Source organism: Pseudomonas urethralis (assembly GCF_021602465.1).
In the GTDB taxonomy this organism is placed as follows: Bacteria; Pseudomonadota; Gammaproteobacteria; order Pseudomonadales; family Pseudomonadaceae; genus Aquipseudomonas; species Aquipseudomonas vlassakiae.
This window is the reverse complement of the sequence record NZ_BQIJ01000001.1, coordinates 517767-572446: the sequence shown is the minus strand read 5'-3', so window position 1 is coordinate 572446 and position 54680 is coordinate 517767. Positions and strand designations below refer to the sequence as shown.

General features: G+C 63.4%; 55 protein-coding genes, 1 tRNA gene and 2 pseudogenes (2 of these 58 cut by a window edge). 28 read left to right on the top strand and 30 right to left on the bottom strand.

Going from position 1 to position 54680, the window contains the following annotated elements; translation table 11 throughout:
- From L6D64_RS02515 to L6D64_RS02505, 4 genes and pseudogenes are all read right to left on the bottom strand, one after another.
- Positions 1–313, bottom strand: partial view of a cation diffusion facilitator family transporter gene (locus L6D64_RS02515; RefSeq protein WP_176507813.1) — the start only. Its footprint begins 647 nt before the window's first position; only the first 313 of its 960 coding nucleotides appear in the window; its start codon is at positions 311–313; the stop codon falls past the left edge of the window.
- Between the two features lie 142 nt (positions 314–455).
- A pseudogene (locus L6D64_RS28395) lies at positions 456–992 on the bottom strand (methyl-accepting chemotaxis protein); the annotation flags it as partial.
- Between the two features lie 321 nt (positions 993–1313).
- A pseudogene (locus L6D64_RS28390) lies at positions 1314–2303 on the bottom strand (PDC sensor domain-containing protein); the annotation flags it as partial.
- 285 nt (positions 2304–2588) lie between these two features.
- Positions 2589–3941, bottom strand: a complete 1353-nt coding sequence (locus tag L6D64_RS02505; protein ID WP_176507815.1) for an APC family permease — start codon at positions 3939–3941, stop codon at positions 2589–2591.
- 466 nt (positions 3942–4407) lie between these two features.
- On the opposite strand from L6D64_RS02505, the gene L6D64_RS02500 reads away from it, so the two are divergent.
- The gene (locus L6D64_RS02500; RefSeq protein ID WP_176507816.1) at positions 4408–5916 is read left to right on the top strand and encodes a YdgA family protein; all 1509 of its coding nucleotides are present in this window, start codon (positions 4408–4410) and stop codon (positions 5914–5916) included.
- Positions 5917–6211: 295 nt separating this feature from the next.
- Complete coding sequence (nadA, locus tag L6D64_RS02495) at positions 6212–7270, top strand: quinolinate synthase NadA (RefSeq protein ID WP_054883380.1); 1059 nt, start codon at positions 6212–6214, stop codon at positions 7268–7270.
- A 90-nt stretch (positions 7271–7360) separates the two neighbouring features.
- Here nadA and L6D64_RS02490 read toward each other — a convergent pair whose 3' ends face one another.
- On the bottom strand, positions 7361–8797 hold the full coding sequence (locus tag L6D64_RS02490) for a M48 family metalloprotease (protein ID WP_176507817.1): 1437 nt from the start codon (positions 8795–8797) through the stop codon (positions 7361–7363).
- 117 nt (positions 8798–8914) lie between these two features.
- Between L6D64_RS02490 and L6D64_RS02485 the strand changes: the two genes are divergently transcribed.
- Together L6D64_RS02485 and L6D64_RS02480 are read left to right on the top strand one after the other, a co-directional pair.
- Positions 8915–9154: a sulfurtransferase TusA family protein gene (locus L6D64_RS02485; protein WP_176507818.1), complete on the top strand. Its 240-nt coding sequence runs from the start codon at positions 8915–8917 to the stop codon at positions 9152–9154.
- A gap of 19 nt (positions 9155–9173) precedes the next feature.
- On the top strand, positions 9174–10244 hold the full coding sequence (locus L6D64_RS02480) for an AI-2E family transporter (RefSeq protein WP_176507819.1): 1071 nt from the start codon (positions 9174–9176) through the stop codon (positions 10242–10244).
- A 31-nt stretch (positions 10245–10275) separates the two neighbouring features.
- Here the strand turns inward: L6D64_RS02480 and L6D64_RS02475 are convergent, their stop codons facing one another.
- Both L6D64_RS02475 and L6D64_RS02470 read right to left on the bottom strand, forming a co-directional pair.
- Positions 10276–10749 carry a peroxiredoxin gene (locus tag L6D64_RS02475; RefSeq protein WP_176507820.1) on the bottom strand — a complete coding sequence of 158 codons (474 nt, stop codon included), beginning with the start codon at positions 10747–10749 and terminating at the stop codon, positions 10276–10278.
- A gap of 11 nt (positions 10750–10760) precedes the next feature.
- Positions 10761–11321 (bottom strand): glycine cleavage system transcriptional repressor, encoded by a 561-nt coding sequence (locus L6D64_RS02470; protein ID WP_013973793.1) that lies wholly within the window; start codon positions 11319–11321, stop codon positions 10761–10763.
- 260 nt (positions 11322–11581) lie between these two features.
- Here L6D64_RS02470 and dapA point away from each other — a divergent pair, with 260 nt between their 5' ends.
- The 5 genes from dapA to L6D64_RS02445 all read left to right on the top strand — a co-directional run bounded on the left by dapA (position 11582) and on the right by L6D64_RS02445 (position 15283).
- Positions 11582–12469, top strand: coding sequence for a 4-hydroxy-tetrahydrodipicolinate synthase (gene dapA, locus L6D64_RS02465; protein WP_176507821.1), 888 nt, complete (start codon positions 11582–11584; stop codon positions 12467–12469).
- Between the two features lie 15 nt (positions 12470–12484).
- Positions 12485–13603, top strand: coding sequence for an outer membrane protein assembly factor BamC (gene bamC, locus L6D64_RS02460; protein ID WP_176507822.1), 1119 nt, complete (start codon positions 12485–12487; stop codon positions 13601–13603).
- Positions 13604–14362 (top strand): MBL fold metallo-hydrolase, encoded by a 759-nt coding sequence (locus tag L6D64_RS02455; RefSeq protein ID WP_176507823.1) that lies wholly within the window; start codon positions 13604–13606, stop codon positions 14360–14362.
- A 29-nt stretch (positions 14363–14391) separates the two neighbouring features.
- Positions 14392–15102, top strand: a complete 711-nt coding sequence (gene purC, locus L6D64_RS02450; RefSeq protein ID WP_011535129.1) for a phosphoribosylaminoimidazolesuccinocarboxamide synthase — start codon at positions 14392–14394, stop codon at positions 15100–15102.
- 91 nt (positions 15103–15193) lie between these two features.
- A tRNA-Ser gene (locus tag L6D64_RS02445) sits at positions 15194–15283 on the top strand.
- Positions 15284–15354: 71 nt separating this feature from the next.
- Here L6D64_RS02445 and L6D64_RS02440 read toward each other — a convergent pair.
- Complete coding sequence (locus L6D64_RS02440) at positions 15355–17106, bottom strand: hypothetical protein (RefSeq protein ID WP_176507824.1); 1752 nt, start codon at positions 17104–17106, stop codon at positions 15355–15357.
- Positions 17107–17627: 521 nt separating this feature from the next.
- Here L6D64_RS02440 and L6D64_RS02435 point away from each other — a divergent pair.
- Entirely contained in the window at positions 17628–17819 is a 192-nt protein-coding gene (locus tag L6D64_RS02435) for a DUF4223 family protein (protein ID WP_008097338.1), read from the top strand.
- Positions 17820–18157: 338 nt separating this feature from the next.
- Positions 18158–19795: a malate dehydrogenase (quinone) gene (gene mqo / locus L6D64_RS02430; RefSeq protein WP_176507825.1), complete on the top strand. Its 1638-nt coding sequence runs from the start codon at positions 18158–18160 to the stop codon at positions 19793–19795.
- A gap of 52 nt (positions 19796–19847) precedes the next feature.
- On the opposite strand, the gene L6D64_RS02425 is transcribed toward mqo, so the two are convergent.
- Genes L6D64_RS02425 through L6D64_RS02405 form a run of 5 tightly spaced genes read right to left on the bottom strand, consistent with a single transcriptional unit; the run spans position 19848 to position 22527 of the window.
- Positions 19848–20291, bottom strand: coding sequence for a hypothetical protein (locus L6D64_RS02425; protein WP_176507826.1), 444 nt, complete (start codon positions 20289–20291; stop codon positions 19848–19850).
- 26 nt (positions 20292–20317) lie between these two features.
- Positions 20318–20638, bottom strand: coding sequence for an AzlD domain-containing protein (locus L6D64_RS02420; protein ID WP_027918627.1), 321 nt, complete (start codon positions 20636–20638; stop codon positions 20318–20320).
- Positions 20617–21318: an AzlC family ABC transporter permease gene (locus L6D64_RS02415; protein ID WP_219824753.1), complete on the bottom strand. Its 702-nt coding sequence runs from the start codon at positions 21316–21318 to the stop codon at positions 20617–20619. The genes L6D64_RS02420 and L6D64_RS02415 overlap by 22 nt, the downstream gene beginning before the upstream one ends.
- Entirely contained in the window at positions 21315–21797 is a 483-nt protein-coding gene (locus L6D64_RS02410; RefSeq protein WP_176507827.1) for a GNAT family N-acetyltransferase, read from the bottom strand. The genes L6D64_RS02415 and L6D64_RS02410 overlap by 4 nt, the downstream gene beginning before the upstream one ends.
- Entirely contained in the window at positions 21781–22527 is a 747-nt protein-coding gene (locus tag L6D64_RS02405) for a 2OG-Fe dioxygenase family protein (protein WP_176507828.1), read from the bottom strand. Before L6D64_RS02405 ends, L6D64_RS02410 begins: the two co-directional genes overlap by 17 nt.
- A 203-nt stretch (positions 22528–22730) precedes the next feature.
- Here L6D64_RS02405 and L6D64_RS02400 point away from each other — a divergent pair, with 203 nt between their 5' ends.
- Positions 22731–23600 (top strand): LysR family transcriptional regulator, encoded by an 870-nt coding sequence (locus L6D64_RS02400; RefSeq protein WP_054883366.1) that lies wholly within the window; start codon positions 22731–22733, stop codon positions 23598–23600.
- 33 nt (positions 23601–23633) lie between these two features.
- Here the strand turns inward: L6D64_RS02400 and L6D64_RS02395 are convergent, their stop codons facing one another.
- Positions 23634–23969: an ArsR/SmtB family transcription factor gene (locus tag L6D64_RS02395; protein ID WP_176507829.1), complete on the bottom strand. Its 336-nt coding sequence runs from the start codon at positions 23967–23969 to the stop codon at positions 23634–23636.
- A 49-nt stretch (positions 23970–24018) separates the two neighbouring features.
- Between L6D64_RS02395 and xenA the strand changes: the two genes are divergently transcribed.
- Complete coding sequence (gene xenA / locus L6D64_RS02390; protein WP_176507830.1) at positions 24019–25110, top strand: xenobiotic reductase XenA; 1092 nt, start codon at positions 24019–24021, stop codon at positions 25108–25110.
- 92 nt (positions 25111–25202) lie between these two features.
- On the opposite strand, the gene L6D64_RS02385 is transcribed toward xenA, so the two are convergent.
- The 5 genes from L6D64_RS02385 to L6D64_RS02365 all read right to left on the bottom strand — a co-directional run bounded on the left by L6D64_RS02385 (position 25203) and on the right by L6D64_RS02365 (position 31730).
- Positions 25203–26450 carry an NAD(P)/FAD-dependent oxidoreductase gene (locus L6D64_RS02385; protein ID WP_176507831.1) on the bottom strand — a complete coding sequence of 416 codons (1248 nt, stop codon included), beginning with the start codon at positions 26448–26450 and terminating at the stop codon, positions 25203–25205.
- Positions 26451–26452: 2 nt separating this feature from the next.
- Positions 26453–28030 carry an aldehyde dehydrogenase (NADP(+)) gene (locus L6D64_RS02380; protein ID WP_176507832.1) on the bottom strand — a complete coding sequence of 526 codons (1578 nt, stop codon included), beginning with the start codon at positions 28028–28030 and terminating at the stop codon, positions 26453–26455.
- Between the two features lie 148 nt (positions 28031–28178).
- Positions 28179–29126: a dihydrodipicolinate synthase family protein gene (locus L6D64_RS02375; protein WP_176507833.1), complete on the bottom strand. Its 948-nt coding sequence runs from the start codon at positions 29124–29126 to the stop codon at positions 28179–28181.
- A gap of 43 nt (positions 29127–29169) precedes the next feature.
- Positions 29170–30096, bottom strand: a complete 927-nt coding sequence (locus L6D64_RS02370; protein WP_176507834.1) for a 4-hydroxyproline epimerase — start codon at positions 30094–30096, stop codon at positions 29170–29172.
- 23 nt (positions 30097–30119) lie between these two features.
- Complete coding sequence (locus L6D64_RS02365; RefSeq protein WP_176507835.1) at positions 30120–31730, bottom strand: APC family permease; 1611 nt, start codon at positions 31728–31730, stop codon at positions 30120–30122.
- 379 nt (positions 31731–32109) lie between these two features.
- Between L6D64_RS02365 and L6D64_RS02360 the strand changes: the two genes are divergently transcribed.
- A complete protein-coding gene (locus tag L6D64_RS02360) occupies positions 32110–32892 on the top strand; it encodes an AraC family transcriptional regulator (RefSeq protein WP_176507836.1) in 783 nt (260 codons plus the stop codon).
- On the opposite strand, the gene L6D64_RS02355 is transcribed toward L6D64_RS02360, so the two are convergent.
- Positions 32880–33767, bottom strand: a complete 888-nt coding sequence (locus L6D64_RS02355) for a LysR family transcriptional regulator (protein WP_176507837.1) — start codon at positions 33765–33767, stop codon at positions 32880–32882. The two genes, L6D64_RS02360 and L6D64_RS02355, sit on opposite strands and share 13 nt — an antisense overlap.
- A gap of 140 nt (positions 33768–33907) precedes the next feature.
- Between L6D64_RS02355 and moaB the strand changes: the two genes are divergently transcribed.
- Entirely contained in the window at positions 33908–34447 is a 540-nt protein-coding gene (gene moaB, locus L6D64_RS02350; protein ID WP_176507838.1) for a molybdenum cofactor biosynthesis protein B, read from the top strand.
- Between the two features lie 41 nt (positions 34448–34488).
- On the opposite strand, the gene L6D64_RS02345 is transcribed toward moaB, so the two are convergent.
- Positions 34489–35388, bottom strand: a complete 900-nt coding sequence (locus tag L6D64_RS02345) for a bestrophin family protein (protein WP_176507839.1) — start codon at positions 35386–35388, stop codon at positions 34489–34491.
- Between the two features lie 20 nt (positions 35389–35408).
- Positions 35409–36413 (bottom strand): GTP 3',8-cyclase MoaA, encoded by a 1005-nt coding sequence (gene moaA / locus L6D64_RS02340; RefSeq protein ID WP_176507840.1) that lies wholly within the window; start codon positions 36411–36413, stop codon positions 35409–35411.
- Between the two features lie 267 nt (positions 36414–36680).
- Here moaA and L6D64_RS02335 point away from each other — a divergent pair, with 267 nt between their 5' ends.
- A complete protein-coding gene (locus L6D64_RS02335; RefSeq protein ID WP_176507841.1) occupies positions 36681–39011 on the top strand; it encodes an FdhF/YdeP family oxidoreductase in 2331 nt (776 codons plus the stop codon).
- Positions 39012–39110: 99 nt separating this feature from the next.
- Here the strand turns inward: L6D64_RS02335 and L6D64_RS02330 are convergent, their stop codons facing one another.
- Positions 39111–39572 carry an Lrp/AsnC family transcriptional regulator gene (locus tag L6D64_RS02330; protein WP_176507842.1) on the bottom strand — a complete coding sequence of 154 codons (462 nt, stop codon included), beginning with the start codon at positions 39570–39572 and terminating at the stop codon, positions 39111–39113.
- 126 nt (positions 39573–39698) lie between these two features.
- Here L6D64_RS02330 and L6D64_RS02325 point away from each other — a divergent pair, with 126 nt between their 5' ends.
- Positions 39699–40883: a trans-sulfuration enzyme family protein gene (locus L6D64_RS02325; protein WP_176507843.1), complete on the top strand. Its 1185-nt coding sequence runs from the start codon at positions 39699–39701 to the stop codon at positions 40881–40883.
- Positions 40884–40987: 104 nt separating this feature from the next.
- Here L6D64_RS02325 and L6D64_RS02320 read toward each other — a convergent pair whose 3' ends face one another.
- Positions 40988–41224: an HP1242/YdcH family protein gene (locus tag L6D64_RS02320; protein ID WP_176507844.1), complete on the bottom strand. Its 237-nt coding sequence runs from the start codon at positions 41222–41224 to the stop codon at positions 40988–40990.
- Positions 41225–41341: 117 nt separating this feature from the next.
- Between L6D64_RS02320 and L6D64_RS02315 the strand changes: the two genes are divergently transcribed.
- The 5 genes from L6D64_RS02315 to L6D64_RS02295 all read left to right on the top strand — a co-directional run bounded on the left by L6D64_RS02315 (position 41342) and on the right by L6D64_RS02295 (position 45957).
- Positions 41342–41707, top strand: a complete 366-nt coding sequence (locus L6D64_RS02315) for a 5-carboxymethyl-2-hydroxymuconate Delta-isomerase (protein WP_176507845.1) — start codon at positions 41342–41344, stop codon at positions 41705–41707.
- 164 nt (positions 41708–41871) lie between these two features.
- Positions 41872–43509, top strand: coding sequence for a phosphoethanolamine transferase (locus L6D64_RS02310; RefSeq protein WP_176507846.1), 1638 nt, complete (start codon positions 41872–41874; stop codon positions 43507–43509).
- 89 nt (positions 43510–43598) lie between these two features.
- Positions 43599–44732: a ribonuclease D gene (gene rnd / locus L6D64_RS02305; RefSeq protein WP_176507847.1), complete on the top strand. Its 1134-nt coding sequence runs from the start codon at positions 43599–43601 to the stop codon at positions 44730–44732.
- Positions 44729–45022, top strand: a complete 294-nt coding sequence (locus L6D64_RS02300) for a YcgL domain-containing protein (protein ID WP_054887238.1) — start codon at positions 44729–44731, stop codon at positions 45020–45022. The genes rnd and L6D64_RS02300 overlap by 4 nt, the downstream gene beginning before the upstream one ends.
- A gap of 2 nt (positions 45023–45024) precedes the next feature.
- The gene (locus L6D64_RS02295; RefSeq protein ID WP_176507848.1) at positions 45025–45957 is read left to right on the top strand and encodes a D-2-hydroxyacid dehydrogenase; all 933 of its coding nucleotides are present in this window, start codon (positions 45025–45027) and stop codon (positions 45955–45957) included.
- A 153-nt stretch (positions 45958–46110) separates the two neighbouring features.
- Here L6D64_RS02295 and L6D64_RS02290 read toward each other — a convergent pair whose 3' ends face one another.
- A complete protein-coding gene (locus tag L6D64_RS02290) occupies positions 46111–46704 on the bottom strand; it encodes a nitroreductase family protein (RefSeq protein WP_176507849.1) in 594 nt (197 codons plus the stop codon).
- A 145-nt stretch (positions 46705–46849) separates the two neighbouring features.
- Between L6D64_RS02290 and L6D64_RS02285 the strand changes: the two genes are divergently transcribed.
- Together L6D64_RS02285 and L6D64_RS02280 are read left to right on the top strand one after the other, a co-directional pair.
- Positions 46850–47299, top strand: a complete 450-nt coding sequence (locus tag L6D64_RS02285; protein ID WP_060510309.1) for a YcgN family cysteine cluster protein — start codon at positions 46850–46852, stop codon at positions 47297–47299.
- 42 nt (positions 47300–47341) lie between these two features.
- Positions 47342–48550 carry a hypothetical protein gene (locus tag L6D64_RS02280; RefSeq protein WP_176507850.1) on the top strand — a complete coding sequence of 403 codons (1209 nt, stop codon included), beginning with the start codon at positions 47342–47344 and terminating at the stop codon, positions 48548–48550.
- Positions 48551–48683: 133 nt separating this feature from the next.
- On the opposite strand, the gene L6D64_RS02275 is transcribed toward L6D64_RS02280, so the two are convergent.
- The 3 genes from L6D64_RS02275 to L6D64_RS02265 all read right to left on the bottom strand — a co-directional run bounded on the left by L6D64_RS02275 (position 48684) and on the right by L6D64_RS02265 (position 50042).
- The gene (locus tag L6D64_RS02275) at positions 48684–49022 is read right to left on the bottom strand and encodes a DUF2892 domain-containing protein (RefSeq protein ID WP_176507851.1); all 339 of its coding nucleotides are present in this window, start codon (positions 49020–49022) and stop codon (positions 48684–48686) included.
- A 103-nt stretch (positions 49023–49125) separates the two neighbouring features.
- On the bottom strand, positions 49126–49596 hold the full coding sequence (locus L6D64_RS02270) for an RNA methyltransferase (RefSeq protein WP_176507852.1): 471 nt from the start codon (positions 49594–49596) through the stop codon (positions 49126–49128).
- Between the two features lie 74 nt (positions 49597–49670).
- Positions 49671–50042, bottom strand: a complete 372-nt coding sequence (locus tag L6D64_RS02265) for a YajD family HNH nuclease (protein ID WP_023381762.1) — start codon at positions 50040–50042, stop codon at positions 49671–49673.
- Positions 50043–50174: 132 nt separating this feature from the next.
- Here L6D64_RS02265 and L6D64_RS02260 point away from each other — a divergent pair, with 132 nt between their 5' ends.
- On the top strand, positions 50175–50453 hold the full coding sequence (locus L6D64_RS02260; protein WP_176507853.1) for a hypothetical protein: 279 nt from the start codon (positions 50175–50177) through the stop codon (positions 50451–50453).
- 158 nt (positions 50454–50611) lie between these two features.
- On the opposite strand, the gene L6D64_RS02255 is transcribed toward L6D64_RS02260, so the two are convergent.
- Positions 50612–52654 (bottom strand): S9 family peptidase, encoded by a 2043-nt coding sequence (locus L6D64_RS02255; protein ID WP_176507854.1) that lies wholly within the window; start codon positions 52652–52654, stop codon positions 50612–50614.
- Between the two features lie 91 nt (positions 52655–52745).
- Between L6D64_RS02255 and L6D64_RS02250 the strand changes: the two genes are divergently transcribed.
- From L6D64_RS02250 to L6D64_RS02240, 3 genes are read left to right on the top strand one after another with little or no spacing between them, the layout of a single operon-like run.
- On the top strand, positions 52746–53246 hold the full coding sequence (locus L6D64_RS02250; protein WP_176507855.1) for an MFS transporter: 501 nt from the start codon (positions 52746–52748) through the stop codon (positions 53244–53246).
- A gap of 14 nt (positions 53247–53260) precedes the next feature.
- Positions 53261–54034 carry a class II glutamine amidotransferase gene (locus L6D64_RS02245; protein ID WP_099815521.1) on the top strand — a complete coding sequence of 258 codons (774 nt, stop codon included), beginning with the start codon at positions 53261–53263 and terminating at the stop codon, positions 54032–54034.
- Between the two features lie 9 nt (positions 54035–54043).
- Complete coding sequence (locus tag L6D64_RS02240; protein ID WP_176507856.1) at positions 54044–54565, top strand: DUF2937 family protein; 522 nt, start codon at positions 54044–54046, stop codon at positions 54563–54565.
- 4 nt (positions 54566–54569) lie between these two features.
- Here the strand turns inward: L6D64_RS02240 and L6D64_RS02235 are convergent, their stop codons facing one another.
- Positions 54570–54680: the final stretch of a LysR family transcriptional regulator gene (locus tag L6D64_RS02235; RefSeq protein ID WP_176507857.1), read on the bottom strand. The gene runs 801 nt beyond the window's last position; the window shows 111 of its 912 coding nt (coding positions 802–912); its start codon lies beyond the right edge, outside the window; it ends in the stop codon at positions 54570–54572.

The window sequence follows — 54680 nt, the reverse complement described above, 5'->3', positions numbered from 1 at the left end:
GCAGGATGCCATTGAGTGCCAGGACCATCGGCTCCAGGTGCCAGAAGCCCATGGTGAAGCGCTCGCGCAGCTTGCGCGAGAGTTGCAGGCTGGTGGCGTGCGAGGTGATCAGTTTGACCACCACCAGCGACAGGCCGCTCATGCTGGCGTCGACCAGCGAATAGACGCCGTCGAAGACGATCGAGAAAGAGCCGGAGGCCAGGCCGAAGCCGATACCGATGGTGGCGATGAACAAGGTAACGGCGATCGAGGTGCGTAACAGGCCCTGTTCGCTGGTGATATCGAAGAAGGAAGAACGGGTTGCGGTTTGCATGGGGTGTGCTCGGTAGATAGCGATGTTTCTATGTTGGCTGTGCTGGCCTCTGCGCGGGTGAACCCGCTCCCACAGATACAGCGCAGCTCTCCTGGCGATATCACTGTGGGAGCGGGCGTGCCCGCGAAGAGGCCCTTACAGGCTAGACGCGAAACTGTTCCATCAATGCCTGCTGTTGATTCGCCAGTCGATTGAGCGCCTGGCTGATGCGTGCCGATTCATCCGCCTGGCCCGAGAGCGATTCGGTCACGTCACGAATCCCGGCCACATTGCGGTTCACTTCCTCGGCCACCGCGCTCTGCTCCTCGGCCGCCGAGGCAATCTGCAGGTTCATGTCGCTGATCACCGCCACGGCCTCGCCGATGCGCTCCAGTGCGGGCAGCGCCTGCTCCATGCGCGTGGCGCTGGCCTGAGCCTGGCGCTGGCCTTCATGCATGGCGCCCACCACGTCCTGGGTGCCTTGCTGTAGCCCTTCGATCACTTGGCGAATCTCTTCCACCGACACCTGGGTGCGCTGGGCCAGGCTGCGCACTTCATCGGCGACCACGGCAAAGCCACGCCCGGCCTCGCCTGCGCGAGCGGCTTCGATGGCGGCATTGAGGGCCAGCAGGTTGGTCTGCTCGGCAATGGCGCGGATCACCTCAAGCACCGAGCCGATCTGCTCGCTGCGCTGCTCCAGCGCTCGGGCCTCGCCCATGGCGGCGTCCATGCCGGTGGTCAGCTGGTCGATGGTCTGGCGGGTGCTGGCGATCAACTGCAAGCCTTCACGGCTGGCCTGATCGGCGCCGCGTGCAGCCTGGGCGGCCTGGGCCGCGTTGTGGGCGACATCCTGGGCGGTGGCGCTCATTTCGTTGGCGGCGGTGGCGACCTGTTCGATTTCCCGCTGCTGTTGCTGCATGCCATTGCTGGTCTGGCTGGCGATGGCGGCGGATTGGTCGGCGGTGCCGCGGGCTTCGAGCAGCGAGCCTTTGACCTGGGCGATCACCGGCTGCAGCTTGTCGAGGAAGCGGTTGAACCAGCCTGTCAGCTGGCCCAGTTCGTCCTGACGGCCGTAGTCCAGGCGACGGGTCAGGTCGCCTTCACCACTGGCGATGTCTTTCAGCCGGGCGGCCACGGCGAGGATCGGCCGGGTCACGCCCCGCGCCGTCAGCCAGACCAGCAGCAGGCCGAGGATGGCGGCGCCCAGGCCGATCAGCAGGCTGGTCAGGTTGGCGCTCTGGTTATGGGCGTCCAGGCGCTGGTTGAGGGCCAGGGCCGGCGCTTGCAGCACGGCTTCAGGCAGTTCCAGTTGCACCTGCCACGGGGTGGCGTCGGGGATCGGCGCGAATGGCCGGGTGACGCGCAGCAGGCCCTGGTCCACTTCTTTGTCCAGCGGCTGGCCCAGCTTGCTGGCGTCACGGCTATGCCCGGCGAGCAGGCCGGCAGCGCTGACGATGCTGACCTGGCCCTGGCCATCGAACAGCTCCTGGCGGCCATCCAGGCTCAGTTGCTGGAGCTTGTCCAGGCCGATGTCCAGGCCGACCACGCCCGCCACCTTGCCGTTTTCCAGCAGCGGCAGGGCGATGCTGGTCATCAGCACCTGGTGGCCGTTGACCTCGTCGAGGTAGGGTTCAAGCACGCAGGCCCGGGTGGTTTCCTGCGGGCAGGTCAGCCAGCGGTTCTTGGCCAGGCCATTGGTGCCGGGGCTGTTGTCGCCCAGCATGGACTCGGGCATCGCTTCCAGTTCCAGGGTGCCAGGGCGGGGTTGCGACCAGTACAGCGAGAAACGTCCGCTTTCGTTGCTGCCGCTGGCCTCCTGGCCGATGAACTGGTGATCCTGATGGTCCAGCGCGTTGGGCTGGAACACCAGGTACAGGCCGATCACGTCCGGGTTGCCGGCCAGGCTGGCGTGGGCCTGGCGGGTCAGCTCGGTGCGCAGGTCGCTGCCACCGCGGGCCTTGAGCACCTGGACCAGGCGAGCGAAGCCGTTAGCGTACTGGTAGGCGTCCATGAAGTAGCGCTGAATGCGCAGCGCCTGGGTTTCGGCGTGGGCCTGCAGGCGCAGGCGCGCACTGTGTTCGAGCATTTCGGTGTTGGCCTGGTTGACCAGCGCTGCGCTGCGCCGCGACTGGGTCAGTGAGCTGGCGACCAGCAAGGCGACGATGACCAGCAGGCAGAGGCCGGCGAGCAGGGTGATTTTCCACTGGATGGACAGGCGACGCAGCAGCATGAGGACTTTCCTTATCGGGCAACAACAACGCCCGCGTTCAGGCGCGGGCGTTGTCGGTGGCTGGAGTCAATCAGCGACGTAGTTCGGTGGCGAGACCCGGAAGGCCTTGGTCAGCCAGGCCAGGTGCAGCAGCCCGGCGAGTGCCCAGAGGCCGCCGAAGATCAACGAATGCTCGTTGAGGTCGAGCCAGAGCTTGGCGATGATGCAGAAGCCGATGGTTGGCAGCACCAGGTACTTCATCTTGTTGGCCAGCCCCTGGCGATTGCCCTCGCGCAGGTAGCAGTGGCTGATCACCGACAGGTTGACGAAGCTGAACGCGACCAGGGCGCCGAAGTTGATGATCGAGGTGGCGGTGACCAGGTCGAAGAAGATGGCCGAGAGGGCGATCACGCCGACCACGGCGATGTTCACGATCGGCGTCTTGTAGCGCGGGTGCAGGCGGGCGAACACGCCGCTCGGGATCACATTGTCGCGGCCCATCACATACAGCAGGCGCGATACGCTGGTCTGCGAAGCCAGGCCCGAGGCGATGGTGTTGATCACCGTGCAGGCGATGAAAACCGACTGGAACAGTTTGCCACCGACATACAAGGCGATTTCCGGCAATGCTGCTTCCGGGTCGTGGAAGCGTGCGTTGGTCGGGAAGTAGGCCTGCATGAAGTACGACACGGCGATGAACACCACGCCACCGATCAGGGCGGTGAGGAAGATCGCGCGCGGGATGATCTTGCCTGGCTCCTTGGTTTCTTCGGACAGGCAGGTCACTGCGTCGAAGCCCAGGAACGAGAAGCACAGGATGGTTGCACCGGCAGCCAGGGCGCTGAGTTGCGTCTGCGAGTCGGCGAACGGGATCAGGCTCCAGGTGCTCCCCAGCCCCTCGCCCTGACCCAGGCCGCGAATGCACAGGTAGATGAACACCGACATGATCATCAGCTGCACCACCACGAACAACAGGTTGAAGTGCGCGACCAGATTGATACTGCGCATGTTGATCAGGCTGATCAGGGTGACGAAGCCGGCCACCCACATCCACGCCGGCACTTCAGGGAACATCGCCGACAGGTAGAGCTTGGCCAGCAGGGCGTTGACCATGGGCAGCAACAGGTAGTCCAGCAGCGAAGACCAGCCGACCAGGAAGCCCACGTGCGGGTTGATGGCGCGCTGGGTGTAGGTATAGGCGGAGCCGGACTGCGGGAACCGGCGTACCAGTGTGCCGTAGCTCACAGCGGTGAACAGAACGCCGGCCAGGGCCAGCAGATAGGCACTGGGAACGTGGCCGTTGGTAACGCCGGACACGATGCCGAACGTGTCGAACACGGTCATCGGCGTGAGGTACGCCAGACCGATGATGACCGCGTGCCAGAGGCGCAGGGATTTACGGAATTGGCCGTTGCCGGTGGCGTTGTGGTCATGCTGCATGCTGGTGTGGCTCCATGTTGTTCACCTTTTTGTTTGGAGCAGAGATAGGCGCGGGCTAGGCGCCGACGTCAGGCTTGCAGTGCCTTGGCGAGGAGGTTGAAGCGTGCGGGCAGGGGCATCCGAGCATCATGACGGCGCGACTTTTTCTTCTTCGTGGATCGGGCGCTGAGCGAGGTGGTGAAAATAAAAAACGATTGGTAGGGAGGCGTCAAGTTAAACATGACAAGATGTTGCGAAATTGAAATATTTATTAGGTAAACACCCTGAATGTTCGATTTTTGCGCGTTTTTTTGCGGTTTCGAGCGAGTCGAATGTTCGTAAAAATTAACGATTGTCGGACGTTTCCCAAATTCATCCTTTCTGCTCCGGGGCCGTCACTCGTCTGGCGCGGCGATGATATCCTTTTGCACCCCTCGCAGCCGATTGGCTGCGAATCTGCCCATATGGACATCGATCGGTTCTATTCATGAAGAAATCAGTAGGCATTCTTTCCGGCCTGGCCATCGCCATCGCCGTCGTGACCACCGCTGGCGCCTGGTACACCGGCAAGCAACTGCCGGGGGAGCTGGAAAACGCTGTCAGCCGCAGCAACGAACAGCTCAAGAAAGCCCTGGTCAACTATGGCGGCAGCATGACGGTTGAGCTGGTATCCCTCGATCAGCATTTGTTCGGCAGCACGGCGCAGTATCGGCTCAAGGCCAAGGACATCAACCTCGGCCATGGCGAAGTGCTCAACTTCGACCTGGGCATGACCGACCAGATCGAACACGGCCCGTTCCCGTGGTCGCGGGTCAAGGCGCTGCAACTGATGCCCGTGCTGGCCGCCAGCAACAGCAGCTTGCAGAAGGATGACCTGACTGCGCCGTGGTTCGCTGCGGCAGGCGAGCAATCGCCGATCCGCGCGCATACCAGCCTGGGCTTTTCTGGCAACGTCGACAGCACCCTCACCGTGGCACCGCTCAAGCACACCGAGGCCAATGGCAGCAGCCTGGACTTCTCCGGCATGACCCTGGAGGTCAGCGGTGATCAGGAAGGCAAGGCGTCGAAGTTCCACGGCAGCGCGGATCGCTTCGAGATGAAGCTGGTCGGCGACGACCAGCCACCAACCACCCTCGAACTGTCGGGCCTGAAGGTTGGCGGCAACCTTACGGCCAGCAAGCACGACGCCGTATACGTCGGCGATGTCGACATGCTCTTGGCGCAGGCCAAGGCGACCTTGGGTGACAAGCAGCAGGTGCTGGTGCTCAAGGGGCTCCAACAGACTGTCCAGCAGACCCTGGATGGCCCCGACACCGTGGCCGGTCGTGTGGATTATCGGGTGGCTGATATCACCTGGGATGGCCGTGCGGTCGGCAATGTGCAGATGGGCGTGAGCATCAAGTCGCTCAATGCGCCGGCCTTGCAGTCATTGTCGAAGTGGTACCAGGCCCACCTGCCGGAATTCGAAGCGGCCCAGGCTGCCGGTCAACCGGTGCCGGAAATCCAGATGGATGAGGCGGAGAAAGCCCGGTTCCACGGTGATCTGCAACAGTTGCTGGCCTCCAAGCCCAAGCTGGCGATCGAGAACCTGGCGTTGCGCACGGCCAATGGCGAGAGCCGCTTCGAACTGTCGATGGACTTTTCCAGCCCGGCTTCGTTCGACCTGCCGCCGGACCAGCTGAGCAAGCAACTGATCACCGAGGTGAAGAGCAAGCTGACCTTGTCCAAGCCGATGATCGGCGACCTGGCGACCTTGCAGGCGCTGCTGGACGGGCAGACCGATGCACAGGCGATTGCCATGCAGTCCGGCCAGGCCGGGGAGATGGTCGGCATGATGGCGCTGCAGAGCGGCCTGGCCACCGTGCAGGGCAACGATGTGGTGTCGAGCCTGCACTATGCCGATGGCATGGTCGATTTCAACGGCAAGAAGATGACCGTCGAAGCGTTCGCCATGTTGCTGGCGGCGCATTTTGCCGCCATGCAACCGCAGGGTTGAGGGGTTGACCTGAACCGGCCTCTTCGCGGCTGAAGCCCCGCCTACAGGTAATGTGCAGGTCTCAGGCCTGAGGTGATCCTGTGGGAGTGGCCTTGGCCGCGAACAGGCCGGTTCAGGCGCCACAAAAACCACTTTAGAATTCCCTGGATTGTCTGTAGCCTTCGGCGTCCGATAACAATCCGCGCCCGCAGAGGGCCGTGGCGGCGCCCATGCCGTCCGGCACCCTTGGCCGATCTGCCAGGGCCGGGTGATACACTCGATTTGACGCGCACGCGCGCCTGCAGGTCCAGCGATCATGACCCAGATTTCCGAACGCCTGTTGGTTCAGGCCCACCTTGACGCCAAGCAGCCCAACCCGCTGACCGCCGGGCAGGAGGCCGAATACCGTGCGGCCATCGCTGCCGAGCTGAAAGCCCAGAACGCCGTGCTGGTAGCCCACTATTACTGCGACCCGGTCATCCAGGCGCTGGCTGAAGAGACGGGCGGTTGCGTGTCCGACTCGTTGGAAATGGCCCGCTTCGGCAAGAATCACCCTGCCGAGACGGTGATCGTCGCGGGTGTGCGCTTCATGGGCGAAACCGCCAAGATCCTCACCCCGGAAAAACGCGTGTTGATGCCGACCCTGGAGGCCACCTGTTCGCTCGACCTGGGCTGCCCGGTCGAAGAGTTCTCGGCCTTCTGCGACCAGCACCCCGAGCGTACCGTGGTGGTTTATGCGAATACCTCTGCTGCGGTGAAGGCGCGGGCAGACTGGGTGGTGACCTCCAGTTGCGCGCTGGAGATCGTCGAAAGCCTGATGGATAACGGTGAGACCATTATCTGGGGCCCGGACCAGCACCTGGGCCGTTACATCCAGAAGCAGACCGGTGCCGACATGCTGCTGTGGGACGGTGCCTGCATCGTTCACGAAGAGTTCAAGTCGCGCCAGCTGGCCGACATGAAGGCGCTGTACCCGGATGCCGCCATCCTGGTTCACCCGGAGTCGCCGGAAGCCGTCATCGAGCTTGCCGACGCGGTAGGCTCGACCAGCCAGCTGATCAAGGCCGCGCAAACCCTGCCGAACAAGACCTTTATCGTCGCCACTGACCGCGGCATCTTCTACAAGATGCAGCAGCTGTGCCCTGACAAGGAATTCGTCGAAGCGCCCACGGCCGGCAACGGCGCGGCCTGCCGCAGCTGCGCGCATTGCCCGTGGATGGCGATGAATACCCTGGAGCGGGTGCTGGATTGCCTGCGTCACGGGAGCAACGAGATCTTCGTTGACCCGGCGCTGGTGCCGAAGGCAATCAAGCCGCTGAACCGCATGCTCGACTTTACCCAGGCGGCTCGCCTGAAGCTCTCCGGTAACGCCTGACGCCGAACCGCGTCGCCTTCTTCGCGGGTAAACCCGCTCCTGCAGGGGAATGCGACCCCTGTGGGAGCGGGCATGCCCGCGAAGAGGCCATCAGCGCCCCATCATTTCCTGAACCATGCGCTTCTGTTCCATGATTTCGCGCTGGCGCTGGTCGATCTGCGAAGCCAGCGGGAAGTTGCTGCCCGCCCGGCGCTTGGCGTAGTCCAGCTGCTGTACCGCCTGGTCGAAATCCCCCACTAGCGTGAAGTATTCGGCGCGCGCCCGATGCAGCCCGATGGTATTGCCCGACAGCCCGCGCACCTCGGCCATGTCGTACCAGACGTCCGGGTCATCCGGTCGGCTCTTGAGCAGGTCTTCCAGCACCTTCTCGGCCTCGGCGGGCTTGTTCTGCTTGACCAGCAGATCGGCACGTACCTGTTTCAGCGGGTAGTTGGCCGGGTATAGCCCCTGCATGCGCTCGGCACGTTGCTGTGCGTCGGCCAGGCGGTTGTTGGTGATATCCAGGTCGATCTGCGCCAGGTTGTAGGTAATGTCGTTAGGCGCTTTGGCCAGCAATGGCTTGAGGTTTTCTCGCGCTTCGTTGAGCTGGCCACCCTTGATCTGCGCCAGGGCCAGGCCATAGCGGGCGGCATCGAGTTTTGGATCTTCGTCGAGCTGGGCGCGGAAGCGCTTGGCTGCCAGGCCTGGGGTGCCTTCGTAAGTGAGTGCCACGCGGGCGCGGATCAGCTGGTAGCGTTGGCTGTCCTCGACGCCGCCTTTGGGCGCCTGTTCGGCGCGGTTGCGGGTGTCGGCGATACGCGATTCGGTTACCGGGTGAGTCAACAGGAATTCTGGCGGCTTGGCATCGTAGCGGTACTGGCGCGCCAGGCGCTCGAACATGGTGGGCATGTTGCGCGGGTCGTAGCCGGCCCTTTCCAGGTTCTGGATGCCCACGCGGTCGGCTTCCTGCTCGTTCTGCCGCGAGAAGCGCCGTTGTTCCTGAAGAGCCGCCGCCTGGGTACCGGCGATCATGCCGATGCCGGCATCACCGGCGCCGCCCGCCGCCAGCACGATGCCAGCCAGCATGGCCGCCATCATCGGCAGTTGCATGCGCTGCTGGGCCTCGACGCCGCGGGCGAAGTGGCGTTGCGACAAGTGCGCGAGTTCGTGCGCCAGCACCGAGGCATATTCGCCTTCGGTCTGGGCATTGAGGAACAAGCCGCCGTTGACGCCGACGATGCCGCCCGGCGCGGCAAAGGCGTTGAGTTCGCGGCTGTCGATGAGGATGAATTCCAGGCGCCGGTCCTGCAGCTGGCTGGTTTCGGCCAGGCGGTAGACGGTGGTTTCGACGTAGTCCTTGAGCTGTGGGTCGTTGAGCTGGTTGACCTGGCCGCGCAGCAGGCTCAGCCAGGCGCGGCCAAGGTCGTGCTCCTGCTTGGGTGAAACGATGGCGGAACTGGCGTCGCCCAGTGACGGCAGGTCGTCGGCGTGGCCGGGAAGGGCCATGAGGCAGGCCAGCGCCAGCAGGGTAGGGCGCAGTAGATTCATGCAGAAGCTCGCGTCGATGAAAAGCCTTACTGTAGCCGGGTCGCGCGGAGCCGACCAGTGGCGGTATGCTACCGAGCTTTACCCAAGACTTTCTGCCTCGCCCTGGAGACGCACCCGATGAGTGACCCCCTGACCTGCGACGCCGAACTCGACGCCAGCGGGCTGAACTGCCCGCTGCCGCTGCTCAAGGCGAAGATGGAACTCAATCGCCTGGCCAGCGGTGCGGTCCTCAAAGTCGTCGCCACCGATGCAGGTTCGCAGCGCGACTTCCGCACTTTCGCCCAGCTTGCCGGTCATACCCTGCTGCAAGAAACGGCCGAGGCCGGTACCTATACCTACTGGCTCCGCAAGGCCTGAGCCAACCGAAGGATCGTCAATGTTCAAAGTGCTTCGCGACTGGATAGAGCGCTACTTTTCCGATGAGGAAGCGGTGGTGCTGGCGGTCCTGCTGTTCCTCGCCTTCACCGCAGTGCTCACCCTCGGCGGCATGCTGGCGCCTGTGCTGGCCGGTATGGTCCTGGCGTTCCTGATGCAGGGCCTGGTCAATGCCCTGGAGCGCATGCGGGTGCCGACCCGGTTCGCGGTGATGCTGGTGTTCGCCCTGTTCATGGGGGCGCTGGCGGTGTTCATGCTGGTGCTGGTGCCGCTGCTCTGGCATCAACTGATCACGTTGTTCAACGAATTGCCGGGGATGCTCGGCAAATGGCAGTCGCTGCTGCTACTGCTGCCAGAGCGTTATCCGCACCTGGTGTCGGACGAGCAGGTGTTGCATGCGATCGAGTCGGTGCGCGGCGAAATCGGCAAGTTCGGCCAATGGGCGCTGACCTTCTCGCTGTCGAGCCTGCCGCTGCTGGTCAACGCGATGATCTACCTGGTGCTGGTGCCGATCCTGGTGTTCTTCTTCCTCAAGGACCGCGAGCTGATCGGGCGCTGGGTCAGTGGTTACCTGCCACGTCAGCGCACCCTGCTGAACCGCGTGGGTAGCGAGATGAACCGGCAGATCGCCAATTACATTCGCGGCAAGGGCATCGAAATCCTGATCTGCGGGATCGCCACCTATATTGCCTTCATCAGCCTGGGGCTCAATTACGCCGCGTTGCTGGCGCTGCTGGTGGGGTTGTCGGTGGTGGTGCCCTATGTGGGCGCGGTGGTCGTGACCGTGCCAGTGACGCTCATCGCGCTGTTCCAGTGGGGCTGGGGCGACCAGTTCATTTTCCTGATGACGGTGTACGCGATCATCCAGGCGCTGGATGGCAACGTGCTGGTGCCGCTGCTGTTCTCCGAGGCGGTGAGCCTGCACCCGGTGGCGATCATCTGCGCGGTGCTGCTGTTTGGCGGGCTGTGGGGCTTCTGGGGAATCTTCTTTGCGATCCCGCTGGCGACCTTGATCAAGGCCGTGCTGGATGCCTGGCCGCGGCAGGAACCGAGCGTCTCGCCGATGCTCTGAGGTCATTGGGGCTGCTTTGCAGCCCCGATTCTCAGGCTTTATTCAAGGCCTGGGCCGCTGCCAGCACGGCATCCACATGCCCCGGTACTTTCACGCCACGCCATTCCTGACGCAGTACGCCATCCTTGTCGATCAGGAACGTGCTGCGATCGACGCCCAGGTATTCCTTGCCATACAGCTTCTTCAGCTTGATCACGTCGAACAGTTGGCACATGGCCTCGTCCTTGTCGCTGATCAGCTCGAACGGGAAGCCTTGCTTGGCCTTGAAGTTTTCATGCGACTTGATGCCATCGCGCGACACGCCGAACACGACGGTGTTGGCGGCGGCAAAGGCATCATGCTGGTCGCGGAAACCCTGGCCTTCGGTGGTGCAGCCCGGGGTGCTGTCCTTTGGATAGAAGTACACCACGACCTGCCGGCCCTTGAGCTCGGCAAGGCTGACGGTCTGGCCACTGGTGGCCTGGGCCTGGAAGTCGGCGACGGGTTGGTCGAGAGCTACTGCCATGGTCGGTTTCCTTACATGGGGTTCTGTGGACGCCATGGCTCGATCAGCGCATCGAGGTTCAGGGCATCGGCGAAGTCCAGGAACTGGTCACGCAGCCAGCTGATCTGCGTGCCAGCCGGCAGGATCACGGTGAACTGGGCGTTGAGCATGCTGCTGCCGGTCTGCGGCGCCAGGTAGGTGTCGCAGGTCATGGCTTCGAGCTCGACGCGGTGGTCGAGGAAGAACTGGCACAGCTCGTTGATGATGTCCGGGCGATAGGCGGCGCTGACGTAGGCCACGTAGGGCAGGGCCTGTGGGCGCACTTCCTGATCGGCGCTGCGCACCACGTCGAGGGTCAGGCCGTGCTTCTTGCCCAGGCCCGGTAGCATGGCTTCGAGGCGTGCCAGGGCATCCCAGCTGCCACCTACCTGCAGCACCAGGGCGCTGGTCTCGCCGTGGCGGCTCAGGCGCGATGTGACCACCGCGCAGCGGTTTTCGAAGGCGGCGCGGCTGAGGACGTTGGCCAGCTCCATGGGGTTGGGGCCCAAGGCGCTGATGACAAGGAATTGTTCGCGGACGGTGGGGGTGGACATGCAGCATTCCTAAAGCGATGAGCGGTCGGTGCAGGACGAGCGAAAGCCTCCTGTCGGCAGGGCCCGGGGCTCGCATGCGAGGACGTGGACGCTGGCCGGGGAGCAGGGTCGACGGCCCGGCGGGCCGCGCTGCACCGATCAAAGGATCAAGGGTAGCGAAATAAGCCGCCGAGGGGAATGCTCCACCCGCCTGCTTCGCTTGTGCAAGGCCGATGCCCCCAGTACCATTACCGCTCTCTTTTTCCGGCAGGAGCAGTTACATGATTGCGGGCAGTATGGTGGCATTGGTCACACCCATGGATGCACAAGGGCGTGTGGACTGGGGCAGCCTCGACAAACTTGTAGACTTCCACCTGGAAAACGGCACCCACGCGATCGTCGCTGTCGGCACCACCGGTGAGTCGGCCACGCTGGATGTCGAAGAACACATCCTGGTCATCAAGCACGTGGTCGAGCGTGTCAAGCGCAGCCAAAAGCCGATCCCGGTCATCGCCGGCACCGGTGCCAACTCCACTGCCGAAGCCGTGCACCTGACCCAGAACGCCAAGAATGCCGGCGCCGATGCCTGCCTGCTGGTTGTGCCGTACTACAACAAGCCGACCCAGGAAGGCCTGTACCAGCACTTCAAGCACATTGCCGAAGCCGTCGACATTGCGCAGATCCTCTATAACGTGCCGGGTCGCACCTCCTGCGACATGCAGGCCGAGACCGTGATCCGCCTGTCGAAGGTCAAGAACATCATCGGCATCAAGGAAGCCACTGGCGACCTGGCCCGTGCCAAGGCCATCCTCGAGGGTGTCGACAAGGACTTCATCGTCCTGTCCGGCGATGACCCGACCGCCGTCGAGCTGATCCTGATGGGCGGCAAGGGCAATATTTCCGTCACTGCCAACGTCGCCCCGCGCGAAATGGCCGACCTGTGCGAGGCCGCCCTTGAGGGCAATGCCGAGAAGGCCCGCGCAATCAACGAAAAACTCATGCCGCTGCACAAAGACCTGTTCTGCGAAGCCAACCCGATCCCTGTGAAGTGGGCGCTGGTGGAAATGGGCCTGATGCAAAAGGGCATTCGCCTGCCGCTCACCTGGCTGAGCGAAGGTTGCCACGAAAAAGTCCGTACTGCCTTGCGCCAGTCCGGCGTACTGGTTTAAGAGGAAGTACACCGCATGAAGCGACTGGCTGGTCTTTCCGCGCTCGCCCTGATCATTTCCAGCACCAGTGGGTGTGGCTGGCTGTGGGGCGAGGATGGCTATTTCCGCGACCGCGGCAGCGATTACCTGCAGGCGCACCCGACCGCGCCGATGCAGTTGCCGCCAGACGCCGGCAACGTCAAGCGCCTTGATCCGTTGCTGCCGATCCCGCGCAACGTCGCCGACGATCATGCCACTGGCGAGTTCGAAGTGCCGCGCCCGCAACCACTCACCGCTGGCGCCGAAGCCAGCGACTACACCCTGCAACGCAGCGGCAGCAGCCGCTGGGTGCTGGCCCAGCATTCGCCGGCCGAAGTATGGCCGGTGGCGCACCAGTTCTTCGAGGACAATGGCTTCCGCATCGCTGAAGAGCGCCCGCAGACCGGTGAGTTCAGCACCACCTGGCAGCGTTTCGACGAACTGTCGGCATCGCTCGGTCAGCGTCTGTCGAGCACTGCCAGCAGTGGCGACAGTGAAGTGCGCGTGCGTGTGCGCATCGAGCCCGGCGTGCAGCGCAACACCTCCGAGGTGTACATCGTCAGCGTCGAGCGCCCGGCCGGCAGCACTGCCGACACTGCGTTCCCGTCCACTTCGGCCAACACCGGCGCTGACGCGCTGCTGGTCGACGAAATGCTTGCCAGCATGAGCCGCAGCGCCGAGAAGGGCGGTTCGGTATCGCTGCTGGCTGCGCGTGATTTCGACGCGCCTAGCCGTGTCACCCTGAGCGAAGACGGCAGCGGCAACCCGGTGCTGTTCCTGGGCTCGGACCTGGACCGTGCCTGGTCCGGCGTAGGCCGGGCCCTGGAGCAGGGTGGCCAGTGGCGTGTCGAGGACATCAACCGCAGCCTGGGCCTGTACTACATCAACCTGTCGGAAAAGCCTGATGACAAGCAGAACGAGCCTGGCTTCTTCAGCCGTGTGTTCGGCAGTGCTCCGACCAAGGAAGAGCGTGAAGCCCGCGCCGAGCGTTATCAGGTACGCCTGAGCAAGGTAGGCGAGAGCGTGCAGGTCACCGTCGAGAAGAACATCAATACCGTGGCCCCGGCCGACGTCGCCCGCCGCGTGCTGAGCGCCATTCAGGACCACCTGGGCTAAGTGCGCTTCGCGGTACTCGGAAGCGGCAGCCAGGGAAATGGCACGCTGATCGCCAGTGGTGACACGTTCATCCTGGTCGATTGCGGCTTTTCCCTGCGTGAAACCGAGCGGCGCCTGGCGCTGCTCGGGGTGTCGGCGGCGCAACTGAGCGCTGTGCTGGTCACCCATGAACATGCCGACCACGTGCATGGGGTGGGGTTGCTGTCGCGGCGCTACAATGTACCGGTCTACCTCAGCCAAGGCACATTGCGCGGCATGCGCAAGCCGGTTGAGGTGGCCGGTTTTCTCGCGTGTGGCCAGCAGCTGCAGATCGGTGAGCTGGAAGTGAGCCCGGCGCGGGTCGAGCACGACGCCTACGAACCGTTGCAGTACGTGTTCAGCGACGGTCGCCGGCGTTTCGGCATGCTCACCGACCTGGGGTCGTACGATGCGCTGCTGCTCGAGCGCTACCGGGGCCTGGACGCACTGCTGATCGAAGCCAACCACTGCCGCGAGCTGCTCGCGCGCGGTCACTACCCGGCCTTCCTGAAGCAGCGGGTAGGTGGCATGCAAGGACATTTGAACAATCACCAGGCCGCGCGCCTGGTGCAGGAGTTGGGCTGGAACACCTTGCAGCACCTGGTGCTGGCCCACCTCAGCAGCAAGAACAACCTGCCACACTTGGCCCGTCAGTGCTTCGTCGACACCCTTGGGTGCGACCCGGACTGGCTCCAGGTGGCGAATCAGGAACACGGGCTCGACTGGCGCGAAATCGCCTAGCCCAACACCTCAGCAAGCGGAGCCCAATCATGGAAAAACGCGACGAACTCTACCGCGGCAAGGCCAAATCGGTTTACAAGACCGACGACGCCGACCGCTTGATCCTGCTGTTCCGTAACGACACTTCGGCGTTCGATGGCAAGCGCATCGAGCAGCTCGACCGCAAGGGCATGGTGAACAACAAGTTCAATGCCTTCATCATGCAGAAGCTCGAAGAAGCCGGCGTGCCGACCCAGTTCGACAAACTGCTGGGCGACAACGAGTGCCTGGTGAAGAAGCTGGACATGATCCCGGTCGAGTGCGTGGTGCGCAACTACGCCGCCGGCAGCCTGGTCAAGCGCCTGGGTGTGGAGGAGGGCATCAAGCTGGAGCCGTCTACCTTCGAACTGTTCCTGAAGAACGACGAGAAGGGTGATCCGTTCATCAACGAATCCCACGTTGTCGCTTTCGGCTGGGGCACCGCCGAGCAGCTGGTCGAGATGAAGAAGCTGTCGCTGAAAGTCAACGAAGTGCTGAGCAAGCTGTTCGATGACGCCGGCCTGCTGCTGGTCGATTTCAAGCTGGAATTCGGTGTATTCCACGGCCAGATCGTCCTGGGCGACGAGTTCAGCCCGGACGGCTGCCGCCTGTGGGACAAGGAAACCCGCAAGAAGATGGACAAGGACCGCTTCCGTCAGGGGCTGGGCGACGTGATCGAGGCCTACGAAGAAGTTGCCAAGCGCCTGGGCGTGCCGCTGTAAGCCGCACGTTCACGCAAGCGTCTGATACCACGCGATTTTTTTGGAAAAAAGATTTGCGTTTCAAGAAAACGCTGGTATGATGCGCGGCATTGGAGAGATGCCGGAGTGGTCGAACGGGACGGATTCGAAATCCGTTGTACTGGCAACAGTACCTAGGGTTCAAATCCCTATCTCTCCGCCATACAAGATGAAGCCCCGCAGATTAACGTCTGCGGGGCTTTTTCGTTTCTGGCGTTCTTGCCTACGTTCAGCTCACCAAGGCGTTGGCTCCAGCGCGCCAACCCCTGTTGGGGTAGTGCTGCCCTCGCCATTACGCAGGAACGGCAGGTGCCAGAAGTCGTTGGGCACGATCTCGTCCCCTGGCTTGACGTTCTCCGGGAAGATGAACTCGAACACGGGCGCCACGTACTGCCCGGCAGTCAGGCCGTTGGCGACGGTCAGTCGGCTGGCGTTCTGCAAGCAGCTATCGACACCCGGTTGCGCAAGGGTGTTGCTGGGGACGCACAGTGAGCGAGCGACCACCCGCAGGGTACGGGTTGGCTGGCTGAGCAGGCCGGTCGGCGCCTTGGACGCACGCAACCGTGCGCGTTGTGGTTGTGGGCCTACGTTTTGCGTGGTGATCCCGCCTGAGGCGCCGGCACAGGTGGGCGCCAGAACGGCGGCAGGGTCGCACTCCCCGGTCATTTCAAACGGCGTGATCCAGCGGTTGCGCTGTACGCCGGTGGTTGGGTCGACATCAATCAGGTAGATGTCCACCGGGGTCTTGACGTCGGTGGTCTCGGCTTCGAGGAAGATGCGGTCCTGGGTTTCCTGGGCTGCACCGTTGACTGCTACCGCAGCCGGGTCTGCAGTGCCGACGCCGAATTCGCCAATGGCCAGATAGCTGGGCTGAGAGCCCGGTTGGGTATAGATACCGAGGTTGGCCTCGATGGTGTGGGCGGAAATGAAGTCCGGCACACCGGCCGTGGTCGATTTGAACAGCGTGCCGGAGTAGGTGATGAAGTCGCCGACTTCAAAGGGTACTTGTTGCGTCGGGTCCGGGTCGGTTGCGGTCCGGGTCGGGTCACTGAAGCGCTTCATGACGAACTGGCTGCAATACAGCTGGCCAGCCTTCGGTGGTGTCAATTCACCGGATGCAGGCAACGCTACGCCAGCCTGGGCAAAGTTGCGGCAGTTGTTGGTCGTGGTTGGCGTGACCACTTTCGGCCGGTTTTTCTGAGGACACAGCGGGTCATCACCGGTACGCGGCACGCACATCGGGTAACCCGTGGCCGAGTGAATGGTCGGGTTGGCGTCATCCACCGAAAAGCGCGCATCGGGGCTCTGGGCTCGACCGAAACGCCCGTTGGGGTCATTGATCTGCAAGAGGGTCGGTTGCGGCGAGTTGCTACTCGTCACTTCTATGTTCCCGGTGGTCTGGTCAATTCTGCTGATATAACCACTGCCCACCTGGGCCGATTGCTGGGAGACAAAGATCAGCCCGGCAATTTGTTTGCCGGCGACGGTATTACCGACAACATGCACTTCAAACGATGGGTAGGTGGCCGGTAGTTGTTTAAGGCCCAATGGGCCGCCGTGGACGAAGTCCGCCCAGGTGAGTGTATTGGCGGGCATCTGGATGACCGAATTGCAGGGCACGGTAATGGTTGTGCCATTGACCACCACCGTACCGCCCAATCGGTCCGGGCTACTGGTATTCGGGCAGTTGCTGTTGCTGCTGTCGACGGTCATGTCCTGAATGAAACCGGTGATATCGAAGCCGTGGATGGCCAGCGGGTCGGCAAAGACCGGGTCAGGAAGGGTGGGCGTCGTGAACGGTGATGTCGTGCCCTTGACCGGTTTGTCGGTCCCGCCCTTGGCCCAGGCATCACCGGGCGAGGCAACAGTCAATGCCAGTGCGGCGACTATTGCACCTGCCAGCAGTGCCGGTTGAGCGAACAGCGTGTTGAGCCGCGCTTGAGCGAGGGCTGCGGCCGAAGTCTTGAGTCCTGCAGATATGCTCATAATGGTCTCCGAAATGCTTCCAGCCACGTTGCAAGCATTCGATCTACCGTCAGAGGGCTCGTGTTGCACGAGTGCCTGTGCAATAACTACGGAGCGATACGGATATCGAATAAACGGCTCGACCAGGGTACTGCCCATCGGTCTCGAGCGGCGATGAACTGGCCGGTTCCGGACATGTTCGCCAGAGAGTTCCTTGAGCCATATCGGTCAAAGCACGTGTTGTGCCAGTGCCGGTTTGCAACAGCGAACCCCGAAAAAACTATTACTAATTGTAAAAATTTTATTGGCATTGCGCTGGAGTGTGATAGGGACTGCCCACGTTTGGGTGGGATGTCGCCGTTATTGGGGAAATGGCGTTTTCTATTTGGGGTAAAACGGATTGACTGTCGATAGAAGTGATTTGCCCGGACATGGCCCCTGTTGTCGATGGCTAATTGCGACTTGGATCCAATGCCTGGGTTCTGTATCATCCCGCCGCCATCAGAAAGATGGTCGAAGATGAAGCATTTAAAGGACTTAGTATGAAAAAGCTGTTCAAGGCCACTGTCGCCGTTGCTGTCGTATCCGGCGTTGCCCTGCTGTCGGGCTGCACTGGCCAAGTCTACAACCAGCAGAAAAACTGCTCGTACGACTACCTGTTCCACCCTTCGGTTTCCATCTCCAAGGTCATCGGTGGCTGCGGCCCTATCGATAAACTGCCTCAGCCGCAGTAAGCCTGGCGATTCCCAGATCTCGCCCCTGGTGGCCTGATCCGACGCCCCCGGTCATGTAGATGGCCGGGGGTTTTTGTTGCCCGAAAGCTTTTGCGGTGGGCGAAATGCACTGAGACAACCCGTCGCGTTGACCCCCCAGCGGCAATTTGTTTGTGCTGGCATTTCGGTTACAATCGGCGAAACGATTCAGCCTGGTCGGTCAATTCGACAAAAGCCTGAGTCGTTTTCTGGTTCTCTGGCTGCTGAACAATCATTAACAACAAGCCTGCGCTGAAGAACAAGGAACACTTTGGGCCAGCCACAGGTCCACCCTCCGTTCTACTGACTGGAATTGATCAATGTTCAAGAAAGCTGGCAAGACCTTGCTGGGTCTGGCTGTCGCTGCGAGCTTCATGCAAGCGCACGCCGCAGAAACCAAGAAAGTCGATGTGCTGCTGGTCGGCGGCGGCATCATGAGCTCCACCCTGGCCGTGTGGCTGCACGAGCTGGAGCCGAGCTGGTCGATGGAAATGGTCGAGCGCCTGGACGGCGTCGCCGAAGAAAGCTCCAACGGCTGGAACAACGCCGGTACTGGCCACTCCGCGCTGGCCGAGCTGAACTACACCCCGGAAGACAAAGACGGCAACGTCAACATCGCCAAGGCCATCGAAATCAACGAAGCCTTCCAGATCTCGCGCCAGTTCTGGTCGTGGCAGGTTCGCCAGGGCGTGCTGAAGAACCCGCACTCGTTCATCAACACCACCCCGCACATGAGCTTCGTCTGGGGTGATGACAACATCAAGTTCCTCAAGAAGCGTTACGACGCGCTGCAGGCCAGCCCGCTGTTCCGCCCGATGCAGTATTCCGAGGACCACGCGCAGATCGCCAAGTGGGTCCCGCTGATGATGGAAGGCCGTGACCCGAACCAGAAGCTGGCGGTCACCTGGACGCCAATCGGCACCGACGTCAACTTCGGCGAAATCACCCGCCAGTTCGTTGGCCACCTGCAGACCCAGAAAGGCTTCGACCTGAAGCTGTCCAGCGAAGTGCAGGACATCACCCGCAACGAAGACGGCTCCTGGCACGTCGAGTACAAGAACCTCAAGGACGGTACCGCATCGGCCACCGACGCCAAGTTCCTGTTCATCGGTGCTGGCGGCGGCGCACTGAAGCTGCTGCAGAAGTCGGGTATTCCAGAAGCCAAGGAGTACGCAGGCTTCCCGGTGGGCGGTTCGTTCCTGGTGACCGAGAACCCGACCGTGGCCATGCAGCACATGGCCAAGGCCTACGGCATTGCCTCGACCGGCGCGCCACCCATGTCGGTACCGCACCTGGACACCCGCGTGCTCGATGGCAAGCGCGTGATCCTGTTTGGCCCATTCGCCACCTTCTCGACCAAGTTCCTGAAGAACGGCTCGTACCTGGACCTGCTGAGCAGCACCACCACCCACAACGTGTGGCCGATGACCAAGGTCGGTATCGACCAGTACCCGTTGGTCGAGTACCTCGCTGGCCAGCTGATGCTGTCGGATGACGACCGTTTCGAAGCGCTGCGCACCTACTTCCCGAATGCCAGGAAGGAAGACTGGAAACTGTGGCAGGCCGGTCAGCGCGTGCAGATCATCAAGCGTGACGAAGAGAAGGGCGGCGTGCTGAAGCTGGGTACCGAAGTGGTGGCTTCCCAGGACCGCACCATTGCCGGCCTGCTGGGCGCCTCGCCAGGTGCTTCGACTGCTGCGCCAATCATGCTGAACGTGCTGGAAACCGTGTTCAAGGAAAAGGTCGCTACCCCAGAGTGGCAGGCCAAGATCAAGCAGATCGTGCCGAGCTACGGTACCAAGCTGAACGATTCGGCAGCGGCTACCCAGAAAGAGTGGAACTACACCGCTGAAGTGCTGCAACTGGAGAAGCCACCGGTGATCGACGAGAGCGTCGGCACCAGCGTTGCGCCGAGCCAACCGGTTGAAAGCAAGCCAGCAAACGACATGGCGCTCTGATCGGGCGGCGATGTGGGTTCGCGAAAGCCACGGGTGACCCCCGTGGCTTTTTTTATGGGCGTTTCGGCAGGTCGCTGTCGTCGACGAGGTCCTGCAGCACCTCGGTCAGGTTGAGGTCGATGGCCAAAGCCAGGAAACTCACATCACCTTCGTCACTGACGGGAAAGACCTTCGCCTCGGTGGCAGCCCTGAGTACCACCTGATCGCCGTGCATGACGTGTATTTGCGAGCCGTCGGCCAGCTCCAGATCCAAGCTTCCCGAGGTGGCGAAAAGCAGCAGGTCGGTGCAGGGGCTCAAGTGCGCGGCCGCATGCAGATGGCGATATTCCGCAATCCAGCCATCGCGCAGGAACGTCTTGCCCAAGGCGTAGGCCAGCGAGCATTCCAGCGACAGGTCAGCCATTTCCTCGATCACCTGGTCACGAGGAACCTTGGGCATCAGGCGGGAAAACTCACTCAGGTTGGTCAGCGTGACTTTCCGGCGTGCAAGGCTCATAACCGCTTCCTTTTCAGAACCGCACCTCACGCCAGCAGCGTGATTGCCACGTGCCCGGCGACACCGGCACACACGCTGTAGATCAGGCTACGTGACCAGTAGGCGACGATGACCACCGGGATCGCTGCCAGCAGGTCGGCATTCAGGCCCAGCAATGAGCCATCCTTGGCCACCAGCAGGGCGGGTACGGTGATGCTGGCGATGATTGCCACCGGCAAGTATTCAATGACGTCATTGAACAGCTTGGGAGATTTCTCCATCTTCAGCAGAAAAGGTGTCGCACGGGTGAGATAGGTGATGGCAGCCATCAGCATCACCGCTGCGATCAGGTAGTTCTTTTCAGGCATAACCCTGCTCCACAGCCTACGGCGGTTGCGATGAATACGTTCAAGGGCGACGGTGCGTACATGTTCAACAGGCAAGTGGTGACGATCACCACCAGGGCGATGAGCGCTTTGGTGAAGTTACTGCACAGCGATATCAGCACGAAGATCATCATTGCCGTCAGGGCATAGTCCAGCTTGAACTGGGAGAACCGGTTCAATGCATCCGAGGCCACCGCACCAAACACCGCGCCGGCGATCCAACTGGCATGGCAGTAGGTATTGAACTGCAACAGATAGCCCGGCGAGGTCGGCCTGCCGTTTTCCAGGCGTTGGCTATGAAAGGCAAAGGACTCATCGGTCAGGCCAAAAGCGTACAGCAGCTTCTGTGGCTTGCTGATCGGCAGTTGTGCGCTGCGTTTGGACATGTACATCGCCATCAGCATGTGCCGCGAATTGATCAGCAAGGTCGACAAGGCAATGGTGACCAGCGGCGCGCTGGTGGTCATCAGGGCCAGTGCGGCGAACTGCGCCGCCCCGGCATAGACGAACAGGCACATGGCGGCCGGCAGCCACAAGGGCAGGCCGGCATTGATGCACATGACACCGAACACGAAGCTGACGACGAAATAGCCGGTAATGATCGGCAGGGCGTCGACCAGGCTTTCTTTGCGCGTGGCGGATAGCAGCACCGACGAGGTCACAGGTCGACCTCGCAGGTGATTTCACCACGTGTCTGCAGGAAGCCTTGTTTCTGCCAGAAGCTCAGTGCCTGGGTGTTGTCATGCTCAACGAACAGGAACACCCGGCGAATGCCGTGCTGGCGGAAATCACTGAGAATCGAATTGGCCAATGAAGTGCCGATCCTGCTCTGGCGATAGTCCGGCTCCACGGCCATGTGATTGATGGTGCCTCGTGTGCCCATCAGTCCCCCCGCGACCGCGCCGACGATGGCCCCGGTCTGGTTCTCGGCCACGTAGCAATAGGTGTGCTCGGTGCCGAGCAAACCTTTGAGCAGCCCTTCGTCCTGCCAGTCGCAGAATGAGGTCTCTTCGAAGCGGCGGAAGAAGTCGACGATCTTGCGCGCATGGAAGGGCGTGGCTTTCTTGATGCTCAGGCCATTGATGTGTTCGGCCGGGAACAGTTTTGGCGCCGTGCCGATGCAATTAGTCGATAATGTCATGCTCGCTACCCGGTCGAGAGAAGGAAATGGCAATGATCTGCCGGTAGCCCATTTCGGAATTGCTCGGGTTGATGGCCGGCGTTACATAGTGCTGAAGTTCGCGGTCGAGGAAATAAGTGGTGTCGAGAATATTCAGGTAGGTGCCGGAATCGATAACATTGGACTGTTTATCGTAAATCTTGCTGGTAGCACCTTCGACATTATGACGGCCCCAGAAGTGCACGCCGCTGAACGGGTAACCGTCACAGTGAATACCTTCAGGGGTGATTTCGATCTGCGCCCCGGGTTTGATCTCGATACGGATCTGGTGCACCTGGCACTGCCAGTTGACGGTATGCAGTTCTTCCGGCAAGACGGCCTTGTACACGTCGAAATCCAGCCGAATCAGCGCCCGCAGGATCGGTGAGTTGAATACATCGGCGCCGATGTCATCGAAATGACGCGCCATGCCGCCGACGTAGGCGTTGTGGGCCTCGGATTGTTCGTAGGCGCGGTGGCTGAGTTGGTTCAGTTCGCCGGTGACCGGGTTGAAGTCGAAATCACTGTAACGGCGGTAGCGGGTGCCCTTGTCGGCCTGACCGTAATAACGGTCGACCCCCATGGTTTCCCAACTTTTGGAAAACTCGACGAACTCCTTGAAGCCGCCGGTCAAGGCATAATCGCTGCCCATGACATTGACCGTCTTGTTTTGTCGCAGGGCAGTTTCGATGTTTCTGTTCAGTGTCAGCATGGCCATCTCTTCTTATTCAAAAGCTGGCAAAAATCTAACAGTTGCTTTGCGCGGTGAAACTTCACATTTTTTTCAGGTGCCTCAACCGTTGCTTGCTACCCGGGCCGCGTGCACCATAAGCGGGCAGACAGTGCAAGGCCTTGTGCGTTATCCTCTTGGCCTTTGTTGCCGGACTGCGTCAACAAATCGGGGAGGGAGATTGAATGGACATCAAGGTGCTCAAGAACATCGTGAACGTGGCCCGAACGGGGTCGATCACCGATGCGGCCGAACAGGTTCACGTTACGGTCCAGGCCTTGGCCGCTCAGTTGAAAAAGCTCGAGGATCATTGCGGCTTCAAGTTGTTCGACCGCACCAACAAAGGGGTATCGCTGACCCAGGAGGGCGTGGGCATCCTGCCACACGTTCTGGAAATCGTCCGTTCTTCGGAGCGCATGCAACTGAAGATCAATCAGTTGCGCCAGAGCCGCAACCAGCGGCTGCCGCTACGCGTGGCCTTGAACAGCACCTTGTCCATGGAAATCAACCAACAGATCATGGGCGGGGTGGTCAGCAAGCTTGCAGGCTACAACCCGATCTTCAGTTGCTCGGAATCGCCCGACAACCTGACCAAGCTGGCCAAGGACGAAGCGGACATGGTGGTGGTGCTGGGCGACAGCGTGCCTGAGAACTACCATTCGCTGCCGCTCAAGGGGTTGCGTATCGAAGTCGTCGCCTCGTCATCCAGCAATGACCGTGCACCTGCCTGCGCGGTGATCAAGCCGTTGCCCGAGTGCCCTTATTCCTCGATCTTTTCGCGCTTCGCCGAGCGCCGGCCCGGCATGCTGGACGCCGCCACCGTGTTCCATTCCGGCAGCGAGATCGTCAGTGTTTCCATGATCAAGAGCTTTGGCGGCGTCGGCGTGCTGTCGCGTGCCGTTGCCGAAGCCAATGACCTGTTCATCTGGCCTGGCTTCTCTGATTTTCTCGATGTGTACCTGGTCATGAAAGAGCCGTGGATCATCGAAGAAGAGTTCCCGCTGTTCTGCGCGGCACCCACCCCCATACGCAGCTTTGATGCCATCAGCGCCTGACCTTGCCGGCGTGCCGGGGCGGCACGGTAGCGATCAGACCTGACGCAGAATGCAGTCCAGCAAGCCGGGAAAACGCACGGCCAGCATCTCGCTGCGCAACGAATTCATGTGGGTGGTCCCGACGTTGCGGGTATGCACCAACCCCGCATCACGCAACACGCGAAAGTGGTGCGACATGCTCGACTTCGGCCGCCCGCCATCGAGTTCGCCACAGCTGGCCTCGGCCACGCCGGCCAGATGGCGGACGATGCCCAGGCGCACCGGGTCGCTCAGTGCATAGAGCACACGCTCGAGAGTCAGGTCTTCGGAATTGGGGTGTTGGTAGGCTCGCATGGCCGACATGATAACGGGGGTTTCATTAATTGCCATAGTTCGATTATGATCGAACTATCGTATTCAGACGACCCGGAGTTTGCCCATGTCTGCCCTGTTCCAACCCTACACCCTGAAAGATGTCACTTTGCGCAACCGCATCGCCATCCCGCCGATGTGCCAGTACATGGCTGAGGACGGCATGATCAACGACTGGCACCACGTGCACCTGGCCGGCCTGGCCCGTGGCGGTGCAGGCCTGCTGGTGGTGGAGGCCACCGCCGTGGCACCGGAAGGGCGCATCACCCCCGGTTGCGCCGGGATCTGGAGCGACGCCCACGCCCAGGCCTTCGTGCCGGTGGTGCAGGCGATCAAGGCGGCAGGCTCGGTGCCGGGTATCCAGATTGCCCACGCCGGGCGCAAGGCCAGCGCCAACCGCCCGTGGGAAGGCGATGACCACATTGCTGCCGACGATGCCCGTGGCTGGGACACTATCGCCCCGTCGGCCATCGCCTTTGGTGCGCACCTGCCGAAAGTCCCGCGCGAAATGACCCTGGACGACATTGCCCGGGTCAAACAGGACTTCGTCGACGCTGCGCGCCGTGCCCGCGACGCCGGCTTCGAGTGGATCGAGCTGCACTTCGCCCACGGCTATCTGGGGCAGAGCTTCTTCTCCGAGCATTCCAACCAGCGCACCGATGCCTACGGTGGCAGCTTCGAAAACCGCAGTCGCTTTCTGCTGGAAACCCTGGCAGCGGTGCGTGAGGTATGGCCGGAGAACCTGCCACTGACCGCTCGCTTTGGTGTGCTGGAGTATGACGGCCGCGATGAGCAGACCCTGCAAGAGTCGATCGAACTGGCGCGCCGGTTCAAGGCTGGCGGGCTGGACCTGCTGAGCGTCAGCGTCGGCTTCACCATTCCCGACACCAACATTCCGTGGGGCCCGGCATTCATGGGGCCGATTGCCGAACGTGTGCGTCGCGAGGCGGGCTTGCCAGTGACCTCGGCGTGGGGCTTTGGCACGCCGCAACTGGCTGAAGAGGCGGTGCAGGCCAACCAGCTCGACCTGGTGTCGGTGGGGCGTGCACACCTGGCCGATCCGCACTGGGCTTACTTTGCGGCGAAGGAACTGGGTGTGGACAAGGCGTCCTGGACCTTGCCGGCACCGTATGCCCACTGGCTCGAGCGTTATCGCTGAGTGCTTGGCGGGGCTGCTCTGCAGCCCTTCAAACCAAGGCTCAAGGCCTGTAACGACCCTGTGCGGGCATGCCCGCGCAGCGGCGGTACAGGCTAGAACCGATCCAACCGGTAAGCCGCTGTCTCTGGCCCGGCTGATTGCGCCGCCAACCGCCCCACCCATTCCGCCGTCACCGCCGCCTGGGTCAGCCCCAGATGCTGATGGCCGAAGGCAAGCAGCACCCGCCCGTCACACACGCGGTCGATCACCGGCAACGAGTCCGGTAACGATGGCCTGAAGCCCATCCACGGCGTCGCCCCTTCCGTGCTCAAGTCCCGTTGAAACAACCCCTTGCTCAGCCGGTGCAACTGCCACGCCCGCTGCATGCTGGGCGGCGCATCGAGCCCGGCGAACTCCACCGTGCCGGCCAGGCGCAACCCGTCAGCCATGGGCGTCATGATGAACTTGCGCTCCAGCGACGTGACTGCGAACGGCAGGCGCTGCTGTTCTTGCGGCAGCATCAGGTGATAGCCGCGTTCGGTATCCAGTGGTACGCGTTTGCCGGTCAGTGCCACCGTCAATGGCGCTGAATGGGCGCCGCAGCTGAGCAGGACCTGGCGCGCCTTGAACGTCCCCCGGTCACTGGCCAGGTTGACCCCGTCGCTGTGCAGTTGACCGCCCGTAACCCGTGCCTGCACGAAGCGCACGCCGTTGGCCTTGGCGGCCTCGAACAGTGCGCAGACCACCCGGTACGGGTCGATGAAGTGCCCGGTACGCGGGAAGAACAGCCCGCCGAGCAGCGATGGGTTCAATTGCGGCGCGGCCTCGCGCAGGTGATCGGCCGACCACAGGTCCACCTGCACCTCCTGCTGCTGCATGCGTGCGCGCAGGGCCTGCAGCGCGACACGCGACTCGGGCCGCTCGAACACCAGCAGCGAGCCGTCCTCCTTGAACAACTCGCTACGCCCGATCGAGCCCAGCAAACGCTGCCAGGCTCCCAGGCTACCTTCGTTGAGTGCGCGGATGCCGGCCACGCTGCGCTGGAACGGCGCCGGGCGCAGGTTCAGCAGCAGGCGGGCGAACCATGGCATGGCCTTGGGCAGGTACTTCCAGTCCAGGCGCAGCGGGCCCATCGGGTCGAGCAGCATGCGCGGCAGGCGCTTGAGGATCGACAGGTCGGCGATCGGGAACACCTGCTCGGTGGCCAGATGCCCGGCGTTGCCGTAGGAGGCACCGTGGCCCGGCGCCTGATGATCGAGCAGCAGCACCCGACGGCCCTGGCGGGCCAGTTGCAGGGCGCAGGCGACGCCGACAATGCCGGCACCCACCACGGCGATATCGTTTTCGGGGGTATCGACCATGCTCAAGCTTCCCGTTTGCCGTCGAGCAAACGCCGCAATTGCAGCGGGTTGCCGTGCTTGAGCGCCTGCGGCAGCAGGGCATCGGGGAAGTCCTGGTAGCACACCGGGCGCAGGAAACGCAGGATCGCTGCGGTGCCGACCGAAGTGGTACGGGCATCTGAGGTGGCAGGGAACGGCCCGCCGTGAACCATCGCGTCGCACACCTCGACACCGGTCGGCCAACCGTTGACCAGAATGCGCCCGGCCTTGCGCTCCAGGGTCGGCAGCAGGGCGCGGGCACTGTCGAGGTCGGCATCGTCCAGATGCAGCGTGGCGGTCAGCTGGCCTTCAAGCTGTTCGGCCACCTGGCGCACCTGCGCGTCACTGGTGCAGGCCACTACCAGCGAAGCGGCGCCGAACACTTCGGCCTGCAATGCCGGGTCGCCGAGAAACGCTTCGGCCTGGGTCACGAACAGCTGCGCCTGGCACTGGTTCGGCCCTTGTTGCGTCAGGCCGCTGGCGGCACGCCTGGCGTTGACGTTGCTGGCCAGGGCGTCGACACCCGCGGCGTATGCCCTGGAAATGCCTGGGGTGAGCATGGTCTGCGCGGCGGCCTGGCGAACCTGCGCGCTGGCCGCCTCGATGAAGCGCTGCAGCGCCGCCCCCTGGCGGGCGATCACCAGCCCAGGGTTGGTGCAGAACTGCCCGGCGCCTTGGGTCAGCGAGGCAACGAAGCCTTGCGCCAGTGCGTCGCCGCGGGCTTGCAACGCGGCATCGAAAAGAAATACCGGGTTGATCGAACTCATCTCGGCGTACACCGGAATCGGCTCCGGGCGGGCTTGGGCTGCCTTGCACAGGGCTGTGCCACCGCTGCGCGACCCGGTGAAGCCGACCGCCTTGATGTGCGGGTCGCTGACCAGGGCGATACCGACTTCATGACCGGCGCCATACAGCAACGAGAACACCCCTTCAGGCAGGCCGCAGTGCTTGACGGCACGGGCCACGGCCTGGCCGACCAGTTCGCTGGTGCCGGGGTGCGCGGCGTGGGCCTTGACCACCACCGGGCAGCCGGCGGCCAAGGCCGATGCGGTGTCGCCACCCGCTACCGAGAAGGCCAAGGGGAAGTTGCTGGCGCCAAACACCGCCACCGGGCCCAGCGCCACCTGGCGTTGGCGCAGGTCGGCGCGTGGCAGCGGTTGGCGTTCGGGCAGGGCGTTGTCGACCCGCACATCGAGCCATTCGCCGCTGCGGACCACCCGGGCGAAGGTGCGCAGTTGCGTGCAAGTGCGGCCACGCTCGCCCTGGATGCGCGCCTTGGGCAGGCCGCTTTCGGCCACGGCGCGATCGATCAGGGCATCGCCAATGGCTTCGATTTCACTGGCGATGGTTTCAAGAAAATGTGCGCGTTGTTCCAGCGAGGTTTCGCGGTAGACGTCGAACGCCGCCCAGGCCAGTGCGCAGGCCTGGGCCACGTGTTCGCCGGTGCCGCCGGCGTAGGCGGGTTCGAGGGCCTGGTTGGTCGCCGGGTCGATGGCGCGGATCGCGTCGCCGCTGCCGGGCACGGCAGACTGGCCGATCAGCAGGTTGCCTGTCAGGGTCATGGGGCCTCCTTCGGAATCAGATTCTGGATCGGGGGGCGCTTTGCGCCCCTTTCGCGACACAAGGCCGCTCCCACAAAAAGACCTGTGTACGCCGGTCAATGTGGGAGCGGCCTTGTGTCGCGAAAGGGCTGCGCAGCAGCCCCAGGGATCAGGCCAGGTTCTGCTCGGCCGACCAGCTGGCGTACCAGTTGCGGAACAGCGCGTACTGCTGTTCGGCATAGTTGCGCTGGGCATCGGTGAGCACGTCGGTTTCGTTGAAGTGCAGGCTGTACTCGGTGTCGCCGTTGAGCACCATCAGGTGCTTGTAGTACAGCACCAGGTCGCAGCCTTCATCGAACGACGACAGCACTGCCAGCGCCGCTTCCAGTTCACGCGCCAGGCGGCGGGCCTTGGCGTCGCCTTTGGCGGCCTGCTTGCTCAGGCTCACCAGCTGCAGCACTTCACGCGGCAGGGCGTTGCCGATGCCGGTGATGGCACCGGTGGCGGCGCAGTTGACGAAGCCATGCACGACCTGGGTATCGACACCGACCATCAGGGTCACATCGTCATCCTTCGAGGTGATGTGCTCGGCGGCGTAGCGCAGGTCGGCGCTGCCGCCGAACTCCTTGAAACCAATCAGGTTGGGGAATTCGCGGCGCAGTTCGAAGAACAGGTCGGCGCGGGTGGCGAAGCCGTAGTAGGGGCTGTTGTAGATCACCGCCGGCAGCTTCGGCGCCGCAGCGAGAATGGCCGAGAAGTGGTGTTTCTGGGCGATCAGCGAAGCACCGCGGCTGAGCACGCGAGGGATCACCATCAGGCCGGCGGCACCGACCTTGGCCGCGTGGGCCGCGTGGGACACGGCCTCGCGCGTGTTGACCGCACCGGTGCCGACGATGGTCGGAATGCCGGCGGCCACCAGGCGGGCCACGCCTTCCTGGCGCTCGGCTTCGGTCAGCAGTGGCCAGTCACCCATCGAGCCGCAATACACCACGGCGCTCATGCCCGCCTCGATCAGCTCCCGGCCCTTGCGCACCAGGGCGTCGAAGTCCGGCTTGCGCTCGGCGGTGCACGGGGTCATCAGGGCAGGCATGGTGCCGGTGAAGATGTTGTCAGTCATTGTTGTCACTCCTGGCGATATTCGGTTGTTTTGAAAAGCCGGGTCAGATGCCCCAGGCGAATGGATCCTGTTCGTCGATCAGCAGGGTGCTGTCGGCGGTCATGTAGGCGCGGCCGGTGATGAACGGGCGAATGCGTTCGCCGTCGCGCTCGAAGCGGCCGTGGAACTGGCTACCGGTGATGCTGGCCTGGACCCAGGTCTGGCCTGCTTCGAGCTTGCCGTCGGCGGCCAGGCACGCCAGCTTGGCGCTGGTGCCGGTGCCGCAAGGGGAGCGGTCGTAGGCCTTGCCGGGGCACATGACGAAGTTGCGGCTGTCGGCATTGGCGTCGTCGGCGAACAGCTCGACATGGTCGATCAGCGCGCCGTTTTCGCCGGTGATGCCTTGGGCCTCGAGGGCCTTGAGCATGGCCCAGGTGTACTCCGTGAGGGCCTCGCGATTGTCCAGTTCGATGCGCTGGCCGTGTTCGGACACCAGGAAGAACCAGTTGCCGCCCCAGGCGATATCGCCGCGCACCACGCCATGCCCAGGTACATCCACCGCCACCAGCTGGCGGTAGCGATAGGACGGCACATTGCCGACGGTGACGGCGCCATCGGCGTGCAGGGTGGCGCTGACCTGGCCGACCGGGGTGTCGATCTTGTGCTCGCCGGGTTCGATCAGGCCCAGGTGCTGCAGCGAGGCGACCAGGCCGATGGTGCCGTGGCCACACATGCTCAGGTAGCCGGCGTTGTTGAAGAAAATCACCCCGCAGGTGGCATCAGCCGACACCGGTGGGCAATACAGTGCGCCGACCAGCACATCGTTGCCGCGTGGCTCCAGCAGGCAGGCACGGCGCCATTGATCGTGCAGCTCGCGCAGTTCGTCGCGCTGCTCGGCCATGCTGCGCCCCTGCAGCTGCGGGAAGCCTTTCATCACCAGGCGGGTCGGTTCGCCGCCGGTATGCGAGTCGATCACGTGAATCTGTTTCATGGGCTTGTCCATTGCGAGGAGGATCAGGAGGCGACGGCGGGGCGGGCGCTGTAGGTTTCAGTGGAGGCTTCGCTTTCGTCTTCGCCTTCCAGGCGTACCAGGTGAGCCGGTACGCCGGTGAGCGCGCCCCAGTAGTAGATGCCCAGGGCGCAGGCGGCCACGGCCACGGTGTCGAATGGGTGGCCGAGCACGCCCAGGCCGCCAAAGCTGCCCAGCCAGGACAGCAGGATGGTCACGGCGTAGAAGCCGATCAGCCAGGCCGACGAGCGCACTTGCTGGGCCAGCGACAGGTGCTGGGTCGGCACGAAGCGGCTGCACAGCAGGTACAGCACGAACATCACGATCTGCAGGGCCAGCAACCAGGACACGGTGTTCCAGCCCGACCAGTAGACGATCAGCGCGGCGATGATGAACGACAGCGGGCCCAGCACGCCCATGCCCTTGACCCGGAACGGGCGCGGCATGTCCGGCGCATTGCGGCGCAGGGCGGCAACGGTGACCGGGGCTACGGCGTAGCTCAGTACCAGCGCGGCGGACACCACGTTGATCAGCGCTTCCCAGGAGGGGAACGGCAGGGTCCAGAACACCGACAGGCCGAAGGTCAGCCACAGCGCCGGGCGCGGGATACCAGACTCGGCATCGATACGTGTGAAGTACTTGAAGAAGGTGCCGGTCTGCGCCCAGCCATAGACCACGCGCGGGGTGGCGTTCATGTAGATGTTGCCGCAGCCGCTGGGCGAGATCACCGCGTCGGCCACCACCAGGTAGGCCAGCCAGCCCACACCCAGGGCCAGGGCGATGTCACGGTAGGGCAGGGCCAGTGCTTTGGTCACGCCGGCCCAGCCGTTGGCCAGCATCTCGGTCGGCACGCTGCCGAGGAAGGCCAGTTGCAGCAGGGCGTAGATCGCGGTGGACAGCAGCACCGAGAGGATCAGCGCGATGGGAATGGTGCGTTGTGGGTTCTTCACTTCGCTGGCCACCGAGATGATTGGCGTCAGCCCCAGGTAAGCGAAGATGATGCCACCCGCCGATACTGCCATTTCCACGCCAGACAGGCCGAACGGGGCGAAGCCCTGAACCTCGAAGTTCTCCGGCTTGAAGAAGGTGAACAGCACGCCGATCACCAGCAGCGGCACGATGAACTTGAACACGCTGACCAGGTTGTTGGCCTTGGCGAAGGTCTTCACGCTGCGGTAGTTGAGGAAGAAGAACAGCCCCAGCAAGGCGAACTGCACCAGCCAGCCGAGCACCGTGGGGTCGCTGGAACCGACTTCGGTCAGCCCGGGGAACCAGGCTGCGGCGTATTGGCGCGAGGCGACCACTTCGATGGCGATCAGGCTGGAGAACGCGATCAAGGTGATGAAGCCCATCAGGTAGCCGAGCAGCGGGCCGTGCGAGTACACCGGGTAGCGCACCACGCCACCGGCACGCGGCAGGGCGGCGCCGAGTTCGCAGTAGACGATGCCCAGCAGCAGCACGGCGAAACCGCCGAGGAACCAGGAGAGGATACCGGCCGGGCCGGCGATGGCCGAAACATGGCTGGCGGCGAACAGCCAGCCGGAGCCGAAGATGGCGCCGAGGCCGATGAAGGTGAGGTCGAGCAACGACAGCTGTTTCTTGAATTTGCCTGACATGGGTGCGCCTTTTTGTAGGTTTTGGATAGGCAGGTCTGATGTCACGTGATGCGGCTTTCCACGGCCGCGCTTTTGTAGGTCTTGGCGGCTTGCGTGGGGCATAGAGTGGACCCGAACGGGGCGGGGGTTCTTGATGGATTTCTGCAGGGGGAATGACGAAATCGGCACAGTTGCAAATAAATCTGGCGCACACGTGCGCTCGATGGATAGGCTGTAAGCCATACCGCACAAGGATTTTAGAGCTGTATGGAGAGTGCCGGCCCTTTCGCGGGGCAAGCCCGCTCCCACAGGTTCAGCGCAAGGCTCGAAGGTTGTGGTGTACCTGTGGGAGCGGGCTTGCCCCGCGAAAGGGCCAGTAGCCTCAACCAAGAGCATGCAGATGACACAAGACTCCCTGGCAACCCTGTACCAGTCCCTCGACCAGCACCGCCCCGCCACCCTGGAGGCCCTGCTGGCCGGTGTGTCGCTGCTGTTGCCGATCCTCGACGCCATCCCCAACGCCGCGATCTTCATCAAGGACCCGGCCGCCCGCTATGTGCTGGCCAACACCACCCTGGTCCAGCGCTGCGGCCTCAAGCGCCTGCAGCCGCTGCTGGGCAAGACCAGTGCCGAAGTGTTCCCGGCGCAACTGGGCCCCGGCTACACCGAGCAGGACCGTCGCGTGCTCAAGGATGGGCTGGTGCTGGAAGACCAGCTCGAACTGCACCTGTACGGCAGCCGAGAACCGGGCTGGTGCCTGACCCACAAGCGCCCGCTGCGCAACCCGGCCGGGGAGATCATTGGTTTGGTGGGCATCTCCGTCGACCTGCAGTCAGCCGCCGATACCCACCCCGCCTACCAGCGCCTGGCTGCCGTGGACGAGCACATCCGTCAACATTTCCACCAGCCGATCAGCATGAGCCAGCTGACCCGCATCGCCGGGATCTCCGTGGCGCAGCTGGAGCGCTATTGCAAGCGGGTGTTCCACCTCACGCCGCGGCAGATGATCCACAAGGCACGCCTGGAGCACGCCCACCGGTTGCTGCATTCCGATTTGCCGATCACCGAAGTGGCGTTGCGCTGCGGCTACACCGACCACAGCGCGTTCAGCCGTCAGTTCAAGCAACTGACGGGCTTCACGCCGCGGCAGTATCGCCAGGCAACCGCGGATCAGCTGGGTTGAAACAGCAGCTTCGCTTCGGCGAAGCACTGCTCGGCAATCGCCGAACGCGGTTCGCTGCGGCGCAGCAGCAGGCCGACCGGGCTGTGGATGCTGGCGTCGGCGATGGGGATGATGCGCATGTGTTCGCTGAGGTCTTCCAGGCCGCAGCCCAGCGGCATGATCGCGCAGCACACGCCGGTGTTGATGGCCTGCACCAGCTGGAAGGTCGAGTCGCTTTCCAGCACGGCATTAGGTTCAAGGCCGCGGCTGCGCAGGCTCAGGTCCAGTGACTGGCGGTAGTGCATGCCCTTGCTCAGCAGGCCCAGGGGGGTGTCGCCGAGCTCGTCCCAGCGCAGGCTGTCGGCGTCGAACTGGAAGTGCTGGGTGTCGAACAGCAGGCCCATTGTGGTGGTACCCAGTTCGATCACTTCGAAGAAGTTGGCGTTGACCTGGTCGAGGTAGCAGATCCCCAGGTCGAGCTGGTTGCGGCTCAGGCCGTCCATGATCTGCTCGGTGCTGTGCGAACTGAGCTGGAATTGCAGCTCGGGGTACTTCTCGCGCAGCGGCAGCAGCAGGTGCATGGGGTTGAAGCTGGCCAGCGGCACGGTGCCCAGGCGCAGGCTGCCGACCACCTGGCCGCGGCAACTGGCGGCCTCGGCTTGCAGGCCGTCATGGGCGGCGAGCAGGGTGCGGGCCCAGGCCAGGATGCGCTCGCCGGCCTCGGTGAAGCCTTCGAAGCGCTGGCCGCGCTTGACCAGCACCAGGTCCAGTTCGTCCTCCAGGTTGCGCAGGCGCATCGACAGGGTCGGCTGGGTGATATGGCACAGCGCCGCAGCCTGGCCGAAGTGGCGGGTCTGGTCGAGGGCGATGAGGAACTTGAGCTGCTTGATGTCCATGGGAGTGCCTGGCGTCTGGTTGTGCAGACCTTAACCCACGTCTGCGATAGATGTCATTGATCGGCCGGTTCGCCATTTCGATTGGACGCTCATCTGGCTTGCCTCTAGCGTGACGACAATGCCATACGAGGAGCTTTACCGTGCGCGTCCAACCCGATGCGGTTTTCGTACCGCTGAATATCGCCGTGCTGACCGTCAGCGACACCCGTACCTATGACAACGACACCTCCGGCCAGCTGCTGGCCAACCGCTCGGTGGAGGTCGGCCATCGCCTGGTGGCACGGGCGCTGCTCAAGGATGACCTGTACAAGATCCGTGCCCAGGTGGCGAGCTGGATCGCCGACGACGACGTGCAGGTGGTGCTCATCACTGGCGGCACTGGCTTTACCGGGCGTGACAGCACACCCGAGGCGGTACAGTGCCTGCTGGAGCGGACCGTCGATGGCTTTGGCGAACTGTTCCGCGCCTTGTCCATTCTCGATATCGGCAGCTCGACCGTACAGAGCAGGGCGCTGGCGGGGATTTCCAACGGCACCCTGGTGTGCTGCCTGCCCGGCTCGACCGGCGCTTGCCGAACTGCCTGGGAAGGTATTCTGGTAGAGCAACTGGATGCGCGGCATCAGCCCTGCAACTTTGTGAAGCATCTGAAACCTGTCGAAGCCTGCGAAAGCCGCGGGTAGCCTGTAACGGCCCCTTTGCGGGTTTACCCGCGAAGGGGCCATCAGCTCAACACATAGTCCACCGGCAGCAACACCGGCGGCAGCGGCTCGACCCCCAGAGCCCCCAACACATCCCGCTCCACGGTCCTGACCATGGCATCCATCGGCAGGTCGTTCTCATCGCGCCCGAACGGGTCCTCCAGCTCGTTGCCGATTGCATCGAGCCCGAAGAAGGTGTAGCCGACGATGGTGGTGAACAGCGGCGCCAGCCAGCCCAGCGGCTCGGCCAGGGCGAACGGCAGCAGCAGGCAGAAGATGTAGATGGTACGGTGCAGCAGCAAGGTGTAAGGGAATGGCAGCGGCGAGCCCTTGATCCGCTCGCAACTGGCCTGCACCTCGGTCAGCCCGGCCAGGCGCTGCTCCAGCAGGGTGTAGCGCCATTCGCTGATCTGCCCTTGCGCTGCCAGCCGTGAACAGTGCATGCCGATGTCGCGCAGGATGCCATCGCACACGTTGTGCTCGGCCACCGGGGTAGCCGGGTTGAGCCATGGGCGGGTGGCGTTCACTTCGCTTTCGTTGCGCAACCGCGCATTCAGCCCATGGGCAAAGCCGCACAGGCTGCGCAGCAGCTCGGCGCGCAGGTGCTCATCGGCGATCACCACGCTCTCCCGTACGAACGAACGGGTTTCGATGATCAGCCTGCCCCAGGCCTTGCGCCCTTCCCACCAACGGTCGTAGCAGGCGTTGTTGCGAAAACTCATGAAGATCGACAGCGACAGGCCAAGCAGGGTGAACGGCGTGGCGCTGACCGGGTAGAAAAACGCCGGGAAGTGCCGCTCGACCAGCACGATCAGCGCAGCCAGCAAGGTGACCATCAGGCAGCGCGGGGCAATGCGCTTGACGATCGAGCCTTTGAGGGTGAACAGCACGCGCAGTACATCGGGGCGGGGGTGGACGATCATGGCAATCCAGAGGCGGCCGATCAGCCGCCGGTCATGTTCATGAAGCGCAGGATCTGCACCTCGCCACCGACTTCGAAATGATGGCGGTAGGGCTTGAGGTGCAATGAGTCGCGGATGGCCTTCTCCAGCCGCGCCGCATCGCCGGGGTGGGCGCGCAGCACCTGCTTGAGGTCCATCGAGTGTTCGTTGCCCAGGCACAGCAGCAGGCGGCCTTCGACGGTCAGGCGCACACGGTTGCAGGTGGCGCAGAAGTTGTGGCTGTGCGGTGAAATGAAACCGACCCGGGTATGGGCGGCTTCGGCGAGGCGCCAATAGCGCGCCGGGCCCTGGGAGGACTCGGTGGATTCGATCAGGCTGAAGTGCTCGGCCAGGCGATCGCGCACTTCATCGCTGGAGCAGAACGACTCGCCGCGTTCGTGTTCGCTGATCACCCCCAGTGGCATCTCTTCGATGAAGGTGATGTCCAGCTCGCGGTCGATGGCGAAGCGCACCAGGTCGACCAGTTCGTGGTCGTTGCGGCCCTTGAGCACCACGCAGTTGAGCTTGGTGCGCTGGAAGCCGGCCTGGCGTGCGGCATCGATGCCGGCGATCACCTGGTGGAGATCGCCGGTACGGGTCAGCTGCTTGAAGCGCGCGGCGTCGAGGCTGTCGAGGCTGATGTTCAGGCGGGTGAGCCCGGCGTCGAACAGCGGCTGGGCCAGGCGCCCGAGCTGCGAGCCATTGCTGGTCATGCACAGCTCACGCAGGCCGGGCAGGGCGGCGATGCGCCCGCACAGGTCGACAATGCCTTGGCGCACCAGCGGCTCGCCCCCGGTCAGGCGGATTTTGCGGGTGCCGAGGGCGACGAAGCGCTCGGCCACCTGGAACAGTTCTTCAAGGCTGAGGATTTGCTGACGTGGCAGGAACTGCATGTCTTCAGCCATGCAGTACACGCAACGGAAGTCGCAGCGGTCAGTGACCGACATCCGCAGGTAGTCGATTTTCCGGTTGAAGCCGTCGATCAGGGCCCGGCTGTTCTGTTCCACGTTGGCGCTCGAAAGGAAATGGGGGCACAGGACTCAAGCTATAGCCTGTGGCCAGCCCCGTCAAATCGCTTTCCCCGACTGTTTGATCGATGCCTTCTATCACCACTGCAGGCCATGTGCGGCAAGGGCTGCAGGGCATGATCGAAAGCGCTTATCGTGCTGTAAGGTATTTCGATTGGACGGCTCTGGGCCGGGCTCCATAGGCTGGAAAAAACACCGGGCATAGCGATTCGGTGAACATTTCCATGCCGCGTGAGGATTGACCGCATGAGCCAGGACCAACACATCAGGGATTACAAGGGCCCCGCCGCCGGCTGGGGCGCGCTGAAGAGCGTGACCAAGAGCTGGCTGGGCAGCGACAACGCCTTCAAGAACCTGCGGGCCATGCTCAAGACCAACCAGAACGGTGGCTTCGACTGCCCGGGCTGCGCCTGGGGCGAGTCGCCGGAAAGCGACATGGTCAAGTTCTGCGAAAACGGCGCCAAGGCTGTGAACTGGGAAGCCACCGGCCGCTCGGTGGACCCTGCGTTCTTTGCCCGTTACAGCGTCAGTGCGTTGCTCGAACAGAGCGACTACTGGCTTGAATACCAGGGCCGCCTGACCCATCCGATGCGCTACGACGCGGCCACCGACCACTACGTGGAAACCAGCTGGCAAGAAGCCTTCGAGCTGATTGCCCAGCACCTGCGCGCGCTCGACTCGCCCGATCAGGCGGAGTTCTATACCTCGGGCCGGGCGAGTAACGAGGCGGCATTTCTCTACCAGCTGTTCGTCCGTGCCTACGGCACCAACAACTTCCCCGACTGCTCGAACATGTGCCACGAAGCCAGCGGCGCCGGTATGGCCGAAACCCTCGGGGTGGGCAAGGGCACCGTGGTGTTTCACGACCTGGAGCTGGCCGACGCGATCTTCGTCATCGGCCAGAACCCCGGCACCAACCACCCGCGCATGCTCGAGCCGCTGCGCGAAGCCGTCAAGCGCGGTGCCCAGGTGGTGTGCTTCAACCCGCTCAAGGAACGCGGCCTGGAGCGCTTCCAGCACCCGCAGCACCCCTTCGAGATGCTCAGCAACGGCTCCGAGCCGACCACCAGTGCCTACTTCCGACCGGCCCTGGGGGGCGACATGGCGGCCATGCGCGGTATCGCCAAGTTCCTCTTGCAATGGGAGCGCGAAGCCCAGGCCAAGGGCGAGCCAGCGGTGTTCGACCATGCCTTCATCGCCGAGCACACCAGTGGCCTCGACGACTACCTGGCGGCCGTGGATGCCACCTCCTGGGAGCACATCGTCAAGCAATCGGGCCTGACCCTGGCCGAGATCGAACTGGCCGCGCGCATGTACCGCAAGGCCGAGCGAGTGATCATGTGCTGGGCCATGGGGGTTACCCAGCATCGTCATTCGGTGCCGACCGTGCAGGAAATCGTCAACCTGCAACTGCTGCGCGGCAACGTCGGCAAGCCCGGTGCCGGTCTGTCGCCGGTGCGCGGCCACAGCAACGTGCAGGGCGACCGCACCATGGGCATTGACGAAAAGCCCAGGGCGGCGCTGCTCGATGCCATCGAAAAACGCTTCAAGTTCCGAGTGCCCCGGGCCCACGGGCACAACGCGGTGCTGGCGATCAAGGCCATGGAAGAGGGGCTGGCCAAGGTGTTCATCGCCCTGGGCGGCAACTTCGCCCAAGCCACGCCGGACACCCCGCGCACCCACGCGGCACTGCGCAATTGCGCGCTGACCGTGCAGATCTCCACCAAGCTCAACCGCTCGCACTTGGTGACCGGGCGCGATGCGCTGATTCTGCCGTGCCTGGGCCGTACCGAGATCGACATGCAGGCCGAGGGGCCGCAAGGCGTGACGGTGGAGGATACGTTCAGCATGGTGCACCTCTCCAACGGCCAGCTGCGCGCGCGTTCGCCGCACCTGCGTTCGGAGCCGTGGATCATCGCCGGCATGGCCAAGGCTACCTTGGGCAACCAGCCGATCGACTGGGAATACGCGGTTGCCGACTACAACCGCATTCGCAGCATGATCGCCGACGTGATTCCGGGCTTCGCCAACTTCAACGAGCGCCTGCAGCACCCGGGCGGTTTCCACCTGGGCAACAACGCGGCCGATCGCAACTTCCGCACGGCCACCGGCAAGGCCCGCTTCATGCCCCACGCGCTGCCGGCGGAACTGGTCAATGCCAAGGTGCTGGCGCGGGGTGACACACCGGACCTGATCCTGCAGACCCTGCGCTCGCATGACCAGTACAACACCACGTTGTACGGGCTGGATGACCGTTATCGCGGGGTATTCGGCCTGCGTGAAGTGGTGTTTGTCAGCGAGGCGGACATCCGCCGGCTGGGCTTCGAGCCGGGCGAGCACGTGGACCTGGTGTCGCTGTGGGAGGATGGTGTCGAGCGACGGGTGTCGGGCTTCCGGTTGGTGCCTTATGACATTCCGGATGGGCAGGCAGCGGCCTATTACCCCGAGACCAATCCGCTGGTGCCGCTGGAGAGTTATGGCGAAGGGACTTATACGCCGACTTCCAAGTTCATTGCGATCAAGCTGGAGAAAGCCAAGGCCGGGAACCGGATCGAGGCGGTGCTCGCTGCCGATTGAAGGGGTGCTGGGCCGGCCTCTTCGCGGCTGAAGCCGCTCCTGCAGGGCTCTCGATACCCCTGTAGGAGCGGCTTCAGCCGCGAAGCATCCAGCGCCGATTCAAGGGCGATGCACCGGCAAGGCCGTGGTGTACTTCATCTGCTCCATGGCAAAACTGGAGGTGATGTTCGACAGCCCCTCAGTGCGGGTAATCAGCTTTTTGTAGAAGCGGTCATACGCCGCGATGTCACCCACCACCACCCGCAGCATGTAGTCCCAGTCCCCGGACATCCGGTAGAACTCCATCACCTCCTCGAACCCCTGCACCGTCGCTGCGAACTGCTCCAGCCAGGCGCTGTCGTGGCGCTGGGTCTTGAGCTGGACGAACACCGTCAGCCCCAGCCCCAGGCGCACGGGGTCCAGCAGGGCGACGCGGCCGAGGATGTAGCCGTCTTCTTCAAGGCGTTTGACCCGCTTCCAGCACGGTGTGGTCGACAGGTTGACCGCCTCGGCCAGGTCCTTGAGCGAGATCGAGGCGTCGCGCTGCAACAGGGTGAGAATGTGCTGATCGAAGGTGTCCATGGCAGGGAAAACTTCACCGAGAAAAATTTTCCCCAGATTACCCCAGGCCTAGGAAAATTTCCTGCACCGGGCGGGCATTGCCGCCGCGCCAGGTAATTGCCATAGTTGCAGGCTTGAATCCTGCCAATGGGCCTGACCATGTCTGACAAGCCGCGTAATTTCGCCACCCGTACCATCCACGCCGGCGAGCAGTCCAGCGTTGCCGCAAACGCCATCTTCCCGCCCATCTATACCGCCAGCTCCTACATCAAGCGCAGCCTGGACGATAATCCCGAATACGCCTACAGCCGTGTCGGCAACCCGACCCGGCATGCCTATGAGAGCTGTGTTGCCGCGCTGGAGGAAGGCGTCGGTGCAGTGGCCTGTGCCTCGGGGGTGAATGCCACCGCCACCGTGCTCGAGCTGCTGCCCAAGGACGCCCACGTGGTGGTGATGAATGGTGTCTACGGCGGCACCTTCCGCATCCTTGAAGACTACCGCGGGCGCACCTCGGGCCTGACCACCACCTATGTCGACCTGAATGACGTCGAGGCGGTGGCTGCAGCAATCAAGCCGGAAACCCAGCTGATCTGGATCGAATCCCCGACCAACCCGTTGCTGCACCTGGTGGACATCAAGGCGGTGTGCGACCTGGCCCGTGCCCGTGGCATCCTCACCTGTATCGACAACACCTTCTGCTCGCCGTGGAACCAGCGCCCGATCACCCTCGGCGTAGACCTGGTGATGCACTCGGCGAGCAAGTACATCGGCGGCCACTCCGATCTCACCGGGGGCGTGGTGGTCGCCGCCGATGACGAGCTGCTGGCCCGGCTGCGCAAGATCAGCATGGCAGTCGGGGCGATCCAGGGGCCGTTCGACTGCTACCTGGCCCTGCGCGGGCTGAAGACCCTGGATGTGCGCATGGAGCGCCAGTGCACCAACGCGCTGCAGGTGGCGCGCTTCCTGGAAGGCCACCCGCAGGTCGAGCAGGTGTTCTACCCGGGGCTTGAAAGCCACCCGCAACACGCACTGTGCCAGCGGCAGATGCGCAGTGGCGGGGCGGTGGTGGCGATGAAAGTCAAAGGCGCAGACCGGGCAGCGCTCAACCGCTTGATCGAGGCCTTGCAGATCTTCGTGCTGGCCGACTCGCTGGGCGGGGTGGAAAGCATGATCAACCACTCGTGGAGCATGTCGCACAACTCGTTGAGCCCGGCGCAGAAGGGCGAGATGGGGATCAGCGAGAACCTGCTGCGCTTGTCGGTGGGGATCGAGGATTATCGCGATCTGATCGAAGACCTGGATGGGGCGTTGAAAGCTTCGGCTGCGGGGTAATGGCTGCTGGCCTCTTCGCGGCTAAAGCCGCTCCTGCAGGGATCACGATACCCCTGTAGGAGCGGCTTCAGCCGCGAAGGGCCAGTGTATTCAATGAAGGGCTATCAGGACTTGGGCGGATGAATGATCCGTTCGATCTTGTCTTTGATCAGCAGCCTTTCCTTGCGCAGGCGGTTGACCGCGTCGTCGTTGGTGCCATTGGCCTCGGCGGCCAGCACCTCTTTGTCCTTGGTGTTGTATTCCTTGTGCAGCTTGTGAAGGTCCTGGTCCTTGTCTATGGCCGCCTGGAATGCGTCAGCGGTAATGTGCAGGTCAGCGAGCAGATCATGCGGAACTGGCATTTCTTCACCTCTGTCAGGGTTGTCGGTAAGGTCCTGACCTTTGAGGATAGCCGCCTTTGCGCAGGTGGGGGACTGGGGTACGCTGTCGCATCCTTCCCTGTGCCTGGAACCTGCGCCATGCCTCACCTGAACCTGGAATACAGCGACAACCTGCGCGAACTCAATGTCGATGTGCTGTTGCTGCGCCTGAACCACGCCCTGGTGGGTAGCGGCCAGTTTGCCGACGAGGGCGACATCAAGAGCCGGGCCGAGGCCTTTAAGCAGTACCGGGTGGGTACCGCGCCGGGTGAGCGAGCTTTCGCCCATGTGCGCCTGGCCATCCTCAGCGGGCGCTCGCCCGAGGTGAAGCAGCAACTGTCGAATGGCTTGCTCGAGGTGTTGCGCGAAGCGATCCCGGCCAAGGCCGGAGTGGACACCCAGTTGTGCGTGGAAGTGCTCGACATCGACCGCGAACCTTATGCCAAGGCGCGTCTGCACGGCTGAACGGCGGCTGAATGAAGTTGATTTAATGTAAAAAATGCATCGGCTTACGAATTTGTTACCGTCTTTTTCACGAAAAATTGATGGTGCGCTTTCTAGAGTTCGCCCGACTTTCCCACAGTGCCATCCGGCCTGTGGGTGATAATTACTCTCGATTGCGAATGCCGATGCTCAACTTCAAATCCCTGCGGACTGAATGGGTCACGCTGTTGGCCAGCGTTTACCTGCTGGTGGGTCTCAACATGTTCCTCTGGGAGCACCTGCAAGAGGTGGTGCCTGCCGGGATGACGGGGCTTTGGCTGAGCCTGGCGTTCGCCGTGCTGATGTTGTTCGCGTTCAACCTGGTGTTGACGCTGTTCGCCTTCCGTTATGTATTGAAGCCGTTATTGATCGTGTTGTTCATCAGTGGTGCAAGTGCGGCCTACTTCATGAACCAGTACGGCGTGCTTATTGACGCTGGCATGTTCCGCAACATGGCCGAAACCAACGTTACGGAAGTGCGCGACCTGATGTCGTTCAAGTTCGCTGCCTATATTCTGCTGCTTGGTATATTGCCGTCGGTCGTGCTTTGGAAGGCGAAGATCGCCTACCGCCCATGGCACCGCGAATTGCTCGGCAAACTGGTGGTCAGCGGCGCCTGCGTGGTGGCGCTGGGCTCGGTGGCACTGGTCAATTATCAAGGGCTGTCGTCGCTGTTTCGCAACCATCATGAACTGCGCCTGATGCTCACCCCGAGCAATGTCGTCGGCGCGACCATCGGTTATGTCAACGAGCGCGTCGGTACTGCAGCGCGCCCATTCCAGAGTTATGGCGAAGATGCCAAGCGCGACCCGGCCTGGCAGAAGCACGAGCGCAAATCGCTGACCGTGCTGGTCGTCGGCGAAAGTGCCCGTGCCGACCACTTCGGCGTGCTCGGCTATCCGCGCGATACCACCCCGAACCTGGCCCGGGAGCAGGGCCTGCTGAGCTTCTCCGATGTGCATTCCTGCGGTACTGAAACCGCCGTCTCGGTGCCGTGCATGTTCTCCGGCATGAAGCGCAAGGAATACGACGCCCGGGTGGCGAAGAACCGCGAAGGGCTGCTGGACATCCTCCAGCGTGCCGGCCTGGCCGTGCAGTGGCGCGACAACCAGTCGGGCTGCAAGGGCGCCTGCGATCGCGTGCAGTTCATCGACGTCAGCAACCTCAAGGACCCGCAGCTGTGCGCCAGCGGCGAATGCCATGATGAAATCCTCCTGCAAGGCCTGGGCGAGCTGATCGACAACCTCGACAAGGACACCGTGCTGGTGCTGCACCAGATGGGCAGCCACGGCCCCGAATACTTCAAGCGTTACCCTCAAGACGGCGAGCGCTTCACCCCGGTGTGCCAGAGCAACGCGCTGAACCAGTGCAGCGAGCAGGAGATCATCAACGGCTACGACAACACCCTGGCCTACACTGACAAAGTGCTGTCTTCGCTGATCGATACCCTGCGCAGCAAGCAGGACAAGGTCGACACGGCGATGATCTACCTGTCCGACCATGGCGAGTCGCTGGGCGAGTACAACCTGTTCCTGCACGGCACTCCCTATGCCATTGCTCCGGAACAACAAAAGCATGTGCCGCTGCTGACCTGGTTCTCCGACAGCTACAAGGAAGACTTTGGCATCGACACCGATTGCCTGGCCAAGCTCAGCGATGCGCCGCTGTCGCAGGACAACCTGTTCCACTCGATGCTGGGCCTGCTGCAGGTGCACACCGAGGTCTACCAGCAGTCGCTGGACATGTTTGCCAGCTGCCGGCCGTGGCTGGCAGCCCAGCGTTGAGGCCGTTCATCTAATCCAGGGATGGCGCAGGTTTCACCAGCAGGGCCCGCGCCGTATATACTGCGCGCCAATGTTTGTGGGAGAGCCTTGTGGCCATCGAAATACACTGGATCCGTGACGACCAGACCCTGGCCGAACACTGCCGCAAGTGGCGCGAACTGCCCTTCGTGGCACTCGACACCGAATTCATGCGGGTCGACACCTTCTACCCGAAAGCCGGCCTGGTCCAGGTTGGCGACGGGCAGCGGGCTTTCCTCATCGACCCGCTGCTGATCGGCGACTGGCAGCCGCTGGGCGAACTGCTCGACGACAGCAACGTGGTCAAGGTGCTGCACGCCTGCAGCGAAGACCTCGAAGTGCTGCTGCGCCTGACTGGCAAGCTGCCGCAACCGTTATTCGACACCCAGCTGGCCGCCGGTTACCTGAACCTGGGCTTCTCCATGGGCTATTCGCGCCTGGTGCAGGACGTGCTGGGTATCGAGCTGCCCAAGGGCGAAACCCGCTCTGACTGGTTGCAGCGCCCGCTGTCGGAAACCCAGGTCAGCTACGCCGCCGAAGATGCCGTGCACCTGGCCGAGCTGTTCGCCGCCCTGCAGCCACGCCTGTCCGGCGACAAGTACGCCTGGGTGCTGGAAGACGGCGCCGAGCTGGTGGCTGCGCTGCGCCGTGAAGTCGAACCCGAGACTTTGTATCGCGACGTCAAGCTCGCCTGGAAGCTGAGCCGCCAGCAACTGGCGGTGCTGCGCGAACTGTGCGCCTGGCGCGAGCGTGAAGCACGCAGCCGTGATGTACCGCGCAACCGTATCCTCAAGGAACACTCGCTGTGGCCCATGGCCAAGAGCCAGCCGGATAACCTTTCGGCCCTGGCCAAGATTGAAGAAATGCACCCGCGCACCATCCGCCAGGACGGCGCCTTGCTGCTCGAGCTGATCAAGCGCGCCGGCAACCTGCCGGCCGAGCAATGGCCGCAGCCGCTCCCCGAGCCGCTGCCGATCGAAGCCGCCGGTATCCTCAAGCGCCTGCGTGCCATCGGCCAGGCCGAAGGCGAGCGCCTGGGCATCGCCCCCGAACTGATGCTGCGCAAGAAAGCCCTGGAAGCCTTGCTCAAGAGCGGCTACCCGAACGGCCCTTATCAACTGCCCGATTCGCTGCGCGGCTGGCGCCGTGAGCGGATGGGCCAGGCCCTGCTGGACGACCTGGCAGGTGCCGGAGACAAGCAATGAAACGTATCTGCTCGATCTACAAGAGCCCACGCAAGAACGAAATGTACCTGTATGTACTCAAGGCCGATGGCCTGGAGCGCGTGCCCGAAGCCCTGCTACCGTTCTTCGGTACGCCCAAGCATGCTTTCGACCTGGTGCTCAGCCCCGAGCGCAAGCTGGCCCGCGAAGACATCGCCAAGGTCCTGGAGAACCTCGACAACCAGGGCTACCACCTGCAGATGCCACCGCCGGACGATGAATACATCGAGCACCTGCCCGAAGAACTGCTGCGCCGCAACGACCCGGTTTGATCATGCGTGTACTGATCGCTGAGCATGATCATGCTCGTTATGCCGAATTGTTGCGCGAAGCGATGCCGGAACTGGAAGTGCTGACCAGCAACGACTCCGCCGAATTGTCCCGGCAGGCGCCGCAGTGCCCGGTCTGGCTGGGCCAGCCGGATCTGCTGGCGAGCCTGCTGCGCCAGGGCCACAAGCCTGAGTGGATGCAGTCGACCTGGGCCGGCATCACGCCCTTGCTGGCCGAAGGCCTGCCACGTGACTACCGCCTGACCCGCGCCGTAGGCATTTTCGGCCAGGTGATGGCCGAATACATGCTGACCTACATGCTCGGCCACGAGCGCGAAGTGTTGTCGCGCCTGGTCAGCCAGGTCGAGCGGCGCTGGGATGACCGCCCGGGGCGCAGCCTGGAGGGGCGCAAGGTATTGATCGTCGGGGCCGGCGATATCGGCCAGCGAGTCGCCGAGTTCCTCGTGCCGTTTGGCGTGACCCTGTACGGTATCGCCAGCAGCGCCCGCGAGCAGGCGCCGTTCGTCGAAGTGGCGGGGCTGGCGGATTTGCCGCGCATGGTCGGGCAAGTGGACTATGTGCTCAACCTGTTGCCGGACACGCCGGCAACCCATGACCTGTACGATGCGGCGCTGTTCCAGTGCTTCCGGCCCACGGCGCTGTTCATCAACGCCGGGCGCGGCGCGGCGGTGGTCGATGCCGACCTGGTCGAGGCACTGAAACAGGGGCATCTGGCCGGGGCGGTGATCGACGTGTGCCGGCAGGAGCCGCTGCCGCAACGCCATCCGTTCTGGACCGCCTGGGGCTTGTTGCTGACCGGGCACAGCTCGGCGCCCACCTCGCCGGCGGCCATGGTGCGGTTGTTTGCCGGGAATGCACGGGCGTATGCAGCGGGGCAGGGGTTGCGCGGCGAAGTCGATTTCGCCCGGGGCTACTGAATTCTGTTGCCGGTGACGGCCTCTCGCGGATAAATCCGCTCCTACAGTTCGAACTGTGCCCCTGATGTTGGACAAGAATCCAATCTCAGGGGCGGTAGTTCAAACTGTAGGAGCGGATTTATCCGCGAGAGGGCAGCACTGGCAATACAAGCCTTACAGGCTGAAATCCCCTTCAGCCGCCAGTTCGCTCAACGGTCGACGCGGGCTCGGTACTTCACGCGCCTGCAACGCCTCGTCCAGGCTGGCCTTGTCGCCCAGCTTGCCGATCGCCACCATGGCATGCAGTTCGTAACCTTCCGGAATTTTCAGCTCCTGGCGCGCCAGTGCCTGGTCGAAGCCGGCCATGCCATGGGTGTGCCAGCCGCTGATGCTGGCCTGCAACGCCAGGTGGCCCCAGGCCGAACCGGTATCGAAGGTGTGCCACAGCGCCGGCTTTTCTTCGCTGGCGCCTGGCGCCGCGAAGGTGGTCTTGGAAATGATCAGCACCAGCGCCGAAGCCTGCTGCGCCCAGCTACGGTTGAAGGGTACCAGCAGGCTCAGGTAACGCTCCCAGTTCGGCGTGTCGCGCCGCGCATACAGGAAGCGCCAAGGCTGCGAATTGTAGGCCGACGGCGCCCAGCGTGCCGCTTCGAGGAAACTCAGCAGGGTCTCTTCGCTGATCGGTTCGGCGGTGAAGGCACGCGGCGACCAGCGGTTGATGAACTGCTCGTTGATGGCGTAATCGGCAATGCGGGGGGTGGCGCTCATGGCGGCTCCTGCAAGTGGATGGCAAAGCCTGCACGCTACTGCGTCCGCCTGGCACTGACAAGCGGTCTGGCGTTGCCGAAGGCCAGGCTCTAGACTGGCGCCGCCGCGCCCCGCGGCCTGAACAAGACTGCAGGAAACCCGTGTGATGATCGCTGACAGCGCGCCGTTCTGGCGGCGCAAGACCCTCGAACAACTCAGCCCGCAGGAGTGGGAGTCGCTGTGTGACGGCTGCGGCCTGTGCTGCCTGCAAAAACTCGAGGATGAAGACGACAATAGCGTCTACTACACGCGCATCGCCTGCAAGCTGCTCGACCTCGATACTTGCCAGTGCAGTGACTACCCCAATCGCTTCGCCCATGTGCCCGATTGCATCCAGCTCACCCCAGGCAAGGCCGACCAGTTCAAATGGCTGCCGAGCACCTGTGGATATCGCCTGGTCAGCGAGGGCAAGGACTTGCCCGAGTGGCATCACCTGGTGTGCGGCGACCGCAAACAGGTGCATGAACAGCGCATATCGCAATCGGGGCGTATGCTCAGTGAACATGATGTCGACGAAGACGACTGGGAAGACCATCTGATTTTCCGCGCCAGCTGAACGCCCCCCCCGCGTCGCCTCTGAGGAACAAGGAGTTTCGGTATGCGTTGCCTGTTGTTGCTGCTCCTCGGGCTTGTGGCCTGCTCGCCGGCCTGGGCAAAAAAGGTCGACCTCGATTACCAGGTACGCCTGCTGCCTGCCAATGGCCAGGCCGAAGTGCGCCTGACCCTGGCCGAAGGCAGCGCCGTGCGCAGCCTGGATTTCGACCTGGGCACGGCCGGTGCCTACAGTGGTTTCCAGGCCGATGGCCAGTGGCAGCAGCAGGGCGAGCGCGGTGTTTGGCACCCGGCCAATGGCAAGACCAGCCTCAGCTACCGGGTAAAACTGGACCAGAAGCTGCGCAGCGGTGCCTACTCCTCCCGCATCACCCCGCATTGGGCGCTGTTCCTTGGTGACCAGTTGGTGCCGCCTGCGCACCTCGATCAGCAGGACGGTACCGAGCTGGTGGCACGCCTGACGGTCGACCTACCTGAAGGCTGGAACAGCATCGAGACGCCCTGGCCCCGTATCGGCAAGGACAAGTTCCGGATCGACAACGTGTCCCGCCTGTTCGACCGCCCGACCGGCTGGATGCTTGCGGGGAACCTTGGCAGCCGCCGCGCCCGCCTCGGCGAAACCGACGTCACCGTCGCCGCGCCGGTAGGGCAGGGTATGCGACGGATGGACAGCCTGACCCTGCTGACCTTCGTCTGGCCGCAATTGCAGGCCGTATTCCCGCGCAACCCGACCAAGCTGCTCCTGGTGGGCGCCCGTGATGGCATGTGGCGCGGAGCGACGGCGGCGCAGGGTTCGATCTACTTGCACAGCAGCCGGCCAATGGTCAGCGAGAATGGCAGCAGCCTGTTGTTGCGCGAACTGGTGCAGCTGTTTGCGCAGGTTCGTGTGCGTGACAACAGCGACTGGCTGGGCCAGGGCCTGACCGAGTATTACGCCACCGAGCTGCTGCGCCGTGCCGGCGGCATCAGCGATGACCGTTATGAGGTGGGGCAGGCACGTTTGCAGAAACTGGGCGGCCAGGTCAGCCAACTGCGTGCCGAGCACGCCAGCCCGGCGCAGGTTGCCCGGGGTGTGATGCTGCTGCAGGCGCTGGACAAGGAAATCCGTATCCATACCCAGGCCAAGCGTTCGCTGGACGATGTCACCCGCGCGCTCATGCGCCTGCCCAGTGTGAGCACCGAAGAATTCGTACAGATCAGCGAGAGTGTGCTCGGGCGCCGCTCCGAGGTGCTGCAAAGCAAGGCGCTGCGCTAGCCAGTTGCGGGCCTCTTCACGGGCATGCCCGCTCCCACTGACAGAGTGCTGGGCCTCACGGCAGCGCTGTACCTGTGGGCGCGGGCGCGTCGAGGCCTCGAACCGCTGCGAAGGGGCCGAGGCGTCACAAGACTCAGTTGCCCGTCGAAGGGTCCTTGCCGGTCACTGTCACCCCCTGGGTAGCCGCCTCGGCACTGGTCTTGAGTTCCTTCAGCTCCGCGGCACTGCGCTCGATATCCGAACGCAGGCGGTGATATTCCTGGCGATGCCGTTGCCACCAGGCCTTGGTCGCGCAGTGGCCACTGACTCCCCGGGCTACCGCCAGGCCGCCCGCCACCATCTGCAGCAACCCGATCAGGCCCCCGTGGCGCATGCCCTTGGTGAACATCAAGGCGCCGCCTGCCAGTGAGCCGGCGCGTTCCAGCCCCTGAACATTGTGTTCCCGTGAAGCCCTGGAATGAATATCGAGCATGGCAATCCCTCCGTGTGAAGTGTTAACAGCTGACCAGCAGCCGTGAACGACCGTTCACTTGGTTTGCCCAGCGGGCTTGCGCAGGCGTTGCATGCGCAGTCGGCTATTTGAACTTGGGGCCTGAGCGGGTATTGAGCCCTTTGGCCATGCGGTCATACAGCACCACATTCACCGTCGCGGCGAGGTTCATGCAGCCTTCGGTGGGGATGTAGATGGTCTCTTCGCACCAGCCTCGCACGTCTTCGCTCAACGAGCCATCCTCAGGCCCGAAGATATAGATCGCCCGGTCCGGGTGGGTGTATTCAGGCAGCGGCCGTGCGCCGTCCACCAGCTCCACCGCTACCGGGGTGCAACCCAAGGGGATGATGCGTTGCAGGTTGTCGATGCCGATCAGCGGGATGTCGTAGTGCACCCGCTTGGTGTCGGTGACGAAGTCACGCGCGCGCTCATAGCGCTTGCCAGTGTAGAACACCGAGTTGACGCCGTAGCAACCCGCTGCACGCATCACCGAACCGACGTTCTCCGCGGACTTTGGGTTGAACAGGCCGATGCAGCTGTACCGTTTGTTTGCCACGTGCCGGGGCCTTTCGCGAAAAAAAGAGCGCGATTATACGGGCTTGCCGGCAGCAGCGGGGCTTGGTGTGACAGTCAGTCTTTTTTCAGCATGCCTGCCAGCCCGGCGAACGGGTTGTGGGTGGCCTTGGCGATGCTTGGGGTGCTGGTCGAGCCTTCGCTGAAGTACTGCTGGTCGGTATAGCGCGAGTGCTCGTTGTCGTGGCAGTACAGGCACAGCAGCTCCCAGTTGGAGCCGTCCTGCGGGTTGTTGTCGTGGTTGTGGTCACGGTGGTGCACGGTCAGCTCGCTCAGGCGCTTGCCGGAAAATTCGCGGGCGCAACGGCCGCACACGTGCGGGTACATTTTCAGGGCTTTGTCGCGGTAGCCCATCTCCTTGTCGCGCTTGGCGTCGGCGAGGATACGATCGAGGCGGGCGGTGGCGGCGGAGGTGGAAGCCGAACTCATGGTGTTTCCTTTGTTCTGATCAGGCAGATGACGGTTATGCCATTGAGTCTAGCGCGCTTGCGGGGCAGGCGGACAGGCGAAAACTCGAATATCGGCGTAGCCTGTAGAGAGGTTCCCGACAGGAGGTTGCTGATGTTTCATGCGATCCTCGCCGCGCTGCTGATGGCCGCCATGCCCCTGGCTGAAGCGGCAGGCACGCCCCCACGGCTGAACACCCCGGTACCCGGGGCGCCGGGCACGCCCACGCCCACGCCTTACCCGCAAATCACCCCGAGCATCCCGCCCAAGGCCTACGACAGCACGCCGGGCGCGCCGCTGCTGCCGCCGATGCCGGTGCCAGGGCCGCCCAAGGACCAGGACTTGCCGGGGTTGCGCCAACCACCGGCGAAACCGCCTGCGCAGGATGATTGACTGAAAGTTGTGTGATGGCTGCACGATCCTGGGGCTGCTTTGCAGCCCTTTCGCGACACAAGGCCGCTCCCACAGGGACTGCACATGTCCTGAATTTGCGCTGTCCCTGTGGGAGCGGCCTTGTGTCGCGAAAGGGGCGCAACGCGCCCCCGGCATTCTCAAGCGATACCCAGTTCGCCAAACACGAACGCATATTCCAGCGCCACATCGCGCAGCCCCTGGTACCGCCCGCTCATCCCGCCATGCCCGGCGCCCATCTCGGTCTTGAGCAGCAGCAGGTTGTCGTCGGTCTTGCGCGTGCGCAGGCGCGCCACCCACTTGGCCGCCTCCCAGTACTGCACGCGGCTGTCGTTGTAGCCGGCCACCACCAGCAGGGCCGGGTAGGCCTGGGCGCGGACATTCTCATAAGGCGCATAGGCCTTGATGCGCGCATACACCTCGGGCTCTTGCGGGTTGCCCCATTCGTCGTACTCGGTGACGGTCAGCGGCAGTTCGGGGTCGAGCATGGTGTTGAGCACGTCGACGAACGGTACCTCGGCGATGGCGCAGCGGAACAGCTCTGGGCGCAGGTTGAGCACGGCGCCGATCAGCAGGCCGCCGGCGCTGCCGCCGCTGATGGCCAGGCGCTGCGGGGCGGTCACACCCTCGGCGATCAGGTGTTCGGCACAGGCGATGAAGTCGCTGAAGGTGTTGTGCTTGTGTTCCTGCTTGCCGGCGCGGTACCAGGCTTCTCCCAGCTCGCCGCCGCCGCGCACGTGGGCGATGGCGAAGGCCACGCCGCGTTGCAGCAGGCTCAGGCGGGCGTGGGAGAACCACGGGTCGAGGCTTTCGCCGTAGGCGCCATAGCCATACAGGTAGAGCGGCACGGTCTTGCCCAGGTCTTCGCGGCGGCGCACCAGGCTGATCGGTACCTGGGTGCCGTCCGGCGCGGTGGCCCACAGGCGCTGGCTGACGTAGGCGTCGGCGTCGAACTGGCCGAGCACCGGGGTTTGCTTGAGCACATGCTGGGCGCCCGTGGCCAACTCCAGCTGGCGCACCTGGGCCGGGCGGTTGAGCGCTTCGTAGCGCAGGCGTACGCGGCGGCTGGCGAACTCCAGGCTGTCCTGCACGTACAGGCTGTAGGCCGCATCGGGCAACTCCACCCGGTAAGGGGCCAGCCCCTGCGGGCGCACTTCGATGATCGGCAGGCCGCCTTCGCGCAGGCTCAGGGTCAGTGCCTCGGCATTCAGGCTCAGGCCTTCAAGCATGATGTCGTCGCGGTGCGCGACCAGCACCTGCCACTGGTCGCGGCTGGGCACCGGGGTGGCCGGTGCATGGCAGAGGGCGAAGTTGATGCCGTCCTGGTTGGTCCGGATGAACCAGCGCCATTGGCCGTCGAGTTGGCCGTGGTCCGGGAAGTACTCGTGGCCTTCGACCCGTGGCGCCAGGCAGGTGAACGGTGCCTGCGGCGTTTCGGCGTCGAGCACCCAGGCCTCGCTGGTGGTCTTGCTGTTGAGCAGCAGCACCAGCTGGCGCTCGGAGCTGGTGCGGTAGCAGTGCAGGAAGAAGCGACCGTCGGCCTCTTCTAAGACCGTGCTCGCACCCGCTTCGCCGAGGGTGTGGCGGCGCAGGCGCCAGGGGCGATGGGTATCGTCCAGCTCGGCGAAGAACAGCGTCTGGCTGTCGTTGGCCCAGGTCATGCTGCCGTCACAGTCGTCGAAGGGCAGGGCGGTCAGGTGGCCGCTGCTCAGGTCCTTGACGTACAGCGTGTAGATTTCATCACCGCTGGTGTCGAGGCTGTAGGCCAGCCGGCGGTGGTCCGGGCTGACGCTGAACGCGCCCAGCGACAGGAAGCCGCCGTTGGCCAGGGCATTGGGGTCGAGCAGCAGTTGTTCCTGGCTTTCATCGACCGTGTTGGAGTCGTCCGCCGGGCGCGGGCAGCGGTAGTGGCGCGGGTACTCGTCGCCTGCGGTGGTGCGGGTGTAGTAGAGGTAGGGGCCCCAGGGCGAGGGCAGCGACAGGTCTGTTTCGAGAATGCGGCCCTTGATCTCTTCGAACAACTGCTCGCGCAGCGCTGCCTGGTCGGCCAGGCAGGCTTCCTGATAGGCGTTTTCCGCCTGCAGGTAATCGAGCACTTCCTGGGTGTCGCGCTGTTGCAGCCAGGCGTAGGGATCAGTGGCCTGGTCCTGGCGGGCAATGGGGGGCTGAGGTTTGGTTGGCATCGGGGATCTCTTGGCCGGGACAGGGAGACGCTGTCTGCGCCCTGAAAAGTGTTTATCATAGGCATCTCTTTGCCTGGCTTGCACGAACACCATGATCGAGAACGACTACACCTTCGCCTGGGGCCTCTACGCTGTCGCCGCCCTGGGTTGCCTGCTGGTGGGCTTCAAACTCACCGGCTGGATGTGGCGCTGGCTGCGTGAACCGCTGCGGGTGATCCTGGCGGTGCTGCTGCTGACCCCGACCATCGTCGACCCGGTCAAGGACAGCTTCGCCCCGGCCATTGCCATTACCGCCCTGGACCTTGCGTTCAAGGTCGGCAACAACGCCTGGCGGGCGATTTCCGATTTCGCCATGTACGGCATGATCGCTTTTGCCTTGTACATGGTCTTCGTGCTGATCCGCTGGCCGCTGGAAAAACGCGCCCGCGAGCGCCGCGCGCAGACCGAAGCCGCCGCCCAGCGCCGCGCGGCAGAGGACAATGCGGTCATCGCGGCAGCGCCCATGGCCGCCGAGCGCAATGATCGCTACCGCGATGACCCGCCACCTGCCGTGCCGGGCGGCGGCCGTGGCCGGGTCGAGCCACGCCTGTAAGCGGAGCCACCATCATGTGCGAACTTTTGGGCATGAGTGCCAACGTCCCCACCGATATCGTCTTCAGCTTCACCGGGCTCATGCAGCGCGGCGGGCGTACTGGCCCGCACCGCGATGGCTGGGGTATCGGCTTCTACGAAGGGCGCGGCCTGCGCCTGTTCCAGGACCCGGCCGCGAGCAGTGAATCGGAGGTGGCCAACCTGGTGCAGCGCTACCCGATCAAGAGCGAAGTGGTGATCGGCCATATCCGCCAGGCCAACGTCGGTCGGGTGTGCCTGTCCAACACGCACCCGTTCGTGCGTGAAATGTGGGGCCGCAACTGGTGCTTCGCGCACAACGGCCAACTGGGCGATTTCAGGGGCGAAGCGACTTTCTATCGCCCGGTGGGCGACACGGACAGCGAGGCGGCCTTCTGCGATTTGCTCAACCGCATTCGTGCGGCGTTCCCCGAGCCGGTCGAGGTGGAACAGCTACTGCCGGTGCTGGTCGAAGCCTGTGCCGGGTACCGTGGCAAGGGCGTGTTCAACTGCCTGCTCAGCGACGGCGACTGGTTGTTCTGTTTCTGTTCGACCAAGCTGGTACACATTACCCGGCGTGCGCCTTTTGGCGCCGCCCGCTTGAAGGATGTCGACCTGATCGTCGATTTTCACACCGAAACCACGCCCAATGACGTAGTCACGGTGATCGCCACCGAGGCCTTGACCGAGAACGAGACCTGGCGGCGCTACGAGCCCGGCCAGTGGGGCCTGTGGCGGCACGGCGAGTGCGTTTCGCAAGGCCAGAGCTAAGGACGCTGCATGTTCAGAAGTTACCTGCGGTTGCTGTTGTTCACCTTCGGCCTGCTGGCCGGTATCCAGGTGCCTGGGCTGGTCAAGGACTACAGCCAGCGGGCCGAGGCGCATCTGTTCGAGTCGCGCCAGGCGCTGGATGGCTTCAAGCAGACTGCCGAGCGCTTCTTCAACGGTGATCTGCAGGCGCTGGTGCGGCATTACCGGACCAGTGACGACCCGGTGTTCCTCAGTGATGCCAACAGCATCGAAAGCCTGCTGATTCGCAATCAGTTGCTGGAAGACGAATGGCAGGCGCTGCAAGGGTCGTGGCTGAGCCGCACCTGGCATGTGCTGGTGCAGCCGGATCCGCAGCTGCGCGAAGAGACGCTCAAGGGCTACAGCTACCAGATTCTGCTGGTGCCTGAAGCGATCGGCTGGGGCGTCGGGGCCGGGTTTGTGCTGGCCTTTGTGGTCGAAAGCCTGCTGCTGGGGATTGGCTGGGTGATCCTTGGCGGGCGGCGTGGAGCGGTGAAGGAAAGCTGGCGCTGATTTTTCAGACCAGCACAATCCGCTGCCCACCCACATCCCGCGCATAGCGCTGCAGCACCTGCCGGCACAACCCGACTACCTCATCGACCAATGCCACCCCGGTCTGCCAGGCCAC

Bases quoted from the DNA above. Each gene is read 5' to 3' on its own strand.
- L6D64_RS02385 (WP_176507831.1), bottom strand. From the start codon at position 26,450: ATGGTCGATACCCCCGAAAACGATATCGCCGTGGTGGGTGCCGGCATT.
- L6D64_RS02330 (WP_176507842.1), bottom strand. From the start codon at position 39,572: ATGGACACCTTCGATCAGCACATTCTCACCCTGTTGCAGCGCGACGCC.
- xenA (WP_176507830.1), top strand. From the start codon at position 24,019: ATGTCTGCCCTGTTCCAACCCTACACCCTGAAAGATGTCACTTTGCGC.
- L6D64_RS02355 (WP_176507837.1), bottom strand. From the start codon at position 33,767: ATGGACATCAAGCAGCTCAAGTTCCTCATCGCCCTCGACCAGACCCGC.
- nadA (WP_054883380.1), top strand. From the start codon at position 6,212: ATGACCCAGATTTCCGAACGCCTGTTGGTTCAGGCCCACCTTGACGCC.
- L6D64_RS02300 (WP_054887238.1), top strand. From the start codon at position 44,729: ATGAAACGTATCTGCTCGATCTACAAGAGCCCACGCAAGAACGAAATG.
- L6D64_RS02505 (WP_176507815.1), bottom strand. From the start codon at position 3,941: ATGCAGCATGACCACAACGCCACCGGCAACGGCCAATTCCGTAAATCC.
- L6D64_RS02250 (WP_176507855.1), top strand. From the start codon at position 52,746: ATGATCGAGAACGACTACACCTTCGCCTGGGGCCTCTACGCTGTCGCC.
- L6D64_RS02425 (WP_176507826.1), bottom strand. From the start codon at position 20,291: ATGAGCCTTGCACGCCGGAAAGTCACGCTGACCAACCTGAGTGAGTTT.
- L6D64_RS02345 (WP_176507839.1), bottom strand. From the start codon at position 35,388: ATGATCGTCCACCCCCGCCCCGATGTACTGCGCGTGCTGTTCACCCTC.
- L6D64_RS02255 (WP_176507854.1), bottom strand. From the start codon at position 52,654: ATGCCAACCAAACCTCAGCCCCCCATTGCCCGCCAGGACCAGGCCACT.
- L6D64_RS02245 (WP_099815521.1), top strand. From the start codon at position 53,261: ATGTGCGAACTTTTGGGCATGAGTGCCAACGTCCCCACCGATATCGTC.
- L6D64_RS02320 (WP_176507844.1), bottom strand. From the start codon at position 41,224: ATGCCAGTTCCGCATGATCTGCTCGCTGACCTGCACATTACCGCTGAC.
- L6D64_RS02240 (WP_176507856.1), top strand. From the start codon at position 54,044: ATGTTCAGAAGTTACCTGCGGTTGCTGTTGTTCACCTTCGGCCTGCTG.
- L6D64_RS02325 (WP_176507843.1), top strand. From the start codon at position 39,699: ATGGGCCTGACCATGTCTGACAAGCCGCGTAATTTCGCCACCCGTACC.
- bamC (WP_176507822.1), top strand. From the start codon at position 12,485: ATGAAGCGACTGGCTGGTCTTTCCGCGCTCGCCCTGATCATTTCCAGC.
- L6D64_RS02400 (WP_054883366.1), top strand. From the start codon at position 22,731: ATGGACATCAAGGTGCTCAAGAACATCGTGAACGTGGCCCGAACGGGG.
- L6D64_RS02375 (WP_176507833.1), bottom strand. From the start codon at position 29,126: ATGACTGACAACATCTTCACCGGCACCATGCCTGCCCTGATGACCCCG.
- dapA (WP_176507821.1), top strand. From the start codon at position 11,582: ATGATTGCGGGCAGTATGGTGGCATTGGTCACACCCATGGATGCACAA.
- L6D64_RS02435 (WP_008097338.1), top strand. From the start codon at position 17,628: ATGAAAAAGCTGTTCAAGGCCACTGTCGCCGTTGCTGTCGTATCCGGC.
- L6D64_RS02335 (WP_176507841.1), top strand. From the start codon at position 36,681: ATGAGCCAGGACCAACACATCAGGGATTACAAGGGCCCCGCCGCCGGC.
- L6D64_RS02315 (WP_176507845.1), top strand. From the start codon at position 41,342: ATGCCTCACCTGAACCTGGAATACAGCGACAACCTGCGCGAACTCAAT.
- L6D64_RS02290 (WP_176507849.1), bottom strand. From the start codon at position 46,704: ATGAGCGCCACCCCCCGCATTGCCGATTACGCCATCAACGAGCAGTTC.
- L6D64_RS02285 (WP_060510309.1), top strand. From the start codon at position 46,850: ATGATCGCTGACAGCGCGCCGTTCTGGCGGCGCAAGACCCTCGAACAA.
- L6D64_RS02485 (WP_176507818.1), top strand. From the start codon at position 8,915: ATGAGTGACCCCCTGACCTGCGACGCCGAACTCGACGCCAGCGGGCTG.
- L6D64_RS02380 (WP_176507832.1), bottom strand. From the start codon at position 28,030: ATGACCCTGACAGGCAACCTGCTGATCGGCCAGTCTGCCGTGCCCGGC.
- L6D64_RS02295 (WP_176507848.1), top strand. From the start codon at position 45,025: ATGCGTGTACTGATCGCTGAGCATGATCATGCTCGTTATGCCGAATTG.
- L6D64_RS02500 (WP_176507816.1), top strand. From the start codon at position 4,408: ATGAAGAAATCAGTAGGCATTCTTTCCGGCCTGGCCATCGCCATCGCC.
- L6D64_RS02475 (WP_176507820.1), bottom strand. From the start codon at position 10,749: ATGGCAGTAGCTCTCGACCAACCCGTCGCCGACTTCCAGGCCCAGGCC.
- L6D64_RS02490 (WP_176507817.1), bottom strand. From the start codon at position 8,797: ATGAATCTACTGCGCCCTACCCTGCTGGCGCTGGCCTGCCTCATGGCC.
- L6D64_RS02480 (WP_176507819.1), top strand. From the start codon at position 9,174: ATGTTCAAAGTGCTTCGCGACTGGATAGAGCGCTACTTTTCCGATGAG.
- L6D64_RS02420 (WP_027918627.1), bottom strand. From the start codon at position 20,638: ATGCCTGAAAAGAACTACCTGATCGCAGCGGTGATGCTGATGGCTGCC.
- L6D64_RS02370 (WP_176507834.1), bottom strand. From the start codon at position 30,096: ATGAAACAGATTCACGTGATCGACTCGCATACCGGCGGCGAACCGACC.
- L6D64_RS02410 (WP_176507827.1), bottom strand. From the start codon at position 21,797: ATGACATTATCGACTAATTGCATCGGCACGGCGCCAAAACTGTTCCCG.
- L6D64_RS02280 (WP_176507850.1), top strand. From the start codon at position 47,342: ATGCGTTGCCTGTTGTTGCTGCTCCTCGGGCTTGTGGCCTGCTCGCCG.
- L6D64_RS02265 (WP_023381762.1), bottom strand. From the start codon at position 50,042: ATGAGTTCGGCTTCCACCTCCGCCGCCACCGCCCGCCTCGATCGTATC.
- L6D64_RS02440 (WP_176507824.1), bottom strand. From the start codon at position 17,106: ATGAGCATATCTGCAGGACTCAAGACTTCGGCCGCAGCCCTCGCTCAA.
- L6D64_RS02260 (WP_176507853.1), top strand. From the start codon at position 50,175: ATGTTTCATGCGATCCTCGCCGCGCTGCTGATGGCCGCCATGCCCCTG.
- L6D64_RS02360 (WP_176507836.1), top strand. From the start codon at position 32,110: ATGACACAAGACTCCCTGGCAACCCTGTACCAGTCCCTCGACCAGCAC.
- L6D64_RS02395 (WP_176507829.1), bottom strand. From the start codon at position 23,969: ATGGCAATTAATGAAACCCCCGTTATCATGTCGGCCATGCGAGCCTAC.
- L6D64_RS02365 (WP_176507835.1), bottom strand. From the start codon at position 31,730: ATGTCAGGCAAATTCAAGAAACAGCTGTCGTTGCTCGACCTCACCTTC.
- L6D64_RS02275 (WP_176507851.1), bottom strand. From the start codon at position 49,022: ATGCTCGATATTCATTCCAGGGCTTCACGGGAACACAATGTTCAGGGG.
- mqo (WP_176507825.1), top strand. From the start codon at position 18,158: ATGTTCAAGAAAGCTGGCAAGACCTTGCTGGGTCTGGCTGTCGCTGCG.
- L6D64_RS02470 (WP_013973793.1), bottom strand. From the start codon at position 11,321: ATGTCCACCCCCACCGTCCGCGAACAATTCCTTGTCATCAGCGCCTTG.
- L6D64_RS02405 (WP_176507828.1), bottom strand. From the start codon at position 22,527: ATGCTGACACTGAACAGAAACATCGAAACTGCCCTGCGACAAAACAAG.
- purC (WP_011535129.1), top strand. From the start codon at position 14,392: ATGGAAAAACGCGACGAACTCTACCGCGGCAAGGCCAAATCGGTTTAC.
- L6D64_RS02310 (WP_176507846.1), top strand. From the start codon at position 41,872: ATGCTCAACTTCAAATCCCTGCGGACTGAATGGGTCACGCTGTTGGCC.